The organism is Pseudomonas sp. NFACC43 (assembly GCF_900119645.1).
In the GTDB taxonomy this organism is placed as follows: domain Bacteria; phylum Pseudomonadota; class Gammaproteobacteria; order Pseudomonadales; family Pseudomonadaceae; genus Aquipseudomonas.
In genome coordinates, this window is the sequence record NZ_FPKK01000022.1 from 1 (window position 1) to 57,671 (window position 57,671).

The following is a 57,671-nucleotide window of genomic DNA, read 5'->3' on the forward strand; positions in this document are numbered from 1 at the left end:
GCGGTCGATACGCCAGCGAACGATGTCTATAACAACGGCAGCACTGTCAGCACCACGATTACTGGCGCAACCGGCGGCAACTTCGAGAACCTGGTACCAAGCACCACCCCTGCGGTGACCACGGTTACCGACTCAGTAGATGCCACCGGCCTGACACTCAGCGCCAGTGAAACCATCACCGAAGGTGGCCAGATCACCTACACCGCTACGCTGACCAACCCGGCCCAGACGCCAATGACCGTCACCCTGAGCAACGGCGCGGTGATCACCATCGCTGCCGGCCAGACCACGGGTACCGTCGCGGTCGATACGCCGGCCAACGACGTCTATAACAACGGCAGCACTGTTAGCACCACCATCACTGGCGCAACCGGCGGCAACTTCGAGAACCTGGTGCCAAGCACCACGCCTGCGGTGACCACCATCACCGATTCGCCTGACGCGACCGCACTCACCCTCTCGGCGACCGGCACGGTAGCCGAAGGCGGCTCCATCGTTTACACCGCGACACTGAGCAACGCCGCCGGCTCGCCCGTCACCGTCACCTTGAGCAACGGTGCGGTGATCAACATCGCCGCCGGCGCCAAGACCGGCACCGTGACCGTCGATGCACCGACGGACGACGTCTACAAGGATGCCGGCAAGGTCGAAGTCAGCATCGACAAGGCCACTGGTGGCAACTTCGAAAACCTGGTGCCAAGCACTGCGCCTGCCGTTACGGATGTGACCGATACCCTCAATACCAGCACCGTTTCGCTATCCGCGACCTCGACTGTTGGTGAAGGTGGCACCGTGGTCTACACCGCCTCGGTTAACGCTCCGGTAACCGGCGCGCCACTGGTGGTGACCCTGTCCAACGGCCAGAGCATCACGATCCCGGTCGGCCAGAGCTCCGGCTCGGTGAACTTCACCGCGCCGAACGATGCCCTGGCGGGTGGCGGCAATCTCAGCGTCAAGATCGACGACGCCAAAGGCGGCAACTACGAAAACCTGGAAGTCGATGGCAAGCCTGCCAACACTGCAGTGACCGATACCCAGGACACCACCGGCCTGACGCTCTCGGCAACCGACACCGTGGCCGAAGGCGGCCAGATCACCTACACCGCTACCCTGACCAACGCCGCCGGCTCGCCCGTCACCGTTACCTTGAGCAACGGTGCGGTGATCAACATCGCCGCCGGTGCCAAGACCGGCACCGTGACCGTCGACGCACCGAAGGACGACGTCTATAAAGATGCAGGCAACGTCGAGGCAACGATCAAGACAGCGACAGGTGGCAATTTCGAACACCTGGTGCCAAGCACCACCCCGGCAGTGACGGCCGTGACCGACACGCCTGATAACACCACTGTCAGCATCAGCGGCAGCACGGCGGTTACCGAAGGCCAGTCCGCCACCTATACCGTCAGCCTGACGAACCCGGCGCAAACCGAAGTGACGGTGAAGATCGTCTACAGCGGCACCGCCGCCGATGGCACGGACTTCACGGGTGTCTACACCGTCAAAGTCCCGGCCAACGCCACCAGCGCAACCTTCAATGTCGCGACGCTGGACGACAAGATCACCGAAGGCACCGAGAACTTCGTGGTCAGGATCGACTCGGCCACCGGTGGCAACTTCGAGCACCTCGCGGTCAGTGGCACCAACGGCAGCGTCAGCACCTCGATCGTGGACAACGATGCTCCACCGGTCCTCGACCTGGACGCCAACAATTCCAGCGGCAAGACCGGAGCCGATTACCAGGTGACGTTCACCGAAGGCACCACCGGCCCGGGCGTATCCATCGGCGACACTGACCTGAAGATCACCGACCCGGACAGCACCATGCTGACCGGCGCCACCATCGTGCTGACCAACCGTCAGCCAGGCGATGCGCTGAACCTGGGCAACAGCGTCAACGGCATCAGCATCAATGCCAACAGTACCAACGGCACGGTCACCCTGACGTTGTCAGGCAACGCGACGCTGGCCGACTACATGCAGCAGATCAAGAACATCACGTTCATCAACAACAGCGACGACCCGAGCACAGTGCCACGCGTCATCACCGTGACGGTGACCGACGGCACCAACTACTCCAATACCGCCACCACCACCGTGAACGTGGTCGGGGTCAACGATGCTCCGGTGGCCGCTGGCGGCACCGCGACCGGAACCGAAGACACTTCGCTGGTCCTGGGCTGGTCGAACTTCGGCATCAGCGATGTGGACAGCGCCAGCACAAGCCTGGGCGTGAAGATCACCGGGCTGCCGAGCGATGGCAAGCTGCAGTACCTGGATGGTGCGACCTGGAAGGACGTGACCAGCAACCAGACCTTCAGCAAGGCCGATATCGACGGCGGCAAGCTGCGCTTCACTCCGGACGCCAACGAGTCCGGCGCCAATGGCAACCCGAGCGGCGTGGGCGACCAGAAAGCCGACTACACGCAGATCCAGTTCCAGCCGACCGATGGCCAGACGCTGGGTAACGCCGGTACCGTGAAGATCGACATCACGCCGGTGGCTGATAAGCCGAGCCTGAGCGTGGCCGGCAACAACGTGACCTCCACCGGCCTGATCAAGGAGGTCTGGACCGGCCTGCCAGGCCTGGGTACCGATGGCAGCGGGGCGCCATCGGGCACCCTCAAGTCGGTCATCGATGCCGCCGGCACGCCGAACAGCAGTACCAACGTGACCAACGTGCAGTCCGACAGCAACGTCAACCCGGGCACCGCCTCGAAAACCTCGGGCCTGATTTTCCTGGAAGCCGGAAAGACCTACACCTTCAGCGGCACTGGCGACGACAGCCTGCTGGTGACGATTGGCGGCAAGGATGTGGCCGGCATCACCTGGGGGGCGGGCGGCAAGCTCAATGGGTCGTTCACCCCGACCACCAGTGGCTACTACACCCTGGATATCTACCATCACAACCAGACCGGCCCGGGCAGCTATGATGTCAACCTCTCGGTCAACGGCAGCACGCCCGTGGACCTGAGCAGTGCCGGCGTACCGCTGTATACCGGCGTGACGGACCTGGTGAATGCCGGTGTGACCGTTTCCGATCTGCACGGCACCAATGGCGAAGGCTATTACGACGGCTTCAAGCTCAACGAAGGCGCCGAAGGTGGCAGCGTGAATCTGTCGAAGATCACCACCGCCCTGACCGATACCGACGGTTCCGAGAGCCTGAGCGTGAAGATCGGCGGCATGCCGCAAGGCAGTGTGCTGAGCGACGGCGACGGCCACACCGCGACCGTGGGCGCCAACGGCGAAGCCTCGGTCACGGGCTGGAACCTGGGCAGCCTCAACCTGACGCCTCCATCCTACTTCAACGGCCAGATCAACCTGACCGTGACGTCGACCTCCACCGAAGCCCTTGGCGGATCGGCGGTCACCACCGCGCAGATCCCGGTAACGGTGCATCCGGCGGTCTACAACGCGGCCACCGCCACCTCCGGCAGCGACAATTTCACGGGCACCGACGGCAACGACGTGATTGTCGCCGACATTGGCGGTCTGACCGTGGTACCGGGCGTCAACTACAACATTGCCTTCATGGTTGACAGCTCCGGCAGCATGAGCGAGTCGTCCCTGACTGCCGCCAAGAACTCGCTGACGTCGGTGTTCAACACCCTCAAGCAGAGCATGGGCAACAACTCGGGCACGGTGAACATCTTCCTGGCGGACTTCGACCGCCAGGTGAACAAGACCGTTTCGGTCAATCTCAAGGACCCGAATGCGCTGACCCTGCTCAAGAACGTCCTGGACTCCATGGTGTCCGGCGGCGGTACCAACTACGAAGACGTGTTCAAGACCACGGCCAACTGGTTCAAGAGCACCGAGGCCACGAGCAACACCGGGGCGAAGAACCTCACGTACTTCATCACCGATGGCCAGCCGACGTTCTACCAGGCCGGCGAGCAGACGAACCCCGACCTCTATAACGGCGTGAAGCTCGACAGCCTGATCACCACGACCAATTACAAGTTGGGCCAGACATTCAGCGCCGACCTGGACAGCACCCACCGTGTGCAGGTCGACGAGTCCGGCAATGTCTCGTTGCTGACCTGGAAAAAATCCTGGGGCGGCTACTGGAGCGAGGAGTCCCTGGGCACGCTGCACGCCCAAGGGGACGGTACCTACGAACTGTCGTACCGCGACGGCACCGGCAGCAGCACCGACTCGGCCACCACCAGCAACTCTCTCAGCGCTTTCGCGCTGCTGAGCTCGGTGTCGGGCGTGGAAGCGATCGGCTTGAACAAGGACGTCACCCTGACCGACCTCAAGCCGTACGACTCCGATGGCAAGCCGCAGACCAACATCGACCCCAAAGACCTGGCCAACTCCATCATTGGCCATACCGAAGCGACGCTCCCGGGCTCCGACACGGTCAATGGCGCCGACGGCAACGACATCCTGTTCGGCGACCTGGTGAGCTTCAACGGCATCGCCGGCGAGGGTTACCAGGCCATCCAGTCGTTCGTGGCCCAGCAAAGCGGCGTCGACGTCAGCAAGGTCACCACCGCCAACGTGCACCAGTACATCACCGAGCACTACACCGCGTTCGATGTGTCCGGTGCCCACGATGGCAACGACACGCTGCTGGGCGGCGCTGGCAATGACATTATCTTCGGCCAGGGCGGCAACGACTCGCTCGATGGCGGCAAGGGCAATGACATCCTGCTCGGCGGCAACGGCAACGACATCCTGATCGGCGGCAAAGGCAACGACACCCTGATCGGCGGCCTGGGCGGCGACACCTTTGTGTGGAAATCCGGCGACACCGGCACCGACGTGATCAAGGACTTCAAGGCCAGCGAAGGCGACCGGATCGACCTGAGGGATCTGCTGCAGGGTGAAACCGGCAGCACCATCGATCACTTCCTGAAGATCACCACGGTCGATGGGGTGTCGTCGTTGCAGGTCAGCACCACCGGCCAGTTCAACGCGGCCAACGGCGCAGCCGCCACGCCGGACGTGACGATCAAGCTCGAAGGCAACAACTGGTCGAACGTCAACCTCAACTCCCTGATCGCCGGCAGCGATCCGACCATCAAGGTCGATCACAACAACAGTTGACCTGAGCACACCCCAGGAGAGAGCGCTTGCTCCTTCTCCTGGGGATAAGGGTTCATACTCCCGCACAGTTGGCCTATGCTGCCCAGCATGACGCCGCTTCATACATGAGGGATGCCCGATGTTTTATGTGCAACGCGATGCACAAGGCCTGCTGGTGCGCGTGGAGGCCAGCGCTTATGCCGAGGCCACCGAAACCCTGCCGGCCGACAATCACGAGATCCAGGACTGGTTCGCCAACCAGGCGGTAGAGAACAGCCTCAAGCAACTCAAGCAGAGCGACCTGGAGATGATTCGGGTACTCGACGACCTGATCCAGGTCCTGACAGCCAAGGGCGTCATCCGCGTCACCGACCTGCCGCCGGCGGCCCAGGCCAAGCTGATGGACCGCAACCAGGCCCGGGAAGCGCTGGGCGGGCTGAGCCGCTTGATCGATGACGATGAGAAAGGGTTGATCTAGCCGGGCTGACTGATCCTTCCCTTGCTCTGCATGGGAACGATCAGTGGTTCAGGATCACACCCAACGCCGGGGTTCGCCCACCAGTTGCCCCTGCACGCCGAACAACCCCATCTCGCGAATCACCGCCAGTTCCCCTTCGGTCTCCACCCGCTCGGCAATCAAGGGCAGGTCGATGCTGTGGGCGGCGCGCTGGATGGCTTCGATGAACAGACGCTTGTCGCTTTCCTGGTCGATGGCGCGGATGTAGCTGCCGTCGATTTTCAGGTAGGCCAGTCCCAGCCGCGACAGGTTGCCGATCATGCTGAACCGTCCACCGAAACGCTGCAGGCTCAGGGAGAAGCCCAGCTCGCGCAGGCGTCGGGTCAGTTGTTCCAGCACCGCTTGCTCGGGCAGTTGCTCTTCGCCGATCTCCAGCGTCAGGCGCGGCCCCAGGTTGGAATGGGCGCGCAGGATCTCGAAGATCCTGTTCAGTGCCTGGGGGTCGGCCAGGGTAGCGGAGGACAGGTTCAATGCCAGGGCTTGCTCGTGCCCGGCCATCTGCTTGAGCACCTGTTCGAGCATCAGGCGATCCAGCCGCGCAGTCCAGCCGAAACGCTCCAGCCAAGGCAGGAAGCGCCCGGCCGGGATGGTCTGGCCCTGGTCGTCGAGCAGCCGCGACAGCACTTTGTAATGCAGCACCAGCTGGGTGTCCTGGGCGGCCACCACCGGCTGGAAATACAACTCGAACCGCTGATTGCTCAACGCCTGGTCGAGCAGCGTGTGCCAGGCATGGTGATCGTCACCGACGCTGGCCGACGCGCTGTGTTCGAGACAGGCCCAACCGGGTTCACCCTGGCTTTCAGCCTGTGCCAGGGCCTGGTCGCCCAGTTGGAGCACCGCTTGTGGCGAATCGCCGTGGACGAACGGCGCCAGCCCGATGGAGGCCACCGACGCCACGTCGGTCGCGCCGGTGGCGTGAAGGCTTGCCAACGCCGCTTCGAGATTCTGCGCCAGCTGCAGCGCCTCTTCACGTACCAGGCCCGGCGCCAGCACGGCGAATTCGCCGCCGCGGATGCGGGTCACCAGGTTGTGGGTTTCAGGGTAGCGGGCACACTCACGCAGCAATTGTTCGCCCACGGCCTTGAGCAGTTGGTCGGTACGCTGCCCGCCCAGTCGCTGGTTCAGCCCGGCCAGGTCCTTGACCCGCAGCAGCAGCAGATAACCGGAACTGGCCTGCTCCGGATTGCTCACCCGGGCATTGAGCTGCATCTCGAAATAACGCCGGTTGGCCAGGCCCGTCAGGTTGTCCTGGTAGGACTCGACCCGCAGTTTTTCACTGCGCTCGGCCTGCTCCTCGAACAGCGCCTTGAGCTTCTCGACCATCTGGTTCATCGCCTGCACCACGCGACGCAATTCAGGGGTACGCGGCAGCTCCGGCAGGCTCAGGAACTCGCGACGAGCGATGGCATGGGACTGGTGCACCATGTAGTCCAGGGGCTTGAGCTGACGCCGCAGCAGCAAGGCCCCCAGCACCGCGCTCACGGCGCCGCACAGCAACAGCCAGCCCAGGCTGCCCAGGGCGCTCTGCCAGAGCTTGGCGAGGGCGAACATCGGGTGGCTGACCACTTCGACCCGCGCCGCCTGCTCCCAGCCGCGGCTGACGATGGCATCGCCACCGGCCGGCTCCAGGCCGATGAGCTTGACGAACCACTGCGGCACGCTGCCGGCGTCCGGCACGCCGGTGCGCTCGACGAGGGTCTTGTCGGTGGCCACGTCGACCACGCGGATGCTGGCGTAATAACCGCTGTCGAAGATGGAGCTGACCATCAGCTCCACCATCGCCGGATCGTCGATGTTCGGTGTCAACGACAGCGCCAGCGCCGTGGCCGCGTCCTGGGCATGGGAACGCAGCTGATTGACGTATTGGGTCCGCGAGCTCTCCAGGCTGACCATGAAGCTGCCGCTGAAGGCGACCACCAGGAACAGACAGATAGCGATCAACAGTTGTTTGAACAAGGACATCTGAGCGCGCGCTCCTAGTTAGTCTCGACCGGAAAACCTTCGGCCTGCATTTTCTTCAACACATCCTGCCACCGGGACAGGCGCTTGGTGTCACTCACTTTCTTGTTGCCCTTGGTGCCCGGCAGCCATAGCCCTTCGGCATTGAAAGAGTAGACCGGCAGCAGGTCGGTCCGCTGGCTGGCCGGCTGGATGCCGTCGATCAGGCTGTCGAGCACCAAGGGCATGGCATCGGGGGTGGCGTAGTAGGTCAGTACCATATGTGCCCGGTTCTGCCGCAGCGCCTTGACGTAGGTGATGCGCAGCTTGTCGCTGGACACCCCGAGATGGCGCAGGCTGAAATACTTGGCGATGGCGTAGTCCTCGCAATCGCCGGCGCCCTTCCACAGGGCCTGGATGGGGGTTTCCCAATAGTCGACTTCACGCCACAGGTCGATGTCTTCCACGTAGCGCACCTGCTTGTTGAAGAACAGGTTCACCACCTTGAGCTGTTCCAGTTCCGGGATCTGCTTCTGGGTCGCCAGCAGCTGTTGCCAGGCATCGATCCGTTGCTGTCCTTCGCCCAGCGGCCCGTACAACCCTTGGGCCCGCCGGCTGATCTGGGCGAAGTCCCAGTCGGCCCGCAGGCCACCCAGCATGAGGCCGGCCAGCAACAATGCCGAACACAACCAGCGCAAGGACCTGAGGACTGTGGAAGGTGCAGCCAAGGGAAATACGTCCGGAAAAGGGCCGTGGGGAAATTCGTTGGATGGTGCAGCCTGGCCCGGGAAAAGACAATGGCAGGGTGAAATCATCCCAGGCACGCTAAACTTTAGTTCAGGAACCGGAGCCGTCAGATTTTGACGGCATGAGAAACTGTAACTAGTGTTGGCTTGGATCCAATTTCGTTACTACCAGCCAGGGTGCGTTGTCGTGACACAGAAGCCCAAGCCGTTAAGCACTATCCAGGTGAACAAGCCCGTCCCTGCGGCCCAGGCACGTTCGATCATCGAAGGCTCCCTGCGCGAGGCCATTCTCGATGGACGCCTGCCCCGTGGCACCGCCCTGCGCCAGCAGGAACTGGCCGACCTGTTCGGCGTGAGCCGCATGCCGGTGCGCGAGGCATTGCGCCAGCTCGAGGCCCAATCGCTGCTCAACGTGGTCCAGCACAAGGGCGCCGTGGTGGCCCCGCTGATCACCAACAATGCCATCGAGACCTATGCATTGCGCGCAGTCCTCGAAGCCTTCGCCTTGCGCCTGTCGATCCCGCTGCTCGACGCCGACGACCTGGCCCAGGCCGCTCGATACATCGACCAGTTGGAAGCGCAAACCGATCACGCCGAAATCGGCCGGCTCAACCGGCTGTTCCACATGTCGCTCTACCACAAGGCCCCCAACAGCAAGCTGTTGGACCTGGTGGAGCGCGAGCTCAATGAAGAAGAGCGTTTCCTGCGCTTCCACCTGTCTTCGATGGGGCTGGGCAAGCTGACCCAGGACGATCATCGTGCCCTGCTCGAGGCGGCGGCAGCCAAGGATATCGACCATGCGGTGGCGTTGCTGGAGCACCATCTGGAAAAAGCCTGCGTAACCATCCGACGGTACCTGGAGCAGTCGCAGGACTGACCTCACCCGCCAAGCCATCGACGTATCACTTTCTTACACATCCCTCCTACCCGTCTTGCCGCCTGCCTGACGGGCTTGGCCGTCGCCGCGCCTCATCGTCGCACCAGCCCAATGGCACTGCCGCCGATTTGGGCTCACTCTTGCGTTTGTCGATTCAAAAAACAGACCTGAAGAAGTCAGCGCCCGGCGTCAGCCAGGCGAATCGAAGCCACCACGCAAGGAGCGTCGCCCAACCGGCGGGAGGATCGTATGTCCGAACGACTTCCGGCCCTTAAAAACCCAAACTTCTTATTCCCTGTCCCCTGAAGTGCTCCGGGTGAGGCATTCACTCGAACTATTCGATTCTGATCGCTATAAATCGGAAGGAGCTTCTTCGCCCCAATAAAACTTATATAAAAAGTTTTACAAGCACTACTCGCACCCAATAAAAGTACAACTTCAAATAATTAAAAAAGTTCTTGCCGCTTACTTGTTTCGTGTATTAGTTTTTTCTACGTCGCGCTTCCATCGACGCTGAAAAACCTCACAAAGAAACCAGAAACAAAGGCCGCAAAGCCAGCAGCACGCAATTACTGCGAACACTTTAGTTATTCATGGACTCCGGTTCAGGCACCCGCTCGCCTTGATTAAATCTCGAGCCACCTTCCGGTCAAACATCATTGATGAGGACGTTCCAATGCAGCCAACCAAAGAGCAACTTATCCTGAAGAAACGTGAACTTGGCCTACATCCGGTTTTTTCCGAAATAACTTCAATCGACCTGTTGCGCCGCTTTATGGAAAGTCACGTGTTTGCCGTGTGGGACTTCATGTCGCTGACCAAGCGGCTGCAACGGGAACTGACCTGCGTCCAGCTACCCTGGCTGCCACCCGCCGACCCCCATGCCGCCCGGCTGATCAACGAGATCATCCTGGGCGAAGAATCGGACGATCGTCCGGGGGCGGGCTATTGCAGCCATTTCGAACTGTACCTGGACGCCATGCGTGAGGTCGGTGCGGACACCCGGGCGATCGAGCGATTCATTGCCTTGCAACAGGAAGGCGTCAATCCCGATACCGCGCTGGACAGCGTCGAGGTGGAGCCAGCGGCGGCGCGGTTCGTCCGCCAGACCCTGCATACCGCCTTGCACGCCCCGGCCCACAGCGTGGCGGCCGCGTTCGTACACGGTCGTGAAAGCGTCATCCCGCAAATGTTCCAGCGGATGCTGGACGACTGGGGCATTGGCCTGGACCAGGCGCCGACGTTTCGCTATTACCTGCAACGGCACATCGAGGTGGATTCGGAAGATCACGGCCCGGCCGCGGAAAAACTGCTGGCCCGGCTGATCGACGGCGACCCGCAGCGCGAGACCGAAGTGCTGTCCGCCGCGCTCGCCGCGGTTCACAGCCGTGCGGCCTTGTGGGACGGCTTGCACGAAAGCATGACCCAACCGGTCGCGCAGGTGATGCCATGAGCGCGGTCCAGTACCAGTCCTTCGCCGACGCCTGGGAAACCCGCGCCACGATCCGCACCCGGCCTCGACGCTGGGTGGAAAACGACGACAAGTTGATTTTTCCCATGAGTCGTCAACCGCTGGTGCACAGCCAGACCTTTCTCAGTCATTGCCCGCAATTGCGCGACTTTGCCTTGGTGCAGAGTCTCTACAAATTCATCAACGATGTGGTGATCTTCGAGACTGAACTGGTGGACCACACCGCCCGGCGCATTGCCAAGAATCGTTTCGGCATCGAGTTCCCGTTCGCCTGCCGCTACGACGCGATGACGGTGGTGGTGGACGAGGACTATCACGCGCTGGTGGCCATGGATTTCATGCAGCAGACCATCGACATGACCGGCATAGAACCGATCCCGTTGCCTGCACAGATCGAGTTGAGTCGCGCCATACCGGCGACACTGGCCCAGGCGCCCGGGCATTTGCTCAGCGCCGTGGAGCTGATCTGTATCGCCATTGCCGAAAACACCGTGACCAACGACGTGGCAGCCTTCGCCCGGGACGATTCGGTCAAGGCGTCGATCAAGGGACTGATGGCCGATCACCTGCTGGACGAAGGCCGGCACTCGGGTTTCTGGACGCGACTGGTGCAGATGTACTGGCGCACCGCTTGCGAAGAAGACCGCGAAGCGATCGCGCGCCTGATGCCCGGCTTCATCGTCCAATACCTGGCGAGCGACCTGCAGCAGGCCTTCGATTTCGAGTTGATCGCTCACCTGCCCGTCGACGAATCCGTGCGCCAGTCGCTGCGCGAAGAGGCCGGCGCACTGGCCTATCCCATCAATCGCTTTCACCCGCTGGTGGGCAACATCACGCGGTTTTTCCGCGGCAGCTCGATGCTCGCCTCGCCCTGCGTGCGTGAGGCCCTGGCCGACTACCTGACCCCATGAGGAGAAGCCGATGAGACGTCTCGAAATCGCAGTGTCTGGCACCAGCCTGGCCATGGCCGAACTGGCCCGCGAACTTGAATTGCACGGCCACGGTGTCGTCCACTTCCAATCTCCGGCCGACCCTGGCGCGGTCGACCTGTTGATCGACGATGCGACCGTGCCTGGCGCCATTGCCGCCCGTTCGCACCTTCACGTGCGGATGGCGTTACTGGCCGTGCCCGGCGAAGTCCTGCCGCAACCGGTGGTGGTGTTTCTCGACGCCGGGCAGCGTCCGTTATGCCGGGAGGTCGTCGCCCCGGAAAGCTCGGGCAACGGCCAGTCGTTGCGGTTGCGCACAGTGGCCGTGGTAGTGGAACACGCGGCGCGCCTGGTCAGCCATTTGTCACGGGACGAAGCCTGCTTCGCTCACTGGTCGACGGCCCCGGCCGATACCGTCGAGTCCCCCTTGCACGGCCTCGATATGCTGGAGGCGCTGGCCTTCGAGCACCGGCTCAACGGTCCAGCGGTGCCGTGGCTGCTGGCGGCCGCCGAGGTGCCGGTCATGCACGACATCGAACAGCGCATGCTCGATGACGCAACCCGATCGGCGCTTTGGGTCGAAGGCCGGCTCATCGATTACCGAGACTTGCGTAGCCTGGCGTTGAGGTTGCAGCAAGCGATACTGGAGCGGATCGGTCCATGCACTTCCCCCAGGGTGATCGGCGTCTGCCTGCCCAAGTCCGCGCCGCTGTATGCGGCCATTCTCGCGGTGCTCGGTTGCGGCGCCGTGTACCTGCCCCTGGACCCGCAACACCCGGCGCAGCGGCGGCGCTTCATCCTGGAGAATGCCGCCGCCGACCTGCTGCTGCACGATGGCGACTGCGACCTGGGCGAACTGGCGATGCCTGCGTTGGACGTGCATCGACTGCCATCGTCCCGGCCTGGCTTTCCCGCCTCGCTGATCCGCCGCAGGGTGGAGGTCGACGAGCCGGCCGTGGCGATCTACACCTCCGGCACCACCGGCCGGCCCAAGGGGGTATTGCTCAGCCATCGCAACCTCAGCCACTTCTGTGCCTGGTACGCCGATTATGTCGGGTTGCAGCGAGACAGCAGGGCCCTGCAGTTTTCCACCATCAATTTTGATGCGTCGTTGCTGGATATCCTGCCGACCTTCCGCCAGGGCGCGCTGTTGGTGATACCCGACGAGGACCAGCGTCGCGACCCGCGGCGGTTGGTGACATTGATTCGTGAGCAGCATGTCACCCACGCCTTCCTTCCGCCGGCGCTGCTGAGTGTGATGCCGCTGGATGCACCGCTGGGCCTGGAGCACCTGATCACTGGTGGGGATGTCTGCGAGCCGTTCGTGATCGAGCGCCTGGCGCCGCAGTGCCAGTTCCATAACATCTACGGCCCGACCGAAACCACCGTGCTCGCCACCACGCGACAATTCGCCGTGGGCGACAACAACCGCAACCTCGGCGTGGCCATCGCCAACGCTCGCCTGCTGATTCTGGATGAGCACCGGCAACCGGTGCCCCAGGGCACACCCGGCGAGCTCTACATCGCCGGACCGGGGGTAGGCCTGGGTTATCTGAATGACCCGGCGCTGACTGCGGGCCGCTACCTCGACCTCACACTGCCCGGCGAGAACACCCTGCGCACCTACCGTACCGGGGATATCGGCCAGTGGACCGACAACGGCATCGTGCTCTGCGGCCGGCGCGATAACCAGGTGAAGATCCGCGGCTTCCGGGTCGAGCCGGAAGAGATCGAGCATTGCCTGCGGCAAAGCCATTGGTTTCGGCAAGTGGCGGTGGGGGTGGATGAGCGGCGACGGATCCTGGCGTTTCTCGTCCATCCCCGGGAAGACCGGCCCGGCGCCGCGCTCCAGGCCTTGCGCGAGCATGTGCAACAGACGCTGCCCGCCTACATGCATCCCGCCGCCTACGTCGAATTGCCCAGCCTGCCCTACACCAGCAATGGCAAGGTCGACCGCCGGGCCCTGCTTGCCCTGCCGGTGCAGGTATCGTCCTCAGGAGAGCATCGACAGCCACAGAACCCACTGCAGGCACAGTTGCGACAGCTGTGGGCCGAGCTGCTGGAGTTGCCTGCCGAAGACATTGCCATCGATGAGAGCTTCTTCAACCTGGGGGGACATTCGATCCTGCTGTCGCAGATGTTGCTGAATATCCACCAGGCGTTCGGCCGCAGCCTGTCGATCAATCGTTTCATCGAAGCGCCCACCCTGATCACCCTGGCCAAGTTGCTCGACGATCCCGGAGCAAGTGGCGCATCGGTCCTCAGCCCGCAGGCGTTCATCGATGCCGAGGCCGAACTGGACATCGATCCGTTGCCCATCAGCCAGTGCGGGGATGTGCACAAGGTGGTGGTGACGGGAGCCAACAGCTTTCTCGGGGTGCACATTGTCGAGGCCTTGCTGGCCTGGGGTGCCACGGAGGTGGCCTGCCTGGTGCGTCCATCCGCCAGGAACAGCGCCGCCGAACGTTTTGCCCAGGCCTTGCAGGACAACCGCCTGACCCACCTGGACCTGAGCCGGGTCAGCGTCCATGCCGCCGACATCACCCAGCCGCAACTGGGCCTGCCCGATGACGTCTATGCCCGTATCGACCAGACCTTCGGCGCGCTGGTGCACAACGCTGCCCACGTCAATCACGTGCTCGACTACGAGTCGCTGGCAAGGGACAACGTGGAACCGATCTTCGAATGCCTGCGCCTGTGCGAAGGACGCAGCAAGAAGGTCTTCAACTTCATCTCCACCCTGTCGGCCTCCAGTGCCCTGGACGCCGACGGCCAGGTCCTGGAGCAGCCCGCCGCAGCGACGCCGCCGATCTACATCAAGAACGGCTACAACCTGTCCAAATGGGTGGGCGAACGGATCCTGCAACGGGCCCGGGAGCGTGGCGTGCGGGTCAATCTGTTTCGCCCCGGCAACATCAGTTTCAACAGCCTGACCGGGGTCTGCCAGCCCCACAAGAATCGCCTGATGCTGATGCTCAAGGGCTCGATCCAGTTGGGCCAGGTACCGGCCCTGTCACTCAACTTCGACTTGATGCCGGTGGACTTCCTGGCCCGCTTCATCGCCTTCCACGCCAGTCGCTACCAGCCGACCCAGGCGGTGTTCAACCTGCACAATCCCGAGCCTTTGAGCTGGGACGCCTATGTGGCGTCGTTCCGTGAAAGCGGTCGTGAGTTTTCCCTGGTGAGCGTCGCGGACTGGCAGCGGCAACTGGGCCGCGTCGATGCCGACAACGCGCTGTTCGGGGTACTGGGCTTCTATCTCAACGGGTTCGAGGAAGACATCGGCGACATCTCGATGATCCGTCATGACAACGCCCGGACCGGCGTACGACAGATGGGCGCCCGCTACCCGGAAAAGTCCCCGGCGCTGCTGCGCCGCGGCGCCGACTACCTCAAGGCCATCGATTTCATCTGAAACACCCAACCGCAAAAAAAAGGAGCAAGACCATGAAGACATTCCAATCCGACACCCTGATCAGGAACCCCCGGGCCTGCCACGTCGAAACCTCGGTGGAGGTCGCCGACGATGCGGCCCGCGTCTGGGAACTGGTGGGTGATTTCGGTGGCTTCAACCGATTCATCCCGGCGCTTGCGCGCATCGAAATGACCGGCGAGGGCGTGAGGTCCCTGCGCAAGAAATTCTTCGCCGATGGGCAGAACCTGGTGGTGGAGCAGCTCAACAGCCGCGACGATCAGGCCATGCACATGACCTGGACACTGGTCTACAACACCCTGGGCATCGATAACCTGTGGGCATCGATGCAGGTCGAGCCCTTGGCGCCGAAGCGCTGTCGCGCCACCTGGACCATCATCGCCGACCACACCGACGCCCATACGCCGTCGGGCTTCAGGGACTTCCTGCAGGGCTTCGCCGATGAGGCGATGGGCAATGTGCAGGGAATGTTCACGTAAGCACCAGCCCCTTGCTCGCGAAGGTGATGATGCAGTCGGCGGTGATGCCCGCTGTACCGACGTCATCGCGAGCAAGCTTTCGCATTGAGTCGCAGCGAACTCAACATCCAGGCTCACCGCCAATCCCCTTGGGGTGCGAGCTTGCTCGCGATGGCGGTGGCCCGGCGACTGGGTCAGATCTTGAAGCTGTCCACCAGTTGCTTCAGGCGGTTGGCCTGCTGGGACAAGGCATCGCAATCCTTGAGGGTCTCATTGAGATTGGCCACGCTTTGCTGGTTCAGCAGGTTGATCTGGCTGACGTCCATGTTGAGAGTTTCCACCACGGCGCTCTGCTCTTCGGTCGCGGCGGCGACCGACTGGTTCATGCCGTCGATTTCGCCGATGCGCTGCGTCACGCTGACCAGCCGCAGGCCGGCCTGGTTGGCGACCTCCACGCTTTCAGCGCTGGATGCCTGGCTGGCGTTCATCGTGGTCACCGCTTCACGGGAACCCACCTGCAGGGAGGTGATCATCTTGTGGATCTCTTCCGCCGACTCCTGGGTGCGGTGCGCCAGGTTGCGCACCTCATCGGCCACCACCGCGAAACCGCGCCCGGCTTCGCCGGCACGGGCTGCTTCGATGGCGGCGTTCAGGGCCAGCAGGTTGGTCTGCTGGGAGATGCCCTTGATCACATCCAGGATGTGCCCGATGTTGTCGGTGCTGGCGTTCAGCGTTTCGATCTGGGTGCAGGAGAGGCTGATTTTCTCCGAAAGTTCGGACATCGCCTGGATGGTTTTTTCCACCACCTGGCGGCCGTCTTCAGCCTGTTCGCTGGCACCGCTGGCATGCTGCGAGGCATCGGCGGCGTTGCGAGCGATTTCCTGGGTCGCGGCCCCCAACTGATTGATGGCCGCCGCCACGCTGTTGGTGCGGGCACTCTGCTCATCCGAACCTATGATCGACGCGTTGGACGAAGTCATCACCCGCTGCGACAAGTCGTGCACCTGCCGGGTAGCGGAGGAGACTTCAGCGATCGAGGCGTGGATACGTTCCACGAACTGGTTGAACGAGCTGCCCAGCTCACCGAACTCGTCCTTGCTCTGCACCACCAGGCGCCGGGTCAGGTCGCCTTCGCCCTGGGCGATGTCCTGCATGGCGCGTCCCATGGTGGTGAGCGGGCGCATCAGCACCTGGATCAACAGGCTCAGCAGCAGCGCAATGGCCGCCACCGCGACGAACATCGCAATCAGCGCCGAGGTACGGAACTGGCTCAGCGGTGCATAGGCCTTGTCCTCATCGATCGACAGGCCGATGTACCACTGCGCATTCGGCAGGCCCGCCACCTGTGTGAACGAGAGGATCCGGTCCTGTCCGTTCAGTTCCACTTCCTGGATGCCTTTCTCGATGCGCACCGGCGTGCCGGGGTAGATGTCCTTGAGGTTCTTCATCACCTGGTCCTTGTCCGGACTGACGATGACCTGACCGTCGCCGCTGACCAGGAAGGCATGCCCGATGCCGCCGAAATCCACCGAGTTGATGATTCTCACCAGGGTTTCCAGGCTCAGGTCACCGCCCACCACGCCCAGCAGCTCGCCGTTGCGTTTCACCGGCAGGGCAATGGTGACCACCAGGCCGCCGACCGCGGCCATATAGGGCGGGGTCAGCATGGTGCGGTCGGCGGCGACCGCCTGTTTGTACCAGGGACGCTGGCGCGGGTCGTAGCCGTCGGGCATCTTCGCGTCGGGGCGCTGGGTGAACACACCGTTGGCCTGGCCCACGTAGGTGAACTGGAAATTGGAGGTCAGCGCCGGCTGGTCCACAAGCCCCGGCAGGTCGGCACTGACGCCTTGATGGGCGATGTTCTGCGCCAGGTTTTCCAGCACCAGCACCCGGCCGCTCATCCAGTTCTGGACGCTGCTGGCCGTCAACTCGCCGGATTGCTCGATGGACGATTCGAGACTGCGGCCGATGGTGTTGCGCTGCAGATAATCGTTGTAGAGGGTGAACAGGGCGAAAGCCAACACTACTACACCAGAGGCGGCCAGCAGGATCTTATGGCTGAACTTTAGATTCATCGATGAGGACTTCTTCTGCAGAGAGTGGGGGTGCATTCCGGGTTGCAACATTCCATGTGACAGCGCGGGCGGGAGGGAACCCCGCTCCATTTTGGTGCACGCATATTCCTCTGTCGGCAAGTTCGGGAAAAAAATTAGGACTTTAAAAAACTGGGCGACGGAAGGCCGCGACAGTCGAACGGTGGTTGCAAATTCTCCGGACGCTGATGACAATGCGACCTATTATCATTTGTGACACCCAGGGCGTCGCGTTCATGTCATCTCCCGAGTTTGCAGTGCAGGCGCTCTACATCAACCATCACGGCTGGCTTCATACCTGGTTGCGCAATCGGCTCGGCAACGCCGCGGATGCGGCGGACCTGGCCCAGGATACGTTCGTGCGCCTGCTGCAGCGCACCGAGCGCCTGGAACTCAAGGCCCCGCGTGCCTTTTTGCGTACCATTGCCCAAGGCCTGGTCATCGACCACTGGCGGCGGGAAGAGATCGAGCGGGCATACCTCGAAACAATAGCCCATCTGCCGGAAGCCGAAGTCCCTGGCGCCGAAGCCCAGGCCCTGATCCTGGAACTGCTGGAGGCCATCGCCAGGATGCTCGAAGGCCTGAAGCCAAAGGTGCGCCGGGCCTTCCTGCTGGCCCAATGCGAAGGCCTGACCTACAAGCAGATCGCCGAACACATGGGCATTTCCCTGCGCTCGGTGGAACGTTATGTCGCCGATGCGCTGTATCACTGCTACGTGTTGCGCTATGACCACTGACCCCATGGGCCGCCGCAACGGACCCTCGCAGCAAGTGGTCAGGCAAGCGATCAATTGGGTGCTGCGCCTGCGCAACCACGCCGCTCATCCGAGCCTGCGTCAACAGTGCGAGGTCTGGCGCGCTGCCCATCCCGAACACGAACTGGCCTGGCAGCGGGTGCAATCGCTGCACAGCGAACTGACCTCGAACCTGCGAGCCGTGCCCGGCGCCCACATCGCCCTCGAAACCCTGGAGAACAGCGCCCGGCGACTCGACCGCAGGCAGGCCTTGAAACTGCTTTCTGGCGTGGCACTGGTGGGCTGCGCCGCGTGGTTGGGCAAAGACCTGGGCGGGCAGCCATGGACCGCCGATTTCGCAACCGCCACCGGCGAACGCCGAGGCTTCCAGTTGCCGGACGGAACACGGCTCGAACTCAACACCCACAGCGCCGCCGATCTGGATTACACCTCGCAGCAACGCCTGATCACCCTGGCCCGCGGTGAAATCATGGTCACCTGCGGGCGCGATCCGGCGCGACCGTTGCTGGTACGAAGCCGACAGGGATTGTTCGAAGGCCAGGAGGGACGCTTCATCGTGCGCCAGGACAGCGATTGCACGCGCCTGAGTGTCAGCAGTGGCCGGGTGGTGATCCGTTCCCACACTGGCAGCGATGGCGCGCTGATCCAGGTGAATGCCGGGCAGCACTATCTCGTTTCCGCCTCCACGGCGACCGTGGCACCGCCGCTGGACATGGACGCTGGTGCATGGGCGGACGGATTGATCGTCACCCGCAACATGCGCCTGGAGGACTTTCTCAACGAAGTAGGACGCTACCGCCGGGGCTACCTCACATGCGCCGCATCGATCGCCGACTTGCGGCTGTCGGGCGTCTTCCGCCTGGAGGACACCGACAGGCTGCTGGCCGTCCTGCCTCGCACGCTCGGGGTGCAGATACGTTATCGGACCCGCTGGTGGGTCACGGTGGAACGCCCTGCCTGATTTTTTGGCGGGTTTTGGGCGGCTGTCCGGCTAGGAAGGTAAGCAACGCTTTTCTGCCTTCAGCGACTCCAACGGAAACCTGTAAATGACTGAGCGCGTACACTTCAAGACCCCCTTTGGCGGCTCCTCGGACACCGGCCTGCTGCGCCAGGCCATCCGCGCCGCGCTACTGACCACGGCGCTGAGTGCCGGCGTCGCGCCGATGCTGGCGGTCGCCGCCGACAGCGTCAGCACCAGCCGCCAGAGCTACAACATTCCCGCCGGCCCCCTCAGCGATGTGTTGAACCAGTTCGCGCGCCAGGCGGGCATCACCCTGGCCAGTACCCCGGAGCAGACCCGTGGCGTGCAGTCCCCTGGCCTGCAAGGCGAATATTCGGCAGACCAGGCCCTGAGCCATCTGCTCAGCGGTTCAGGACTGGTTGCCGTCAGCCAGGACGGCAGCAGTTATGTCCTGCAGACCGAGGCCGAGGTCAGCACCCTGGCGCTGCCCACCACCGATATCAAGGGCTTTGCCCTGGGTAATGCCCTGGGCAGCATGGAGGGCTACAACGCCACCCACAGCCAGGTCGCCACCAAGACCAGTACCGCCCTGCGGGAAACCTCCCAAAGCGTATCGGTGGTCACCCGCGAGCAGATGGACGACCAGGGTGCACAGACCGTGTCACAGGCCATGCGTTATACCCCAGGCGTATTGACTAACCCCTACGGCGCCACCCACCGCTACGACTACGTGGCGATGCGCGGCTTCAACGATGGCTCGGTGGACAACATCTACCTCGACGGCCTCAAGTCCATGGGCGACAGCGGCACCTACAGTTCGATCCAGATCGATCCGTATTTCCTGGAGCGGGTCGATATCCTCAAGGGACCGTCCTCGGTGCTCTACGGTCGCAGTTCTCCTGGCGGACTGGTGGCGCTCACCAGCAAGAAGCCCTTGTACGAGGCCTATCACCAGATCCAGGCGACGGTCGGCACCCAGGGCCAGCGCGGCATGGGCTTCGACTTCACCGGCCCGGTGGACGACGACAAGCGCATCGCCTATCGCCTGATCGGCCTGGCGGACACGTCCGACACCCAGTTCGACCATAACAAGGAAAAGCGCTTCGCCCTCGCGCCCACCGTGAGCATCGACTTCACCGAAGACACCTCGCTGACCCTCCAGGCCTACCTGCAACATGACCCCGACGGCGGCTACCATGGCGGCATGCCGGCCGACGGTACCCTGCACCAGCGCAACGGCCGACGGATTTCCGAGAATTTCTTCGAGGGCGAACCGGGGGTCGATCGCTATGAGCGTGACCAGCAATCGTTCGGCTACCAGTTCGAGCACCGTTTCAATGATGTCTTCACCGCCCGGCAGAACTTCCGCTACCTGGATTCGGAGGTCAAGAACGACCAGGTCTATGCCTACGGCTGGACGACGCCCACCAGCAACGAGCTCAATCGCTATTACACCGGCGCCGAAGAAAAGCTCCACGCCTTCATCGTCGATAACATGCTGCAAGCCGAATTCTTCACCGGCGCGACCAAACACACCGTGCTGATGGGCGCCGACTACCAGCGGCGCAAGACTGTGGTGGACTGGACCAGCGGCAGCCTGGCGCCGATCAACGCCTTCGATCCGGTCTACGGCAACTCGACCATCACCTACTCCAGCCCCACCAGCTATCTGCGGCGCCTGGAGCAGACTGGCGTCTACCTGCAAGATCTGGTGGAAATGGACAAATGGCGCTTCTCTCTAGGCCTGCGCCAGGACTGGGTCGAGACCTCGGATGAAAACCGCATCGCCGAATCCGGTCGCCCGCAAGGCACCGAAATCAACGACAAGCGCACCAAGCTCACCGGTCGCGCCGGCGCCTTGTACTTGTTCGACAACGGCCTGGCGCCGTACATCAGCTATTCCGAGTCGTTCAACCCCAACTCCTACGCCGACAGCGCCGGCAATCCACTGCCACCCACCGATGGCAAGCAATGGGAACTGGGCTTGAAGTACCAGCCACCGGGCACGGATGACTTGTACACGGCGTCGCTGTTCCGCATCGACCAGGAAAACCTGGCGACCAAGCTGCCCCAGGAGAACTTCTACCGCGCCGTGGGTGCCGTGCGCTCCCAGGGCCTGGAACTGGAAGCGCACCTGCAGTTGACCGAGCAGCTCAAGCTGCTGGGCAGCTACACCTTCACCGATATCGAATACTCGAAATCAATGGTCAGCACCCTGAGTACCCCCACCGACATCATCGAAAACAAAGGCAACTCACCGACCCAGGCCCCGCGCCACATGGCATCGGTGTGGACCGACTACAGATTCGACAGCGGCGCCCTCGATGGCCTGCGACTGGGCGGTGGCGTGCGATATGTCGGCTACAGCTGGGCCGATGCGGAGAACACCATGAAAGTGCCCTCCTACACGCTGTTCGATGCTTCGGTGGGGTATGACCTGGGCAAGGTCGGCTTGAAGGGCATGGACGTTCGCCTGAACGCCAACAACCTGACCAACGAAACCTACGTGGCCTCCTGCGCCAGCTTGAGTTACTGCTACATGGGCGAAGAACGCAACGTGGCGGCTACGGTGAGTTACCAGTTCTGACTCATTCTTCAGGTCACCCACGCCCCCCCCTGTGGCGGGGGGATTTATCCCCGCTGGGCTGCGCAGCAGCCCTTTGACTGCCGCCTCGTGGTGTCAGGCCTGATTGCACTCAACCTTTTTGGGGCCGCTGCGCGGCCCAGCGGGGGTAAAGTCCCTCGCCACGGGTTGTTTTCCATCCCTGAAATTGTGCACCTCAAACCCGAACGGCCTTGCCTTCCTCCCGCACCACACCCTCCTGGCGCACGAACCGATTCGCCCGCCCGAACGTGCCAACGTCATTGAACCGCACGCCCATCTCCCGCATCACCTGGTGAGCCACCGGCACCGTCAGTTGGCGAATGTAGAACGGCTCCTTCACCACGAAATGATGGATCCCGTGACTACTGCCGAAGTTGAAGCAGAAAGCTTGCAACGGCCACAACCACCAGGGATTGAGCACCTGGGTCTGCTGGATGACATTGCCTGGCTCGATGTCGCCGTAGTAGTGCATGTTCGAGCTGATGAAGTGCAGGCAAAAGGTACGCAATACATTCGGGCCGATGATCACCACCGCGGCGATGTCGATCACGTGCATGACCGACAACGTGGTCGCCGACCAATCGATCGACGTACCCATCAGGCTCGCGACGCCGTTGGCCCCATGAAAACCGAGGAACACATACCAGGCGCCCCAGTGCAGCAACGCCAGCGGGAAGTACACCTTCAGCGTGCGCTTGAGAATGCTGCGCCTGTGGGCCCAGGTCCTGGCCCGAAGCAGGCGGATGAACGCCGACATGACGTTGTCCCCCACCATCAGCAGCCTCGCCAGCCCCCAGGGCTCGCCGTTGGTGATGGCCCGCTCTTCCAGGTCGGCTTCGCTGCCGGATACCTTGTGGTGACTGAGGTGCAGGTGGCGGCGGATCCACGGGTTGATGGTGCTCGGCCGCGCCAGCCAGACCAGCCCCATCATCAGGTTATGGGGCAGGCGTTGCTTGCGAAAATACATGCTGTGGATCAGGTCATGCTCCAGCTCATGGGTCAGGGAGGCGAAAAAGGCGTTGAGCAGCAAGCACGCCCAGCCGGCCAGATGCCCGTTGATATAGAGCAGCGCCGATCCGATCATCCCCGCCAGGGCGAACGCCAGGATGCCAGCTCCCATCGCATCCTGATGCCGCAGGATCGGATAACGCTGGCGTAACTCATCGCCCCGGGCCAGCACGACCTGGCGGATATGGGCGGCGCGTTGTTGTGCATTCAATCGGTCGGGACTTGCGCAAGTGCCGTGCATGGCTTACATCCTCTGATAACGATGTGCTCATCCTGACGGGCGTTGTTCCACAGGGTAGTAGCCGTAGACGCCAACCTGTTGACCGCAAGCGCCAATTGTCATGACTGAACCGACCACCCTTGCCAGCTGGACCCGGGCCCTGCGCAAACAGCTCGATGCGCTGGGGCTGGACAGCCACGCCCTGTGCCTGGAGGCCGGCCTCGACCCACAATTGATGGACGACCCGAACGCCCGCTACCCGCTCTCGGGCACCAGTCGCCTGTGGACCCTGGCCGTACAGGCCAGCGGCGATCCGGCCATCGGCCTGCGGGTATCGCGCTTCGTGAGCCCCACCACGTTCCACGCACTGGGTTACGCCCTGGTGGCCAGCGGCAGCCTGCGGGAAGTGTTCGAGCGGATCGTGCGCTACCACCCGGTGGTCAGCGACGCGCTGACGCTGCAATTGCGTCGCTGTGAAGACCGCTACCGCTTCAGCCTCGACACGCCCCAGGACCACCCGGCCCCGGCCTTCGAAGCCCTCGATGCATTCGCCGCGATCTATGTGCGCACCTGTCGCAACCGGCTGGGCCGCGACTATGCGCCGTTGGCAGTCTACCTGCGGCGGCCGGAGCCGGCGGACCCCGAGCCCTGGCATAAAGTGTTCCGCTCGCCGGTGCATTTCGCCGCCGCGCAGGATTGCCTGGAGTTCAGCCTCGCCGACTTCGACAGGCACCTGGACGACGCCAACCCGGAATTGGCCGAACACAACGAAACGGTACTCAAGCGCACCCTCGCCCAGCTCCAGCCACTGACCTGGGAACGCAAGGTGCGGGCCGCTATCGAGGCCCAGTTACCCGAAGGCGAACCCAGCGCCGAACGCATCGCCCAGACCATGCACCTGAGCCTGCGCAGCCTGCAACGACACCTGGCCGACGAAGGCTGTCGCTTCGATGCCTTGCTCAACGAATGCCGGGAGAACCTGGCGCTGCTGCACTTGCGCGATCCCCAGTGCTCGCTGAGCGAAGTCGGCTACCTGCTGGGCTTTGCCGATGCCAGCAGCTTCAGCCGCGCCTTCAAGCGCTGGACCGGCATGACCCCGGGGCAGTTTCGCGAGGGGCTGCGCTGAACCGGATGCGTGCGCCTCGAACTGCCGTCGTTCAGGTCCTGGTCAGGGCCCGCAAACCCTCGATGTCGAGAATCTCGATCTCGCCATAGCCCAGGTGAAGAATGCCCTGGCTCTGCAGGTCCTTGAGGATCTGGTTGGTGGTCTGGCGCGACAGCGATACCATCAGTGCCAGCTGCTCCTGGGGCAGTTGCAGGACCTGGCGCACCGCGTCGGTCTCGCCGTAGCCTTCGGCGATCAGCAGCAGGCGATGAGCCAGGCGAGCCGGGGCGGGCATCAGGCTCAGGTGCTCCAGGTTGATGAACGTGAGGCGCAGCTTGTGGCTCATCAACAGCGCAAGATGCCGCCAGTAGACCGGTTGCGCCTGCAGCAACGCCAACAGTGCCGCCTGGGGCAGGTGCAGCAGGGTGCACGGGCCGACACACACGGCGTCATGGGTCCGCGGCTGGCCGTCGAAAAGGCAGATTTCCCCGAACCAGTGGGGCGCCTCGATCACACTCAGCAGTGCCTCCTTGCCCTGCTCGTTCACCGCGCCTACCCGTACCGCGCCTTCCAGCACGGCATACAGGCCGCACGGCGGATCGCCGCGCTTGAACAGCCGATGGCCTGGCAGCAGGCGGCGCTCGCGGGCCATGTCCAGCAGGCTACGCTGTAACTCAACGGGCAAGTGGCTGTACCAGTGGCCGGCCATCAGCGGTAAATGCCAGGGATGCGAATTCATGGAAACTCCGGGACAAGTGTCGGCTAACTGACAGAGCGTCGTGCAAGACCTGATGCATCATGCGGGCATCACCACAGGAGGAACAACAATGAAAAGCCTCGTCGATCATCTCAGTCAATACGCCACCTATCACCGCGATCCTCGCAATATCGCCACTCACTTCGTTGGCATTCCGCTGATCTTCGTCGCCGTCGCCGTGCTGCTGTCGCGGCCGGGCTGGTCGTTGGGTGCGCTCATGCTGTCGCCGGCCCTCCTGGTAGCGGCAGCCAGCGCCTGGTTCTATCTGCGGCTGGAGTTGCGCCTGGGTGCGCTGATGACCGTACTGCTGGGCCTGGCCGTATGGCTGGGCCAGATCCTGGCCATGCAAAGCACTCCTGTGTGGCTGGTCAGCGGCCTGGGCATGTTTGTGCTGGGCTGGGTGATCCAGTTCGTCGGCCACTATTACGAAGGCCGCAAGCCGGCATTCGTCGATGATCTCTCCGGCCTGATCGTGGGGCCGTTGTTCGTGGTGGTGGAAGCAGGTTTCCTGCTGGGGCTTCGCGGTGACCTGAAGCGGGCCATCGAAGAGCGCGCCGGGCCCGTGGCGATGCGCAACCAGCGCTCGGCGGCCTGAAAAGAACACGCCATATCCAACTGCCCCTCTGTGGAAGCGCGCTTGCTCGCGATTGCGCTCGGCCAGGCACATCCGTGCCGACTGACCCACCGCTATCGCGAGCAAGCTCGCTCCCACAGGAGTTAGGCCTTACCACTCAAGCGTTACAGCGCACCGAACTCGACCCGGATGGTCAGGGCGCCGGTGTTATCGCTCAAGCCAGCTCCGTGCTGCCCGGTCAAATCATCATTGATGCACAGTTGCAGTTCCCCTTGCTGGTTTCCTGGAACCTGCGCCAGATCCCCTACCAGGAACGGCGCTCCGCCATCGCCCACACGACCGATCAGGGCGCCTTCGGCAGCACCGGGCAAGGCATAGCTGCTGTAGTCGATGTGCCTCGAACCACCCTTCCCATCGACATTGCCGCCTTGCGGGCTGGCACACCATAAACCGCTGACGTAGCGAACCAGGCGCGGCACCAACCCGTTGACCTGCACACCGGTGCCCTGCCAGGCAACGTTGGATTGGACCTGCATCGTCACCGCCTTCAGGTCGTTGGCCACGGTGTCTGCGGCCAGGAACGACAACGCTGCGATGGTCAGGCTCGGATTCGAAGTCCCGCTACTGGGGAAAACACCATCGCCCACCAGGAACAGGTTCTTGTGATCCCAACTGCGCTGGTCCTTGTCGACCACCGATGTGGCCGGGTCACTGCCCATGCGATAGGTACCCATCAGGTGCCCGGCACCTTGGAAGCTCATAGGTTCGTTTCCGTAAGTGAACGTCCCTGGCGTAAGCGGTTTGGTCAGCTCCACGGCGCCGAGCAGGTCTTTGATAATGTGAGTGGCCAGCCGTTTTGCTTCCAGGAACCCCTTCTGGGTGTACTTGGACAATTCATAGTGGATTTCCGGCCGGGGGATACCGAGCAGGTCCTTGTAGTCGGCCGACGGCACGATGTAGCACTTGGCGTTATCCGGATCGTCTTCCACCTGCTCCACCAGGAACGCGATGCGGAACTGCCGGACGAAGATGTCGTTGAGTTTTTGCACCAGCGCTGTTCCATAAAGCGCCTCGGTAGCGGCTTTGGAGTCTTGGTCCGACTTCACCGGGTTGACGCCGTTGTTGTTCGTACCGTCGATAAAATCGGCCACCGTGTCGTAGGGATCGTTTGCCGGCCAGTTCCAGCCCTCGTTGCCGATCTCGATACGCCACGCCGCGCGTTCGCTGCGAAAGGCACCGTCACGCAAGCTCTCGATACCCGCGGTGGACAGGGGACCACGGTAGGGAAAAATCGCCTTGCCTTCAGGCATCAGCCCCCAAGCCAGGTAGATCGGGTGGTCGGCCAGGTTACGCCCCACCTGACCGCTGCTGTTGGCCACGCCCTTGGGCCAGGCGGGCGTGGCGGAGTTGAGCAATAGCTTGGGGGTTTCGATGGCATGGGCGGCGATGACATAACGTTGAGCAATGGCCTCGCCAAAGCCGGTCATCGGTCCATCACCCAATTGATACTGCTTGAATTCCACACCGAAGATGGTGCCGTCCAACCCTATGTTCAACTTGCTGGCAACCGTCCTGTACAGCACCTTGACCTTGCCGGTGGCCAGGGCCTTGTTCATCGTCACGGTGGCGTCGTACTTGGCCTGGATCGGGCAGATCGGTGTGCAGTTGGTATTGCCGGCACACACCCGGCGCCCCGCGTAGGGTTGGGAGTTGCGTCCGGCCGGCGTCGGGCTGACCACCAGCGGCAAGCCATCGAAGGTCTGCCCCGTCACCGCCGCGACAAAACTGCCGTCGACCAAGGACAACGGAATGCTGTGCATGGGAAATTCATAGCCCTTGGGAAACGTCATGCCCAGGTAGGCCTGGTCGGCGACGTTGGCCGAGACGCCGATTTCCGCTTCGGCCCGGCAATAGGCGCTCTGCAGGTCATCGTAGCCGATAGGCCAGTCCACCCCGACGTTGTATAGGGACCGCAGGCGAAAATCGTTCGGCACCATGCGCAGGCAGGTCCCGACCCAGTGCCAGGTGGTCCCGCCGCCGACTCGCTCATAAGTGCTGGTGAAAGGCATCGGGCCCTTTTGCACCAGGTAACTGACCTCTGGTTTGTCCCATCCCAGAATCAGGTCGGCGATGGTCGCACGCGGGGCGTTCTGGCCGGCCGGGTTGCGGGGCGGGTCCAGGGTGGTGACCGGTGGATAGGGCGATTCCGGGGTTTTCAGCGTGGTGGTGTAGAACCGCTCCAGGTATTGCGTCCGATTGGCAGGAATCTCCGGTCCCGACTCGAGCACCAGCACTTCCACGCCGGCCATGGCCAGTTGATAGGCAACGATACTGCCCGCCAACCCGGCGCCTACGATCACTACTTCGGCTTGTTCAATAGTCATGACCGGTCTCCTTGTTGTGCTTTGGAAGACGTGCTGGCGGGTACGCCGGTCAGGTCCTCCAGGCTCGACGGCTGTTCATTCCAGTAGCCGAAGAACGATTCGCTGTAACCCATGGGGTGGGCCTGGGCCACTTTCCACGCCCAGCTGTAGATGTAGGCCTGGTCGGATACCACCGCCGAGTCACCCTTTTTGTAGTTACCGGCGTCATAGGGTTGGTACCACACACCCAGAAACCACAGTTTCATGATGGCTCGCGCGGCTTGCGCGGTCTGGGTCGCCGCCGGCGCAGTCCCGGCCATCAGCACGCGCCGGGCGATCTCGTCCGGCGGCACCTTGTCGGCCGCCAGCGTGGCGTATTGCGCCAGCAGCGGGTCGAGTACCGCGTGGGTGATCCGTGGGGTGACGTAATCGAGAAAAAGCGGCGGCAAACCCACCGGATCGAGCTGTGGCGCCAGGCGTTCGACGGGAATACCGGTCAGGGCCGACGACAGGCCGACGAAATTGTCCAGGTCAACGCTCATTGCTTGGCTCCTTGTCCGGTGGTGGACTGTGCGCGTTCGAGCAAATAGGTGAAGTCCGCGAAGCTGGTACGCGGGGATTCGGTGACATGAGTAGCGGCGTTGCCATGGCAAGCCATGCAGCTGGAGGAAGCCTGGGGCGTAGTGCCCTGGATGTAGGTTTCCAACGTGGCATTGGCCAGGAACGACGGAGCAGGATTGCCCAGGGGGTTGGCGGCCGAGATCTGGCAGTCGGGCTGTGGTGTAGCGGTCGGCCACTGGGTGCTGATCAATTGATAATTGGCCCACACACTCTGCGGATTGACCGTGCGCAGCAGCGCCTGGTAGGTGGTGTTCAAGGCCTTGGTGGCGTCGGTCAACGGCACCTCGCGCACGATCTGCGAAGGTGTCGCCTTGACAGCCGGGTTCCAGGGTCGTGGCGGGGGCTGGTTGATCGTACTGTCGCTGGCGGCGTTGTAGAACAGGTACGGCCCTGTCCGCTGCGCCACTGGGGTGGATTGCTCCGGCACGTTGTTCACATGCTCGAATGTCGACCAGACCCACTGCGGTGCGCTGGCGGTCTTGTGGACGATGTGCAGGCCCACCAATCCGACCGACTGGGAGGCACACGACTCTTCGACAATCGGCCCGTGGCTCGGATCGCTGTTGCCCGGCGTGTAGACCAACGCATCGACCGTATGGAAATCCTGCGGGCGGTCATTGGCACCCAGCACCTTCCACGAGGCCTTCACCATCACGGAACCGACCTGGCTCGTGTCGTTGGAGCCACAACTGAACGCCACCGCGTTTTTCGGGTTGCTGGCGAAGAACTTCTGCTGGCCTTCGATGCTGTACAGACCGTTGTCGACGATACCGTTGAACATCGATTGATTGACCACGATTTCGTTGCGCGTATAGACACCGTTCTGATCCACCAGCGGGCCGCTTTCGAAGGGCTGGATGAACTCATCCAGCACGTCGGGCACCTTGCCCATCTGTTGCAACAGGCGGCCCGGCTTGAGCTGCTTGCAGACTTCAGGAAGTGTCGCCGGAGCGTCCCAGGGCAAGGGCGCCTGCCCCTTGGCACGAAAGATCTGGTAGCTCTCCTTCCAGCTCTCCCAGACCGTGGCTCCATCCTGTTTCCCGATGGAAGTGCCGGTGTCGGGAGCGCCGTTATCCAGCGCAGGCCAGTTCAGGGCGATGAAGGTCTGCCACGACAGCGTGTCGAAATTGTCCTGCAGGCTGGCCAGCGAGATCGGTTGGGTGGCCGTGACATCGAAGGGTATCTGCGGTGATAGCGCGGGGGCGGCGCTGGCGGACGGGCACAGCAATACACTCAACAAGGCACAGCCCAGCGGGCCATGCCGACTGACTTCCATTCTCATGCTTTCTCTCCTTGGCATCAGGGTGCCAGGAGAAATCACCGGTCCGTCGTGGACTCTTACTTGCCTCCTGGCAGGTCAGAGTCTAGGTAGGGTTTGATGAGAGAATTGCGGCAGAAATAGAATCAATCGAAGCAAAGCCAGGCGGCATTATTCGGATCGGAGCGAACAGCGAGGACGCCATCAGGCGAGCCTCGCTCCCACACAAGGATTGAAGTGAATCCGGAATCTGCCCACGAGGCCGATCCATTGCGGGCTTGCTCCCCCTGGGATCAGCGCCGCCTTCACAGGTTGGCGACTTTCTGCCAGACCTTCGGCTTGAAGAACAGCGTCTCGCCCTTGGCCAGGCCCACCAGGCTGTCGTGATCCTTCACCACTTCGGCTTCGATCAGCTCGCTCTGGCCTTCCACTTTCAGAGTCACCCGGGTGGTCGCCCCCAGCGGACGGATATCCCGCACCTCGGCGGCATGGTGGTCTTCCAGTTCCGAGCGCGACAGCGAGACTTCATGGGGACGGAACAGCACATGCCGATCCTCACCCAGGTGCAGGCGGTTCGAGTCGCCGAGGAAGTGGTACACGAAATCGCTGGCCGGGTTCTCGTAGACGTCCCCCGGCGAGCCGATCTGCTCGATCACCCCCTTGTTCATCACCACGATCCGGTCAGCCACTTCCATGGCTTCTTCCTGGTCGTGGGTCACGAACACCGAGGTCAGGTTGATATCCTCGTGCAGCCGCGCCAGCCAGCGACGCAGCTCCTTGCGGACCTTGGCATCGAGGGCACCGAATGGTTCGTCCAGCAACAGCACCTTCGGTTCCACTGCCAGGGCACGGGCCAGGGCGATACGCTGGCGCTGGCCGCCGGACAGCTGCTCGGGGTAGCGATCGGCGAGCCAGTCCAGTTGCACCATGTTCAACAGTTCGTGAACCTTGGTCGCGATCTGGCTTTCGTTCGGACGCTGGTTCTTGGGCTTCATCCGCAGGCCGAAGGCGACGTTGTCGAATACCGTCATGTGGCGGAACAAGGCGTAGTGCTGGAACACGAAACCGACATTGCGATCACGCACGTCATGGCCGGACACGTCCTCGCCGTGGAACACGATGTTGCCCTGGTCAGGGGTTTCGAGGCCGGCGATGATCCGCAGCAGCGTGGTCTTGCCACAACCCGACGGGCCCAGCAGCGCTACCAGCTCGCCGCTCTGGATGTCCAGGCTGATATTGTCCAGGGCCTTGAAGGCATTGAAATTCTTGCTGACGTTACGGACTTCGATGGACATGACTTATTCCTCCGCGGCGCTGGCGCGCAGGCGGTTGATTCGGTTTTCGCTCCACTGCTTGAGCAGCAGGATCAAGAGCGCCAGGATCAGCAACAGGCTCGCCACGGCGAACGCGGCCACATGGTTGTATTCGTTGTAGAGAATCTCGACGTGCAGCGGCAGGGTGTTGGTCACCCCGCGAATGTGCCCGGACACCACCGACACCGCGCCGAACTCGCCCATGGCCCGGGCGGTACACAGCACCACGCCGTAGATCAGGCCCCACTTGATGTTCGGCACGGTGACATGCCAGAACATCTGCCAGCCATTGGCCCCCAGCAGGCGCGCGGCTTCTTCTTCCTGGGTCCCTTGTTCCTGCATCAGCGGGATCAGCTCCCGGGCCACGAACGGAACGGTGACGAAAATTGTCGCCAGCACGATGCCCGGCAAGGCGAACACGATCTGGATGTCATGGTCCGACAGCCACGGCCCGAACAGGCCCTGGGCGCCGAACATCAGCACGTAGACCAGGCCCGCGATCACCGGCGATACCGAGAATGGCAGGTCGATCAGGGTCACCAGCATGCTCTTGCCGCGGAACGAGTATTTGCTCACGCACCAGGCGGCGCTGACGCCGAATACCAGGTTCAACGGTACCGAGATCAGCACCGCGATCACCGTAAGCTTGAGCGCCGACAGGGCGTCGGGTTCGAGGATCGCCGCGAAGAACGTCCCCAGGCCCGACTTCAGGCCCTGGGACACCACGATGAACAACGGCAACAGCAAAAACAGTGCAAAGATCAGCCAGCCGAGGCCGATCAGGATGCGCCGCGAAACCGCGCTGCCGCGACGGGCTGCGTTGGTGGAAGCGGCGGCAATGGACGATTGGGACATTTTTCGCGCCTCCTCAAGGGGTTTCGATGCGCCGCTGCAGCAAGTTGATCAGCAGCAACAGGACGAAGGAAACCACCAGCATCAGCACGCCGATGGAGGTGGCGCCGGTGTAGTCGTATTGATCGAGCTTGACCATGATCAGCAACGGCAGGATCTCGGTTTTCATCGGCATGTTGCCGGCGATGAAAATCACCGAGCCGTATTCGCCCACGCCACGGGCAAAGGCCAGGGCGAAGCCGGTCAGCCAGGCTGGCAGCAACGCCGGCATCAGGATGTGGCGGAACACCTGCCAGGGCTTGGCACCGAGACAGGCCGCCGCCTCTTCCACCTCACGGGGAATATCGGCCAGCACCGGCTGTACCGTACGCACCACGAACGGCAGCGTCACGAAAGTCAGCGCCAGGGTGATGCCCAGCGGGGTATAGGCGATCTTGAAGCCCAGGTCGGTGGCGAACTGGCCGACCAGGCCGGTCGGCGCATACAAGGCGGTCAGGGCGATACCGGCCACGGCGGTGGGGAGGGCGAATGGCAGGTCGATCATCGCGTCGATGACCTTGCGGCCTGCAAAGGTGTAGCGCACCAACACCCAGGCCAGCAGCGTGCCGATCACGCCATTGATGATCGCGGCACACAGTGCCGTGCCGAAACTGAGTTTCAGCGCCGCCAGCACTCGTGGCGCCGAAATGATCGTCCAGAACTGATCCCAGGTGAGTTGGGCGGCATGCACGAACATGGCCGCCAGCGGTATGAGCACAATCAGACTGAGATACACCAGGGTGTAGCCCAGCGTCAGCCCGAAGCCGGGTATGACGGGGGATATGCGACGCGACATAGAGGTCCTTGGTTTACTGTGGGAGCGAGCTTGCTCGCGATAGCGGTGCATCAGCCAACATCGATGCGTGAACCGACGCCATCGCGAGCAAGCTCGCTCCCACAGGTTTGTGGCTTAACTGGCAGACACTAAGACAGACCGCAGCTTACTGCGCCTGATAGATCTGGTCGAACACGCCGCCATCGTTGAAGAACTTCGGCTGGGCGGTTTTCCAGCCACCGAAGTCCTTGTCGATGGTCACCAGCTCCAGTTTCGGGAACTGCCGGGCGTACTTGGCCGCCACTTCCTTGTCCCGGGGACGATAGAAGTTCTTCGCGGCAATTTCCTGTCCGGCCGGGCTATAGAGGTGCTTGAGGTACGCTTCGGCGATCTCCAGGTTGCCCTTTTTCTCGGCGTTCTTGTCCACCACCGCCACCGGTGGTTCGGCAAGGATCGACAGCGATGGGACGACGATGTCGAACTTGTCGGCGCCACCGTCCTCTTTCAATGCCAGGAAGGCTTCGTTTTCCCAGGCCAGCAGCACATCGCCCTGGCCGTTGTTCACAAACGTAATGGTCGAGCCGCGGGCACCGGTGTCGAGGATAGGTACGTGCTTGAACAATGCCTGCACGTATTGCTTGGCCTTGGCTTCGTCTCCGCCATTGGCCTTCAGGCCATAGGCCCAGGCTGCGAGGAAATTCCAGCGAGCGCCGCCGGAGGTCTTGGGATTCGGGGTAATGACCGACACGTCGTTCTTGATCAGGTCGCCCCAGTCCTTGATGCCCTTGGGGTTGCCCTTGCGCACCAGGAATACGATGGTGGAGGTGTAGGGCGTGCTGGCCTCAGGCAGGCGCGTCTGCCAGTCCGCCGGCAGGGACTTGCCCAGCTTGGCGATTTCGTCGATATCCCCGGCCAGGGCCAGGGTCACCACGTCGGCCCGCAGCCCATCGATCACCGCCCGGCCCTGCTTGCCCGAACCACCATGGGATTGCTGGATCTTCACGGTGTCGTCCGGGTGCGCTTTCTTCCAGAAACTGGCGAATTCGGCGTTGTAATCCTGATACAGCTCGCGAGTCGGGTCGTAGGACACATTGAGCAGCTCGTAATCCTTGGCAACCGCGGAACCCGCGAAAACAGCGCTGGCCAGTGCGGCCAAGGCATAACGACGAATCGACGACATGGTGAAAGCTCCTGGGATTCTGGTTTTTATGGCTTTTTGAAATCGACTTGCCCGAAGAAAAGACCGCTGCCTGCGGCAGCTCTCTACGCCAAGCCCCCGGTAGAGGCAGCCGCAGGCGGCGATCCTTCAGCTCGGTTTATGACTGGGCTGCTGCAGACGGAATTTTTCCTTGCGCTCGATCTGGACCACCTGCGCGTTATGCACGGTGATTTCCACCGCGCCGAAACGCAGATCGCGCAATGCGCTCTGGATCTCCCGCAAAATGGTTGCTTCGTCCTGGCCGTCAACGCTACGTAGGGATGCGCTCATCATGCTGCTCCTTGAATGGATGCCGGGCAGTGGGCGGCACTGCGCGTGGCGTGGGAGCCATACTAGATAAGGCGGGATATTCTTAAAAATACTATTTAAGAATTTTTATATAACCAATTTTCAGGTAGCGTCAGAAGCGAGCCTGCTCATCAGGAGCCAGGCGCTTTTCCCCTGCCGATCCGCCATCGCGAGCAGCCTGCTGTAGCCTCAAGCGATGGCTGGAGCGTGCGCCCAATCCAGTTGCTGCATGGGCACGGGCCGGCCGAACCAGTAGCCCTGGCCCAATCCGCAGCCCTGCTCCAGCAGGAAAGCCGCCTGCTCGCGCTGCTCGATGCCTTCGGCATGCACCTGCATGCCCATGCTGCGGGCCAGGGCGATGATCACCCGGACGATAGCCGCGTCATCCTCATCCCACGGCAACCCGGCGACGAAGCCCTGGTCGATCTTGAGTTTCTGCACCGGCAAGCGCTTGAGCCGCAACAACGACGAATAGCCGGTGCCGAAATCGTCGATCGCCAGCCGCACGCCCAACTCCCGCAAGCGATGCATCTGCTCCAGCGCCACCTCAGGGTCATCCATCACCGCGCTTTCAGTCACTTCCAGCTCCAGAAACGCCGGATCCAGACCCGTGTCATGCAGCACACTGGCGACCTGTTCATACAGTTCGCGATGGGCAAACAATCGACTGGATACGTTTACCGCGACGAACGACAGCACCACGCCCTCCCGCTGCCACTGGCACATCTGCTGGCAGGCCTTGGCCATGACCCAGGCATCGATCTGGGCGATCAGGCCGGTGCGCTCGGCGATGGGAATGAACCCCGCCGGCGATATCAGCCCACGCACAGGATGCTCCCAGCGCACCAGCGCCTCGACACCGATCAGGCGACCGGAGGTCAAGTCATGCACCGGCTGGTAATGCACCCGCAATTCCTGCTGCTGGAGGGCGCGACGCAGTTCGGAAGCGATTTCCACACGTTGCTGGGCATGGGCGGTGAGTTCTTCGGTGTACAAGGCGTAGCCGTCGCGTCCGGCACTCTTGGCCTTGAACAGCGCCGAGTCGGCATTGCGCAGCAGTTGCCCGGCGTTCAGGGCATCGCCGGGAAACAGGCTGATGCCAATGCTGGCATTGATGAACAGGGCATGGCCGTCGAGCCGCAACGGCTCTCTCAAGCCATCGAGGATGCGCTGGGCAAGGACTGCCGCCTGGCCGGGCTGGGAACAGTTCTCCAGCAGCACAGCGAATTCGTCGCCGCCCAGGCGCGCCAGGGTGACGCCCGGCGCGAAAAGCCCGCGGAAGCGCTCGGCCACGCCTTTGAGCAACTCATCGCCGATGGTGTGCCCCAGGCTGTCGTTGATGTTCTTGAAATGATCCAGGTCCACCAGCAGCAGCGCGCAACCACGCTTGTGCTGTTGCGCCGAGGCCAGGGCCTGTTCCGCACGGTCGGTGAACAGCACGCGGTTGGGCAGGCCGGTCAGCGGGTCGTAATGGGCCAGGTGGGCCAGCTCATGTTGAGAATCCTTGATCGCACTGATGTCGGAAAACACCGCGACGTATTGGCTGACTTGGCCGCTGTCGTCGGTGATGGCGCGGATCGTCTGCCATTGCGGGTAGATCTCACCGCTTTTGCGCCGGTTCCAGATCTCGCCGCTCCACTCACCGTTGTTTGCCAGGGACGCAAACATGTCCTGGTAGAAGTCCAGGCCGTGACGGCCTGACTTGAACAGGCTCGGACGCTGGCCCAGCACCTCGCCCCGGTCATAACCGGTGATCGCCATGAAGGCTCGGTTCACGTGCACGATCAGGCCGTCGCGGTCTGTCACCAGCACCCCTTCGCGGGTGCAATCGAAGACAGCGGCAGCCTGGCGCAGGCGCTCGCGATCGGCGCGCGGCACACCCTCCCCCACCGCCCGGGATCTGCGTACCCATACAAGGAACATCAGCCCGGCACTGATCAGGATCCAGGTATAGCCGTTGATCAGTTGCCAGCGAAGCCTGTCGGCGGATTGATCGAAGAAACTGCTCAATAAATAACCAACCAACTGCAGCCAGACGACTGACAGCACGAGATAGAGCAGTGTGCCCCGCAAGGCAATACGGTGATAAACAGTCATCGGTCGTCCATGTCCCTACCAAGAGGCCGGGATTATAGAGGAAGAAACATTCTGCCACTCTTATCTGAAAGGCCGACTGGTTTTATCTGCAGGGCTGGAGATAATGCAGCGGCTGTTTCTATCTTTATCGAGGGCCCTATAGCCTATGTGGTACGAAGGTTTTCTTGGCTTGTCGCCCTGGTCACTGGTGGCGGTCACCCTGCTGATGACCCATGTCACGATCATCAGCGTCACGGTCTACCTGCACCGTTATTCGGCTCATCGCTCCCTGGAGCTCAATGCCGGTCTCAAACATTTCTTCCGTTTCTGGCTGTGGCTGACCACAGGGCAGAACACCCGCGAGTGGACCGCCATCCACCGCAAGCACCACGCCAAGTGCGAAACCGTCGACGATCCCCACAGCCCGGTCGTCAAGGGGCTCTCCACCGTGCTGCGCAAAGGCGCCGAGTTGTACCGCGCCGAGGCGGAAAACCCGGAGACCCTGCGCATCTACGGCAAGAACTGCCCCGAGGACTGGATCGAGCGCAATCTCTACAGTCGCTTCCCGCTGCTGGGCGTGGCACTCATGGGCCTGATCGACCTGTTGCTGTTCGGCACCATCGGCATCACCATCTGGGCCATCCAGATGATGTGGATTCCGGTCTGGGCCGCCGGCGTGGTCAATGGCCTGGGCCATGCCGTGGGCTACCGCAATTTCGAGTGCCGCGACGCGGCCACCAACCTGGTACCCTGGGGCATCCTGATCGGCGGCGAAGAGTTGCACAACAACCACCACACCTACCCCAATTCCGCCAAGCTGTCGGTTCGCAAGTGGGAATTCGACCTGGGCTGGGCCTGGATTCGGGTATTCAGCTTCCTGGGCCTGGCCAAGGTCCAGCGGGTCGCGCCCATCGCCCACCGGATCAAGGGCAAGGGGCACCTGGACATGGACACCGCCATGGCGATCCTCAACAACCGCTTCCAGATCATGGCCCAGTACCGCCGGCTGGTCATCGCGCCGCTGGTCAAGCAGGAGCTGGAAAAGGTCGATCACTCGGTACGCCACCAGTTCCACCGGGCCAAACGCCTGCTGTCGCGGGAAACCAGCCTGCTGGATGACCGCCACCATGTGCGCATCCAGAACATGCTGGAGCACAGCCAGGCGCTGAAGACAATCTACGAGAAACGGCTGGCCTTGCAGCAGATCTGGGTCAAGACAAGCAGCAATGGCCACGACATGCTCGCGGCCATCAAGGAGTGGGTCCACGAAGCCGAAGCCAGCGGCATCCAGTCCCTGCGGGACTTTGCCGACCAGCTCAAGACCTACTCGCTGCGTCCCGCCACGGCCTGACACTCATCTGTGGTGAGGGGATGAACCCCTCGCCACAGGTTCAGCAGTCATGACTTGGTTGACTGCCCCCGCCCTTCGTCGCCTGAAAAGGAACTTCGCCCGCAATCCCCTATCTCAAGAGCACTTCGCCATCCAGGCGGGCTTTGGAGCAAGCGCGTGCGAACCTACAACACTGCACGCTCTTTGAGATTTGTGCCGATGGTCGACAAGAACCTGCAGGATTCATCCCAACCTCATTGGCCGGAAGCGGCCCAGATGCTCATGGCGCTCATGCATGCCAAGGGCGAGGTGGCGCGCCTGAGCGAACGCGAACAACTGTTCAGCTCGTTGCTGGTCAGCGTCAATGCGGTGCTTTGGGCGTTCAACTGGGAAACCCGGCAGCTACTGTACGTCAGCCCCGCCTACGAGCGGATCTTCGGTCGCCCCGCCGGCCTGGTACTGGCTGATTTCAATGAGTGGCGCGATGCAATCTATCCCGACGACCTGGACTACGCCGAACGCAGCCTGGCCGAAGTCCTGGTGAAGGGGGCCGTGGAAGACCGTGAATACCGCATCATCGCCGCCGACGGCCAGATCCGCTGGCTGAGCGACAAATGCTTCATCAACCGCCAGGCCGACTCGGGACAACCGGTGATCGTGGTCGGCATCGCCGAAGACATCACCGAAAAGAAGCTGCTGGAAAGCGAGCTGCAACGGTTGGCCACCACCGATGTGCTGACCCAGAGCAGCAACCGTCGACACTTCTTCGAATGCGCCCACCGCGAATTCGAGCAGGCACGACTGCAGGGAACCCCCATGGCCTTCCTGTTGCTGGATATCGATGATTTCAAGGTGATCAACGACACGTACGGCCATCAGGAAGGGGATATCGTGTTGCAGAAAATCGCCGAATGCGGGCGGACCGTGCTCCGACGTGGCGACCTGTTCGGGCGCATTGGCGGCGAAGAATTCGCGGCGGTGTTTCCCGGCTGCCCTCCAGACATGGCGATGCAGGTGGCCGAGCGTCTGCAGAGGGAAATCCAGCGCCTGACCTTCCGCAATGGGGAGCAGGGCTTCGGGATTACCGTCAGCCAGGGCCTGACAGGCATCACCGACGAAGACCAGTCCCTCGACAACCTGTTCTCCCGCGCCGACGCCGCCATGTACGAGGCCAAGCGCCAGGGCAAGAATCGCATCATCGCCGCCTGAGTAACCTGCGTCCTGGAGAGTTGGCGGGTCAGCCTATTTTCGGCGCAAGCGCATCAACTCAGGCAACCCGATCTTCAGCAAACGCGCCGTACGGCCTCGAGCCAGTTCTTCGAGCCCCTCGTGCTCGGTCAGGCGGGCCATCTGCGCCGCCATGTTCATCACCAGCGCTTCACGCGAATACACCCCGCCCCCGAGACCATAGACCGCCGCGATCAGCTCCCGCAGTTCCAACGGCAGGCGCCAGCGGGTACGCAATGCCGAGCCGAAGCCGGCGCCATGCCGTTCCAGCGCGTTTCCCACTTCTTCCGGCTCATCCAGTTCGCCACCGGCCTGCTTCCACTCCTCCAGGCAACGCAGCACCGCCAGCTCGCCCAGGCGATGCAGCAGCCCGGCGCAATAACAGCGCTCCGGCTCCAGGTCCAGCAACCGGGCGATTGTCCGGGCATACTCGGCGGTGTGCAGCGACAACGCCCAATAACGTTCGGCGTACTCTGCCAGGCATGGGACGCTGAGTCGGGCACAGCGCTTGAGCGTCAGGCCGAGGATCAGGTTCATGCTCTGGCCGGTGCCGAGCTGGTGCAATGCCTGGGCGACAGTCTGCACCGGTCCGCCGCCCTGATGCTGGGCGGCGCTGTTGGCCGCCGCGATCAGCACGGCGGTGATCTGCGGATCGGTGCGCAGCTCCTCCTCCAGCAGCTTGAGGTCCAGTCCGCCGGGGTTGAGGCTGCGCTTGATCGCCACTTGCACATCGGCCAGCAGCGGCGCGCCTTCGGACAGATCGCGCCGACGTTCGAGAAACGCACCCAGGGTCTGCGCCGTGCCGGGAGCCGGCGCATCGCCAGGGGCTTCTTGCGCACCGCTTACCAACAAGCCTTGCAGACGCTGGGTCAGGTTTTCCCGGTTCAGAGGTTTGGTCAGATACGCCGTCGGCGCCAGCGGCAACACCTCACGCACGCTGGCGGTGTCGTTGCGCCGGCTCACCAGGATGAACGGCAATACCGGCGTGCGTTGCTGGTTGCGCAGCCCGCGCAGGATACTCAGGCCATCCACGCCCGGCAGTTCCCAGTCGGCGATCACCAGGTCGTATGGACTGTGCGCCAGTAGCTCAAGGGCCTTGCGCCCTTCGTCACAGGTGTCCACCTGCGCATCGCAGCGCACGTGCGAGAGCACCTCCTCCAGCAGCTCCCGGGACGCCGGGTCGGCCTCGGCGATCAGAACACGGGGTACAGCAGGTAAATCCACAGCAGTCATGCAGCATCGCTCCCTTGCCATACATGCACCTTAGACAATGGCAGCCATTCCAGACAGCTCAAAATCCCGGCATCGGCACCCAGGCATGAAAAAACCCGCTTCGCAGCGGGTTTTTTGTGGATCAACGCACAGCCCGGGGCATCAGAGTTCGGAGAAGCACTCTTCGATGATGGCCAGGCCCTTGTCCAGTTGCTCATCCGGCGACGTCAGTGGCACCAGCACGCGCAGGACGTTGCCGTAGGTACCGCAGGACAGCAGGATCAGCCCCTTGTCGCGAGCCTTGGCCACCACCTGCGCCACAGCCGCAGCGTTCGGCTTGTGGGAGTCGCCATCCTCGAACAGCTCCACGGCGATCATCGCACCCAGGGCACGGACTTCGCCGATCACCGGGTACTTCTTCTGGATGGCCTTCAGACCACTGACCAGACGTTCGCCCACGGCCTTGCAACGATCGAGCAAGTGTTCTTCTTCGAAGACTTCCATTACCGCCAGCGCGGCGGCGCAGGCAATCGGGCTACCGGCGTAGGTACCGCCCAGGCCACCCGGTGCGATGGCATCCATGTATTCGGCCTTGCCGCACACACCGGCCAGCGGGAAGCCGCCGGCGATGGATTTGGCGAACGTGGTCAGGTCGGCGGCAACGCCCATCTGTTCCATGGCGAAGAAGGTACCGGTACGGCCGGCGCCAGTCTGGACTTCGTCCGCGATCAACAGGATGCCATGCTGGTCGCACAAGGCGCGCAGACGCTTCATGAATTCCTTGGGCGCCACATAGAAGCCACCCTCGCCCTGTACCGGCTCGATGATGATCGCGGCGATGTCACGTGGCTCGGCGTCGTTCTTGAAGATGCGCTCGATGCTGGCGATGGAATCGTCGATGCTCACGCCGTGCAGCTCGTTCGGGTACAGCGCGCGGAAGATGCCGCCTGGCATCAGGCCCATGCCGGCCGAGTACGGTACGACCTTGCCGGTCAGGCCCAGGGTCATCATGGTGCGACCGTGGTAAGCACCGGTGAAGGCGATCACACCGGCACGGCCGGTGGCGGCACGGGCGATCTTCACGGCGTTTTCCACGGCTTCCGAACCGGTGGTCACCAGCAGGGTTTTCTTGGCGAAATCACCGGGCACCTTGGCGTTGATTTTTTCGCACAGTTCCACGTACGGCTCGTAGGCCAGGACCTGGAAGCAGGTGTGGGTCAGCTTGTTCAGCTGTTCGGTCACCGCGGCGATGATCTTCGGATGCACGTGGCCGGTGTTCAGCACGGCGATGCCACCGGCGAAGTCGATGAATTCACGGCCTTCGACGTCGGTTACCGTAGCGTTCTTCGCGGATTCGGCGAAGATCGGGTGGATCTGGCCGACACCACGGGGAACAGCAGCGGTGCGGCGGGCCATCAAGTCAGCGTTAGTCTTGCTCATTACAGTCCTCATTCGCAGCTCAGGGCGGCGCGGGTAAAGGAATACGCGGCGGGGAGGCCACGGCGACAGCATGCGATGATCGACTGTCGCGGGGTTCCGGCCGCAAGAAACAGAACGGGTGAAGCACGCAAAGGGACAGCGCTCTCGTGCCCTTTGCGCTTGAAGCGGATCAGATACCCAGGCAGAGGTACTTGATTTCCAGGTAGTCCTCGATGCCGTACTTGGAACCCTCACGGCCCAGACCCGAAGCCTTGATGCCGCCGAACGGCGCGACTTCGTTGGAAATCAACCCGGTGTTGACGCCGACCATACCGTATTCCAGGGCCTCGGCCACGCGGAACACACGGCCCAGGTCGCGGGCATAGAAGTAGGAAGCCAGGCCGAACTCGGTGTCGTTGGACATCGCGATCACTTCGGCTTCGTCCTTGAAGCGGAACAGCGGCGCCAGCGGGCCGAAGGTTTCTTCCTTGGCCACGGCAGCGTCTTTCGGCACATTGGTCAGGATGGTCGGCTCGAAGAAGTTGCCTTGCATCGGCTTGCCACCGGCCAATACGGTCGCGCCTTTGCCGACGGCATCGGCAATGTGTTCCTGCACCTTGGCAACGGCTTTTTCATCGATCAGCGGACCGGTGGTGGTGCCATCGTCCAGGCCGTTGCCGATCTTGAGCTTGGCCACTGCCGCCTTGAGTTTTTCCGCGAAGGCGTCGTACACCGAATCCTGGATGTAGAGACGGTTGGCGCAGACGCAGGTCTGGCCGTTGTTGCGGTACTTGGAGATGATCGCGCCTTCGACGGCCTTATCCAGGTCTGCGTCGTCGAACACGATGAACGGCGCGTTGCCGCCCAGCTCCAGGGAAACTTTCTTGATGTCCTTGGCGCATTCGGCCATCAGTTGGCGACCGATCTCGGTGGAGCCGGTGAACGATAGCTTGCGCACGATGGGGTTGCTGGTCAGCTCGCCACCGATGTCGCCGGCGCTGCCGGTGACCACGCTCAGTACACCCTGTGGAATGCCGGCACGGTGCGCCAGCTCCACCAGGGCCAGGGCCGAGAACGGCGTCTGGGACGCCGGCTTGATGACCATGGTGCAACCCGCGGCCAGGGCAGGGCCGGCCTTGCGAGTGATCATCGCAGCCGGGAAGTTCCAAGGGGTGATGGCGGCGGTCACGCCGATCGGCTGCTTGATCACGATCAGGCGCTTGTCGGGCTGGTGCCCGGGAATCACGTCGCCGTAGATGCGCTTGGCTTCTTCGGCGAACCATTCGATGAAGGAAGCGGCATAGACGATTTCGCCCTTGGCTTCGGCCAACGGCTTGCCCTGCTCCAGGGTCATCAGACGACCGAGGTCGTCCTGATTTTCGATCAGCAGTTCATACCAGCGGCGCAGCTTGTTGGCGCGTTCCTTGGCGGTCAGGGCACGCCAGGCCGGCAGCGCCTTGTCGGCGGCTTCGATCGCGCGACGGGTTTCGGCAGCGCCCATCTTCGGCACCGTGCCCAGCACTTCGCCCGTAGCCGGGTTGGTGACTTTGATTGTCTGACCATTGTCCGCATCGACCCAAGCGCCATCGATAAAGGCTTGCTGGCGGAACAACTGGGTGTCTTTAAGCTGCATGTCGGCTTTCCTTAACAGCACCGCGCGCACGCGGAGCGAATTAGAGTTGTAGAAAGGCGCCTTATGGGCTGCCGTCAGGGAAATCATTCACCGGGCTGAAGCACAGAAATAACGCACAACAAGCATAGACGTGCGGTTCAGCACCCAGACAAGAGCGTTTGAAATCTCAAACGAATCCTAGGGCCGATAGGGGTGAAGGACAATAGGCTGTTCGAAAAAAAGAACGAAAAAGCCGAATTTGCCTGTTTTTTCTGATCAGCGTAGCCGATGCCCGCCCCAGGGCAGGAAAACACCGGCGAATCAGCAGCATGGACGCCCGGCATGCTTATGAGTATCATGGCGCCCGCGTTGCACCAGTAGCTCAGCTGGATAGAGTACTGCCCTCCGAAGGCAGGGGTCGTGGGTTCGAATCCCGCCTGGTGCGCCATATACAGCAAAGCCCCATGTCGCCAGACCTGGGGCTTTTTTGTGGGCGTCGAAAAAGCCTTAACGCCCCTGCAACGCCTCCAACCGCGCCGGCAGGTCTTCCTGGGGAAAGCGCGCGTGCAGCGCCAGCAGTTTCTCATCGGCAGCCCTGTTCTGCCCCGCCTGGCGCAAGCGCAGGATTTCCAACAGCTCGTTCTCCAGCGACAGCGGTGCGGCGGGTTTGCTCATCTTCGCCGCGGGCCGATCCGCGGGGACCTGGGCCATTTCCGCCTGGGGCGCCATGCGCGCCATTGGCGCGGGAGCGGGCGCAGGGGGTGGTGCCTCCGCGATAACCGCAGGGGCCTGTCGGTCGGCGGAAAAGTCCAGCGTTGCTGGCGCTTGCCGGGGCTCAGGCGCGCGCAGTACCAGGCCGATCATCAGCGCCACACCGGCCAGGCTGGCGAACGCGACCTGCCAGCGGGGCCGTTGGCAGGCCAGCAGCCAGCGCTGCCACAGGCTCGGCTTGGGTGCCGGCGCCTCGCGGCGGGCGGCGGCCAGGATGAATGCGTCCAGCGAGGCGGGCGGCTCGCCGCCGGCATGTTCGCGAAAATGCTCGATCATCAGGTCGTCCTGGGGATCCTGGGTGTGTCTGGAGTCGTTCATGCGGGTACCTCATCGGCCAGCAGCCGATGCAATTTCTGCTGGGCGTAACGCAGGCGGCTTTTCACCGTTTCCAGCGGGGCGCCGGTCAGGGTAGCGATCTGTGGCAGTTCCAGTTCGCCGTGCAGGCGCAACAGGAAGACTTCCCGCTGATCCTCGGGCAGGGCCTGCAAGGCAGCGTCCAGGCGAGCCTGGTCGCGACTCAGGCTCAACTGCCGCTCGGGACCGTCGGCGTCGTCGGGTTGCCTGTGAAGCTGTTCGTCGTAGCTGTCGTGCAGCGGGTTATGAACGCCGTGTTTGCGCCAGTGGTCGATCAAGCGATTGCGCGCAATCTGGAACAACCAGGTACGAAAACTCGCCTGTCCTTGTGGCTGGGTGGAACTGCGGATCAGGCTGAGCCAGGTGTCCTGGAAGACCTCTTCGGCCAGCTCGGCCTTGTTGCTCAATGACAGTAGGAAACGATAAAGCCCCTGCCGATGGCGGGCGTACAAAGCTTCAAAACATGCCCCGTCGCCGTTGCGGTAACGGGCCAGCAGCGATTCGTCGCTGGGAGAATCCATCGTAGCGGGCATGTGGGTGGCGAACTCCTTTCGGTGTGGACGCAGTCTTGCAGACAACAAGGGCCAACTGTGGGAGCGAGCAGGTTCGCTCCCACAGTTGGTCCTCGTTGTGCTTGGGATCAGTGCTTGGCCGCAGGCTTGAGGCTCTGGGCCAACTCGACCATCTGCACGAACTCGGCACGCAGCCCGAACGGGTCATCGCCCCGGGCGGAGCGGGCCAGTCGAGCGGTGTCCTTCAAGCTCATGGCGCCAGTGTAGCGTCCATCGCCCTTGAGCTGCTGGGCGAAGGCGGCCACGGCGGCCGAGAAGCGCAAGTCTTCGCTGGCCTCGCCCTTTTCCTGCGCCGCAACCACAGGATGCTCGATCAACCGGCTGACACCGCCCTCGGCGGGCTTGTAGCGTACCCGCAACATGGCCAGCTCCCCCGATTGAACGTCCTGCCTGGCAACGCTGCCGTAGCGCAACGGCTCCAGCCAACCCTGCTCGCCCTTGGGCACGATTTCATACAACGCCGTCACGGTGTGCCCGGCACCGATTTCGCCGGCATCGACCTTGTCGTTGTTGAAATCCTCGCGCTTCAGTGCACGGTTCTCATAACCGAGCAAACGGTATTCGCTGACCTGGGCCGGGTTGAACTCCACTTGCAGCTTCACATCCCGCGCCACCACCGCCAGGGTCGAGCTGAGCTGGTCCACCAGCACCTTGCGCGCTTCGAGCAGGTTGTCGATGTAGGCGTAATTGCCATCCCCGGCGTCGGCCAGTTGCTCCATCAGGTGTTCGTTGTAGTTATCCACGCCAAAACCCAGCGTGGTCAGGGACACGCCGCTTTTGCGCTGGTCCACCGCCATCTGCTTGAGGCTGTCGAAGTCATTGATGCCGACGTTGAAGTCGCCATCGGTAGCCAACAGGATGCGGTTGATGCCGTTGTCGATATAGCTCTCCCGGGCCAGCTGGTACGCCAGCTCGATGCCCGAGGCGCCAGCGGTGGAACCGCCCGCGTTCAGTTGATCGATGGCAGTGCGGATCCTGGCCTTGTCCCGACCCGAGGTGGGTTTGAGCACCACCCGCGATTCGCCGGCATACACCACCAGGGACACACGATCCTGGTCGCGCAGTTGGTCCACCAGTAGCTTCAAGGTGCTTTTGACCAGCGGCAGGCCCTCGCGACGATCCATGGAACCGGAAACATCCACCAGGAAGACCAGGTTGGCCGGCGCCAGCTCCGCCACCGCACGATCGGAAGCCTTGATGCCGATGCGCAGCAGACGGGTATGAGGATTCCAGGGCGAGGGTGCTACCTCGGTGGTCACGCCGAACGGCGAGCCGTCGGTGGGCAGCGCGTAATCGTAGGGAAAGTAGTTGACCATTTCCTCCAGTCGCACAGCGCCTTCAGGCGGCAGGCTGCCCTGATTGAGGAAACGTCGCACATTGGCATAGCTGCCGGTGTCGACATCCGCACCGAAGGTCGACACGGGGGTTTCGGCGACACTATGGACAGGGTTATCCGGCAGCTTCTCGTATTGCTCCCGCGGTTCGGTGCGGTAATCCCCGACGATGGCATCGTTCGCCACACTCGGGGCGACCACCGATACCGGGGCGGCCATGCGCTTGGTCAGCGGTTGGCGAGTGTGGGCAGCCTCGCTTTGTAGCACCGGGCTGGGAGCCACCGGTTCGACCGGCTTGGGGGCCTCTCGGGAAGACAACCCACAACCGGCCAGCATCACCAATAAGGTCATGGCAAAGCCCTGGGCAGCGGGACGCAGGAATGGACAGGGACGGGACATGGGCTGAACCTCGTGAATGAATGATCCGTTCACAAGCTCAGACGAGGGGTATCGGGGATTCGGGTTAAGTGCCGGGCATTATTTTACGGCGCTCTGCAATCGCAGGCCCGGCCCCCCGAAGGCGACCAGGCATGCAAACCGACTAGCGGGACGGAATGGCCTGCAGGTCATCGGCGATAAAGCGGCTCAGCACACCGGTGTAGTAACCCTCGACGTCGGCATTACCTTTGTTGGTCAGCGCCCCCATCATGCTTTTCATATTCTGCATCTGGCCCATCGCGCCTGCAGGCATCAGCCCTTCGCGGGCCTGGGCAAAGTGCAGTACTTCGGCACCGGCCTTCTTGACCTTGACCTGATAGCTGAAATCGACGCTGGCGAGGTACGTGCCGTCGGCAACGATCTTGCTCATGAAGCCGCCCTGGGTGTCCTGGATACGGCGTGTGTAGACGGCGTTCACATCCAGCAGGTAATCGGCGGTTTCCTTGCTGTCGGCATAGCGATTACCGTCGAGCAGGCGGACGATCAGGTCGGAGTGCAGCTGGTCACGGACTTTGTCGTCAGGCAGAAAACGCTCGTTCTTGCCTACGACTTCAACATTGAACGTGTCGATCCAATAGGTGGCGGTCTTGGGGATGGTCACGGGGGCGGGAGAAATATAGTAGTCCGGCTTGGAGGCACAGCCCGCCATGAGGCAAGCGGCAAGCAACAGTGCAAAAACGCGCATGTCTGAATTCGTCCCTGGAAAGTGAAGAGTAAAAACCGGCGGCATTCTAAGGGAGCCGAGCGTTTCTCACGTCACCTTTTTCACTTGCATGCGCATTTTTTCAGCGAAACGTCATCAAGCCAGCAAAGCCCAGGTCCTGGAGACTGGGCTTTGCTGGCTTCCATGGCTCACATGTCAACCACCGTCTTCCCTGCGCCAAGCCCCTGGGCCACTTGCTTGAACGCGTCGTTCACGTCGTCCAGGCCAAACCGATGTACGTCCACCTTGATCCGCAGTTGTCCGGCTTCGACCAGTGCCGCCGCCTGCCGCAGGATCTGCCCGTGGTGCTCGCGCCCCTTGCCGGTCAGCAGGGGCATCAAGGTGAACACCCCAGAATAACTCGCGCCTCGAAACGACAGCGGTGCCAGGCTGTGCTGCCCCCACCCCAGGCAACTGAGCACGTGACCGGTGTACGCCTTCACGGCGCTGAACGACGCATCCAGGGTCGAGCCGCCAACGGTGTCGTAGACAATATCGAAGCCTTCGTCATCGGTGTGCAGGCGCACGTAGCTGTCGGTGTCCTGGATCCGGTAATCGATGGCGGTGGCCCCCAGCTCGCGAATGAAGTCCAGGCTGCCGGCCGAGCCGGTGGCATAGACCTTGGCGCCTCGGGCCTTGGCGATTTGCACGGCCATCTGGCCGACACCGCCGGCGCCGCCATGGATCAGCACCTGTTGACCGGCCCGGACGTTGGCGCGATCGACCAGGCCTTCCCAGGCCGTGATGAAGACCAACGGCAAGGCTGCTGCTTCACGCATGCTCATCGACCGGGGCTTGGGTGCGATCAGCGACGCATCGACGGCAACGTATTGGGCCAGGGCGCCCTGGATTCCGCCGATTCCGGCAGCCATGCCAAATACCTCATCTCCACGGGTGAAGTCAGTGACGCCATCGCCCAGCTCGACGACCGTGCCGGCCAGGTCGATTCCCAGCACTGCGGGCAGCGGTTGACGGGCATGGGCGCCGCCTCCCGTCGCTATCTTGGTATCCAGCGGATTGATGCCGGCGGCATGGACCTTGATCAAGACCTGTCCCTTGCCGGGCACGGGCCGGGCAACAGGGCGGACGACCAAAGGGGCCTGGGCGGTTTCAGCGATGGCGGCGAGCATGGTGTCGTTCATGTCAGTGACCTCCAATGAGTGGGTGGAGTACATGTTGCAACCCACGATGCATTCCGATAAGTAAGCAAGCACGGATAGGTTTTATTCCATGAAGAGGCCAAATTCCGATGGATCTGTTCGACGCGATGCAGGTATTCGTACGGGTGGTGGAGCGCGGCTCGTTCTCGGCTGTCGCCAGGGAACTGAACCTGGGCCAACCGGCGGTGAGCAAGCAGGTCCGTGCGCTGGAGCGGCATCTGGGTGGCGCGTTGCTTGCCCGCAGCACCCGCCAGCTTGCGCTGACCGACCAGGGCCAGCGTTTCTACGCGCAAAGCAAGGAGATACTCGCCAGCCTGGACGCGGCCCGGCTCAGTTTCGCCAGCGGACAGGAAGAGATCGCCGGCCCCTTGCGTGTGGCGGCGCCAGTCAGCTTCGGGCGGCTATGCATCGCGCCGCTGCTGGGCGAGTTCCTGGCGCGCCATCCCAAGGTGCGGATCGACCTGCGGCTCAATGACCAGAACGAAGATGTGCTGAAGGAAAACATCGATCTGGCCATTCGCATCGGCGCGGTTAAGAACGAAGGGCTGGTGGCCGTCTCCCTCGGCGACAGTCCGCGCCGGGTCTACGCGTCTGCGGCCTATCTGCAGCGATACGGCACGCCGCTCGAGCCGGCGGATCTGATCCACCATAACTGCCTGGGCTTTACACTGCTGGAGCACTACGACACCTGGCGTTTCGACCAGGAAGGCAGGCAACACTGCGTGACGATCAAGGGCAACGTCACCAGCAACAGTAGCGAGGCCATTCGGGAAATGGTGCTGTCGGGCCTGGGCATTTGCCTTTCACCCCAGTGGTTGTTTGCCGCCGACCTGCGTCAGGGAGCCGTGTCGCAGCTGCTTGAGGATTACCAACCAACCGCCCTGCCCATCAACGCAGTCTTCAGCAGCGACCGCCGACGCTCGGCACGTACCCGGGCCTTTGTGGACTTTCTGCGCGAACGCCTCTGATGAGGCTGACCGGGCCCGCGGCAGGGCGTCGTCGCGCAAACCTAGGACTCACACACCAACGGCGATAGCGCCGACTTCGTGGCCCGCCCCGAAAAATACGCCGCCGCACCCACCCCCACCGCGCCCATGACCCCGCAATAGGCCACACACACCCATGGGCTCCAGGGCACCAGCGCAATCAGCAGCAACGGCGTCATGCTGGCCCATAGCGCATAGGCGATGTTGTAGGTGAACGAGATGCCGGACACACGGATCCTGGCCGGGAACAGGTTGACCATCACCGAAGGCACCGCCCCCACCACGCCACAGCCCAGGCCTGCCACAGCGTAGGCCAGGCCCAGCCAGGCACCGCCGCCGATCAGGCTGGCGTAGAGCAGCGCAATGCCCAGCGGCAGCAGCAGACTGTAGAGCATGACCGCGCGCCAGGCGCCGATGCGGTCGACGATAAGGCCGGCGAGGACGCAGCCGATGTTCAGGAAAACGATGCCCAGGCTACTCAGGGCGAACGTCTGGCCAGGAGTCATGCCGAAGCTCTTCTGCATGACGGTCGGGGTGATGACCACGAACACCACCACGGCGGAGGTCAGCACGCATGTAAGGATGGCGGCAGGCAACAAGGCGTGGCGATAGTCGCGCAGCACGGTGCGCAGGGGCAGTTCCGCCGCGCCTTCACGGTTGGCTTGCAGGGCCATGAAAATCGGTGTTTCGCTCAGCCAGCGACGCAGCCAGACTCCGATCACACCAAAGACGCCACCCAGCAGGAAAGGCAGCCGCCAGGCATAGTCGAGAATTTCCTCAGGAGTGAACAGCCGTGCCAGCGCCGTGGCGGTCAAGGCGCCCAACAAGTAGCCGAACGTCAGGCCGGCCTGGAGGAAGCCCAGGGCGTAGCCTCGGTGTCGCGGCGGTGCGTGTTCGGCCACGAACACCCAGGCACTCGGCACCTCGCCCCCTACCGCCGCCCCTTGCAGGATGCGCAACGCCAGTAACAGCAACGGCGCGAAATAACCGATTTGCGCGTAGGTCGGCATCACACCGATGAGCAGGCACGGCAAGGCCATCATCAGGATGCTCAGGCTGAACACCCGCTTGCGTCCCAGGCGATCGGCAAAATGCGCCATGAGAATGCCGCCCAAGGGGCGAGCCAGATAGCCGGTGGCAAAGATTCCGAAGCTTTGCAGCAAGCGCAACCATTCGGGCATTTCCGGGGGGAAGAACAGCTGGCTGAGCGTCAGGGCGAAGAAGACGAAAATGATGAAATCATAGATCTCCAGCGCGCCGCCGAGGGCGGCCAGGCCCAGGGTCTTGTAGTCGGACCGGCTGAATCGGTCGCCTGGTAGATGAGTTGTGGCAGTCATAGGCAGATAGCAGAAAGTTGAGTGAGGACGACCGTTCAGTCGTCGCCCCGGTTGTCCATGGGTCGAACCGGTGGTTGACCTGGCTCGGCGTCTTCGGCCTCGTCTTCAGGCAGGTAATCCTTGCGACTGCGCGCGATGGCCTGGCGTATTTCGTCGCCCTTGGTGGGGCAGTTCTTCAGGCGGGCGATGCCGTCGGGTTTCTGCGTCATCGCCATCTCCGGCAGTGATCAGGGGCTCGATAGTGCTCGCTTTTGCCGCCTGATGCCAATTTTGTGATGAGGGCCGCCTGGCGGCCCGGGGAATATCGGCCTTCCCGCCACGAATGACGGGGGCGTTCCGGATCAGCGGTGGTAACGACGCACCACGCTGCTGTTGCGCAACACATGGCCTTTGATCTTTTCCATCAATTGGGCACGGGTCAGGCCGGCAGGCAGCGCTTCGGGTGGCAAGTCCAGGGCGTAGATCTGGATCAGGTAATGGTGGGCGCTGTCACCGACAGGTGGACAAGGGCCGATATAGCCATGGGTATTCTTGCTGTTGGTGCCGCTCACGCCTTCCAGCGCCGACTTGGCACCCACGCCTGCCGGAATCTGCCGCGTGGAGGCCTTGATGCCGTAATGCACCCAATGGTCGACGCCCTGGCCTTTCTGACCATCCGGATCATGCATGACGATGGCGTAGCTGAGGGTGCCGGGCGGGCCGGCGTTCCAGCTCAGGGCCGGGGAAACGTTCTTGCCGCCGCAATTGTTCGCATCGCTGGCGGCCGCTGCGGTGAAGAGGCGGTCGTCCGACACACCGGGAATGCTGAGGGTGAAGCGCTCCTGCGCCTGGACGGTTGCCTGTGCGCACAACACGAGGGCAACGGCGGCCAGCCAGGGAGCAAGTGAGGTCAATCGAGTCATACCGGGCACCTTATGCGGTTCAGGCCATGGACGGCTTGCGAACTATAGCCGCAGCGCCCGCCGGGTTGCAGTGACAATTACGCTGAACCTCGTTCCGGTCCTTCGGTTCTAATGGGAAACGCCTGCCGGAGACCGACCATGCCTGTGCATCAAGTCGCCCGCTTCGCGGATGTGCGCGAGGACCGCGGCCTCGAAGTGAAGATCAACGACACGACCATCCTGCTGCTGCGCGCAGGCGACCAGGTACGTGCTTTCCAGGGCAGATGCCCACACGCCGGGGCGCCCTTGGCCAAGGGCGCGGTGTGCCATGGAAGGCTGATCTGTCCCTGGCACAAGGCGGCGTTCCGGGCCGAAGACGGCGCCCTGTGCGAACCGCCGGCCCTCGATAGCCTGGCGCGCTATCACGTCGAAGTGAAAGGCGACGAGGTCTGGGTCGATGATCAACCGTTGCCGGCCGAGAAAATCCCGCCGGCCGACGACTCACGCACCTTTGTCATCATCGGCGCCGGTGCCGCCGGCACGGCTTGCGCGGCGGCGTTGCGGGAGAAAGGTTTCGGCGGCCGCATCCAGATGATCGACCGTGAAGCGGGGGCCGGATATGACCGCACCGTGCTGAGCAAATATGTCCTGGCCGGCGACATGAGCGTCGACGAAACGCCACCGCTGCGCGATGACACTTATTTCATCCAGCAACGTATCGAACGGATCCAGGGCGAAGTCACTGGCCTGGATTGCGACTCCCGCCGGATCAGGCTCGCCGATGACCGGTGGCTGGAATACGACGCCGTGCTGATCGCCACCGGCGGCTCCCCCAGGATTCCGGATCTGCCGGGCATCGATCTGCCGCAGGTGTTCGTATTGCGCAACCTGGAACATACCCGGCAAATCCTTGAGAACGCCCGAGCGGGTCAACGAGCGGTGATCATCGGCGACAGTTTCATTGCCATGGAGGTTGCCTCATCGCTGCGCAAGCGCGAGCTGAGCGTCACCGTGCTGGCTCGCAATCCCGTACCGTTCGCCAAGCAGTTGGGCGAGAGCGTCGGTCAGGCGATCCTGGCCCGCCATCGGGCCAATGGCGTGGTGTATCACACCGATGGCGAAGCGGCGCGGATCGAAGGCCGCGGCCAGGTGGAAGCCGTGGTGCTGGATAACGGCCAGCGCTTTGCAGCGGACCTGGTGATTGTCGGTATCGGCGTGCGTCCGGCCACCGAGCCGTTCATTGAACTGCCCAGGGAAAAGGACCAGTCTGTGAGGGTCGACGCGGGCATGCGCGTGACCGATGGGGTATGGGCCGTCGGCGACATCGCGACCTTTCCCCTCGACGGCCAGCCCCGACGCATCGAACACTGGCGCCTGGCCCAGCAACAGGCGCGCATCGCCGCCGCGAACATGCTCGGCGGGGATGAACACTACCTGGATGTACCGTTTTTCTGGACCTATCACTTCGGAAAACGCTACGACTACCTCGGCCATGCCGAGCAGTGGGACGAGGTGCAATTCAAAGGCACGCCTGAACATCCGCCCTTCATCGGCCTGTTGGGCAAGAACGGCGTCGTCGCCGCCGCAGTGGCCTGTGATGAAGGCCGGGCCATGGCGGCGTTGGCCCAGCGCATGAAGCAACCATTGCCGGTAGACGAGGCGTGGCGACTTATTCGTGACTTCTCGACGCTTTGAGCCGACCGGCGCAGCAAACCGTGACGTTCGTGCCTTGTGCTGCATTGCCCCATCCTTGGAGCGGGCTTGCCTGCGAAGGCGATACCAACCCCTACGCGGGATGATCAGCCAGATGGATCACTCCCGAATGCTCCAGCGGCGCCAAAGGCGGCGGTTGCAGTTCCTTGGGGAGCACATGGAAATGCGGCACGACATGGCTGATGTCGCCGTCCTGGTTGTTATGAATGATCTTCGAACCAGGCTGGCGCAGGGTGTCCAGGCGCTCATCGGTCAATTTGAAACTCTCGCTCAGGCGTCGATCGTCCACCACCGGCGCCGGTAGCCGGCGCTGGGCGAAACGGCCGCTCTTGCGCTGCTGGTAACGTGCCCAGCCAATCAGGATCAGCGCATTGACCAGCGCCACCCAACCGTAGATCTGCAGCGTCCCGAGGGTTTCCAGCCACGCGCCTCCCAGGCGTGGGCCTGCGTGGCCGTCGAATAGCGGCCATAACCCGTTGATCAGCAGGTACAGCAGTCCGATCCACGCAAGCACGGTAAAACACACATCGATGATGACCAGAAAAGGTCGCTGGCGGGTCCTGATAATTTTCATCGGATCACTTCCTCTTCTTGCTCACCGAACGGTTTGATGCCGCGGTCCGGACTGATCCAGCGCGCACGCTTCTGATGCTGTCCGAACAATACTTTGGGAAAGCTCACCAGGGTCGTGAACAGGCTGATCAGCCAGAACACCAGTGGGTACCAGACCACCCAGAACATGATGTGCCACAGGCCTTTTTCGTAGCGGCGATCGATCAGGATGCTCACGGCGAACTGCATCAGGCACACCACCGCCAGCAACAGTCCGGTGAAGGCCGGCGGCATCAGGTGGTCCACGGCGATGGCCGCCGGCATCTCGACGAATTTGCCGGCGCCCCAGAAAACCACCGACAGCAGGAAGGTGAACGCCCACCCGGTGGACAGGCAATATTCGAACAGCAGCGGCCACAGGTAACGATGCCGGTATTGCCAGATGCCGCGAATGTTCTTGAACAGCACCTCGGCACCGCCCTGGGCCCAGCGCAGCCGTTGCCGCCACAGACCGCGCAGGGTTTCGGGCATCAGGATCCAGCACAGCGCCCGGGGCTCGTAGAAGATGCTCCAGTGATCCAGTTGCAGCTTCCAGCTGATGTCGATGTCCTCGGTGATCATATCCGGGCTCCAATAGCCGACCCGGTGCAGGGCCGTGCGCCGGAAGGCGACGATCACGCCGGAGACGGTGAAGATCCGTCCGAAGACCCGCTGCGTTCGCTTGATCAAGCCAATGATCGAAGAAAACTCCCCCACCTGGACCCGGCCCACCAAGGTGGAGCGGGTGCGGATGCGCGGGTTGCCGGTCACGGCGCCAAGGCGGGCATTGTCCAGCATCGGCGCCACCAGGTAGGCGCAGGTATTGGGCGCCAGCAGCGCGTCACCGTCGATGCACACCAGGTATTCGCTGCGCGCGGCGATGGCGCCCATGCGCAGGGCCACGGCCTTGCCCTGATTCTCTGCCAGGTGCAGCACGCGCAGGCGTGGGTCTTGCGTCGCCAACTGATCCAGTACCGCGCCGGTGCTGTCCTTGGAGCCATCGTTGATGGCGATCACTTCGATGTTCGGGTAGTGCTGGCCCAACGCTGCGTGGATGGTATCGGCAACGTTGTCGCCTTCGTTGAAGCATGGAACCAGGATGCTGATCAGCGGCTCGCCGGCCAGGGGCGGCGGCAGGGTGTCATCCTTCCATGGCCAGTGGCGCTCCCAGTGCAGCCAGAAATACAGGCCACCGGCAATCCATAAACCGGACATGAACAGCGGGTAGAAGAATACGAAGTCCATCAGAAATTGCCCGGTGACCAGGAAGATCAGGCCCAGGGGTACCCCAAGGACAATCGCCAGCACCAGCAGGGCGAGCAGTCTGTCGAGCATGTCAAGGATTCCACTTGTTGGAGAGCGCAGGGCGCACGGTTTTCACGGCGGGCTGGTCTTCGATGAAGTTGTCCGGGTAGTAGCCGAAACTGGTCACGCCCTGGCGTTTCAACACGCCCATCCATTCGGCCAGTTGTTCACCGTCGATGTCCTTGGCCGGTTGGCTGTGCCAGTCCCGTGCCTGCAGTTCGAACACGGTGCGCTGGAGCGCGCCGGGACGAGCCTTGACCGTGTTGACCAGGCGTTCGAGCCAGGGGCCGGACTGCCGGCGAGTCTGCTTTTCCATCAACGGCATGGCCATCGGTGCCGTCCAGTCGTAGGCACCGAGGAAGTCGTCGAGATTCTGGGCAAACCAGGCCTCGCTTTCAGGGTTGAGCATGGGCTCGGCGAACAGATTGCGGGCCGTCTGCACCTGCGGGCCACGGATCGCCCGGACCTTGGCAGTGAGCTCCTGGGTGAAATCGATCAGGTAGCGGCTCTTGAAGCGAGTCCAGCGCTGCATGGCCACCGGGTCGTCCCGCAGGGCTGCGATGGAGGTCGAGAGGCCGTTGGCGGCATAGACCTTCAAGGCAGCGGGGCCGGCATCCTCGAAGTCGGAGAACACCGCGTCGTCATGGTACAGAACGCCGTCCACCGAGCTCATTCGCGCCATGTCCTCGTAGATCTCGCCGATCACATGCCGAACCTTCGGGTCGAAGGGTGACAAGCGGACGTACTGATCCTTGGCGATGCCGGTCCTGCCAGTCTCCGGGTCCCAACGCTGCACGCGCGGCAGCTTCGAGTCCAGGGCAAAACCGAGCACGGGCATCCAGGCGAAAACCTTGGCGTTCGCTCGGGTTTTCAGTTGCCATGCCACCCGGTCGAACAAGTCCGCCCGTACGGGCAGGTGACGGTTGGGGAAGTACAGCGAGTGCACCAGGCCGTCACCTTTAGGGTCGGCGAAAGCCTGCAGGAACACGGTATTGGCGCCCAGGTCATAGATGCGCTGGATCAACTTGCCGACGTTGGCTTCCTGTTGCACGGGATCCGGGTCATAGACGTAATCCAGGTCGACATGGACCACTCGCATCGGGTCCATCGTCTGCACCGAAACCATGCTTTCGGCGAAGTGCGCGCCATCCGGATCGGAAGCCACCAGGAAGCGCGGCCCGCTCATCAGGTTGGAGAGGCTGTCGAGGCCATCCTCCAGCGTCAGGGCCATCTGATAGCCGTGGTCGCCAATCACCTGCAATGCGGTACCGTCCGCTTCCCCGTACGGCCAGACCCAGACGCGCGGATTGTAGCCGGCAACCTTGCGGATCTTTTCGGAAATCGCCGCCACGTCCTGGCGCAGGCGAGCCTGGAAGTCGGCTTCGGTTTCATAGCGTCCGGTGGCGGGATCGTAGCGTCGGGTTGTCGCCGCGGGCTGCTGGTTGCCTTGCGGATTGGCAAGCACGCCTTTGTGATTGGCATCGGTATGCGCGGCGATTTCCACCAGGCCAGACTTGGAGACCTCGCGGATCTGCTCCCAGGTGAGGAACTCCGAACGCTTGCGCGGCACACCGGCGAAGTCCACCGTCTGGTTCGACGGCGTATCGATCCAGCTGCCCACCGGAGCCAGGATCGCCGGCCAGTTATAGGCACGCAGGATCGGCATCACGCGGGTGTAGAAACTGGAGTAACCGTCGTCGAAACTCAGTAACACCGCCCGTGGCGGCAACTGCGGACCGCCGTTGCGGGCTGTGATGATCTGGTCCACCGTGACCGGCTGATAGTTGTTTTCCCGCAGCCAGGCCAACTGTTCGATCAGGCGCTCGGTGCGCACGGCCACCAGCGCCTGGTCCGGATCACGGTCGTTCACATCGTGGTAGGCGATGCCAAGTACGTGGTTCTTTGGCCAGGGCGCCTCGTTGGCCGCCAGCGGGCGCTGCGAAGGGGGCGTGAAGGCCGGGGCCTGCTGGGCACAGGCGCTGACCAGCAAGACGCCCAGCAGAAGGATGAATCGCGAAATGACAGGCATCTTCAAACTCTTCTAGAAGCGATAGGTGAGGTCGACAAGCAGGCGCAGATCGCTCTCGCGATCGCCGTCGTAGGGGCGGTTGAGCCAGCTCAGCGCGGCACCGGCCTCGAGCACATCGTTCCAGATGAAACGCTGGCCGTAGCCCAGCAGGCCCATGGCACCCGTACCATGGTCGCGCTGGCTGTAGGTGCCGGCGCCGACCTGGAACTGCTGGCTCCAGGTGGTCTCATAGCGGCGGTGCAAAACATGGTTGGCGGTCAGGGTGGGCATCACGCCCAGGTCCGACTTGGGGTTGAAGTACGGGACTTCGTCGGTTCCACTGTTGCGGCTGGCGCTCACTTCCAGGCCCAGCTCCACCTGCAGCCGAGGGGCGCTGTAAAGTCCTTCGCGGCCACTCAGCAAAGCCTCG

44 protein-coding genes, 1 tRNA gene and 1 pseudogene (1 of these 46 running past the window's edge) are annotated in these 57,671 nt (G+C 62.7%); 17 read left to right on the forward strand and 29 right to left on the reverse strand.

What is annotated here, in order from left to right; all coding sequences use genetic code 11:
• Both BT179_RS25040 and BT179_RS25045 read left to right on the forward strand, forming a co-directional pair.
• A pseudogene (locus BT179_RS25040) lies at positions 1 to 5,058 on the forward strand (LapA family giant adhesin); the annotation flags it as partial.
• Positions 5,059 to 5,176: 118 nt separating this feature from the next.
• Positions 5,177 to 5,515: a tryptophan synthase subunit beta gene (locus BT179_RS25045; RefSeq protein WP_072398992.1), complete on the forward strand. Its 339-nt coding sequence runs from the start codon at positions 5,177 to 5,179 to the stop codon at positions 5,513 to 5,515.
• Between the two features lie 54 nt (positions 5,516 to 5,569).
• On the opposite strand, the gene lapD is transcribed toward BT179_RS25045, so the two are convergent.
• Complete coding sequence (gene lapD, locus BT179_RS25050; RefSeq protein WP_072398991.1) at positions 5,570 to 7,516, reverse strand: cyclic di-GMP receptor LapD; 1,947 nt, start codon at positions 7,514 to 7,516, stop codon at positions 5,570 to 5,572.
• A 14-nt stretch (positions 7,517 to 7,530) separates the two neighbouring features.
• Positions 7,531 to 8,220: a cysteine protease LapG gene (gene lapG / locus BT179_RS25055; RefSeq protein WP_072432210.1), complete on the reverse strand. Its 690-nt coding sequence runs from the start codon at positions 8,218 to 8,220 to the stop codon at positions 7,531 to 7,533.
• Between the two features lie 205 nt (positions 8,221 to 8,425).
• On the opposite strand from lapG, the gene BT179_RS25060 reads away from it, so the two are divergent.
• The 5 genes from BT179_RS25060 to BT179_RS25080 all read left to right on the forward strand — a co-directional run bounded on the left by BT179_RS25060 (position 8,426) and on the right by BT179_RS25080 (position 15,427).
• Positions 8,426 to 9,115 (forward strand): GntR family transcriptional regulator, encoded by a 690-nt coding sequence (locus BT179_RS25060; protein WP_072398993.1) that lies wholly within the window; start codon positions 8,426 to 8,428, stop codon positions 9,113 to 9,115.
• Between the two features lie 676 nt (positions 9,116 to 9,791).
• Positions 9,792 to 10,568 carry a DUF3050 domain-containing protein gene (locus BT179_RS25065; RefSeq protein ID WP_072432209.1) on the forward strand — a complete coding sequence of 259 codons (777 nt, stop codon included), beginning with the start codon at positions 9,792 to 9,794 and terminating at the stop codon, positions 10,566 to 10,568.
• Positions 10,565 to 11,497, forward strand: coding sequence for a diiron oxygenase (locus BT179_RS25070; RefSeq protein WP_072398988.1), 933 nt, complete (start codon positions 10,565 to 10,567; stop codon positions 11,495 to 11,497). The genes BT179_RS25065 and BT179_RS25070 overlap by 4 nt, the downstream gene beginning before the upstream one ends.
• Before the next feature lie 10 nt (positions 11,498 to 11,507).
• A complete protein-coding gene (locus tag BT179_RS25075; RefSeq protein WP_072432208.1) occupies positions 11,508 to 14,930 on the forward strand; it encodes an amino acid adenylation domain-containing protein in 3,423 nt (1,140 codons plus the stop codon).
• 32 nt (positions 14,931 to 14,962) lie between these two features.
• Positions 14,963 to 15,427, forward strand: a complete 465-nt coding sequence (locus tag BT179_RS25080) for an SRPBCC family protein (protein WP_072432207.1) — start codon at positions 14,963 to 14,965, stop codon at positions 15,425 to 15,427.
• 173 nt (positions 15,428 to 15,600) lie between these two features.
• On the opposite strand, the gene BT179_RS25085 is transcribed toward BT179_RS25080, so the two are convergent.
• The gene (locus BT179_RS25085) at positions 15,601 to 17,481 is read right to left on the reverse strand and encodes a methyl-accepting chemotaxis protein (RefSeq protein ID WP_072398985.1); all 1,881 of its coding nucleotides are present in this window, start codon (positions 17,479 to 17,481) and stop codon (positions 15,601 to 15,603) included.
• 254 nt (positions 17,482 to 17,735) lie between these two features.
• Here BT179_RS25085 and BT179_RS25090 point away from each other — a divergent pair, with 254 nt between their 5' ends.
• The 3 genes from BT179_RS25090 (at position 17,736) to BT179_RS25100 (ending at position 21,802) form a co-directional block, all read left to right on the forward strand.
• Entirely contained in the window at positions 17,736 to 18,236 is a 501-nt protein-coding gene (locus BT179_RS25090; protein ID WP_072398984.1) for a sigma-70 family RNA polymerase sigma factor, read from the forward strand.
• Positions 18,226 to 19,215 (forward strand): FecR domain-containing protein, encoded by a 990-nt coding sequence (locus tag BT179_RS25095; RefSeq protein WP_072432206.1) that lies wholly within the window; start codon positions 18,226 to 18,228, stop codon positions 19,213 to 19,215. The genes BT179_RS25090 and BT179_RS25095 overlap by 11 nt, the downstream gene beginning before the upstream one ends.
• An 85-nt stretch (positions 19,216 to 19,300) precedes the next feature.
• Entirely contained in the window at positions 19,301 to 21,802 is a 2,502-nt protein-coding gene (locus tag BT179_RS25100; protein ID WP_072432205.1) for a TonB-dependent siderophore receptor, read from the forward strand.
• A gap of 193 nt (positions 21,803 to 21,995) precedes the next feature.
• On the opposite strand, the gene BT179_RS25105 is transcribed toward BT179_RS25100, so the two are convergent.
• A complete protein-coding gene (locus tag BT179_RS25105; RefSeq protein WP_072432204.1) occupies positions 21,996 to 23,069 on the reverse strand; it encodes a fatty acid desaturase in 1,074 nt (357 codons plus the stop codon).
• A 100-nt stretch (positions 23,070 to 23,169) separates the two neighbouring features.
• Here BT179_RS25105 and BT179_RS25110 point away from each other — a divergent pair, with 100 nt between their 5' ends.
• Complete coding sequence (locus BT179_RS25110) at positions 23,170 to 24,174, forward strand: AraC family transcriptional regulator (protein ID WP_072432203.1); 1,005 nt, start codon at positions 23,170 to 23,172, stop codon at positions 24,172 to 24,174.
• Between the two features lie 31 nt (positions 24,175 to 24,205).
• Here the strand turns inward: BT179_RS25110 and BT179_RS25115 are convergent, their stop codons facing one another.
• Positions 24,206 to 24,892, reverse strand: a complete 687-nt coding sequence (locus tag BT179_RS25115) for a Crp/Fnr family transcriptional regulator (protein ID WP_072432202.1) — start codon at positions 24,890 to 24,892, stop codon at positions 24,206 to 24,208.
• A gap of 88 nt (positions 24,893 to 24,980) precedes the next feature.
• Here BT179_RS25115 and BT179_RS25120 point away from each other — a divergent pair, with 88 nt between their 5' ends.
• The gene (locus BT179_RS25120) at positions 24,981 to 25,505 is read left to right on the forward strand and encodes an Mpo1 family 2-hydroxy fatty acid dioxygenase (protein WP_072432201.1); all 525 of its coding nucleotides are present in this window, start codon (positions 24,981 to 24,983) and stop codon (positions 25,503 to 25,505) included.
• 143 nt (positions 25,506 to 25,648) lie between these two features.
• Here the strand turns inward: BT179_RS25120 and BT179_RS25125 are convergent, their stop codons facing one another.
• The 9 genes from BT179_RS25125 to dibA form a co-directional block, all read right to left on the reverse strand.
• Entirely contained in the window at positions 25,649 to 27,868 is a 2,220-nt protein-coding gene (locus tag BT179_RS25125) for a GMC family oxidoreductase (RefSeq protein ID WP_072432200.1), read from the reverse strand.
• Positions 27,865 to 28,389: a sorbitol dehydrogenase gene (locus tag BT179_RS25130; RefSeq protein ID WP_072432199.1), complete on the reverse strand. Its 525-nt coding sequence runs from the start codon at positions 28,387 to 28,389 to the stop codon at positions 27,865 to 27,867. Before BT179_RS25130 ends, BT179_RS25125 begins: the two co-directional genes overlap by 4 nt.
• Positions 28,386 to 29,750, reverse strand: a complete 1,365-nt coding sequence (locus BT179_RS25135) for a cytochrome C (protein ID WP_072432198.1) — start codon at positions 29,748 to 29,750, stop codon at positions 28,386 to 28,388. The genes BT179_RS25130 and BT179_RS25135 overlap by 4 nt, the downstream gene beginning before the upstream one ends.
• 281 nt (positions 29,751 to 30,031) lie before the next feature.
• Complete coding sequence (locus BT179_RS25140) at positions 30,032 to 31,021, reverse strand: sulfate/molybdate ABC transporter ATP-binding protein (RefSeq protein WP_072398974.1); 990 nt, start codon at positions 31,019 to 31,021, stop codon at positions 30,032 to 30,034.
• 3 nt (positions 31,022 to 31,024) lie between these two features.
• Positions 31,025 to 31,894, reverse strand: a complete 870-nt coding sequence (gene cysW, locus BT179_RS25145) for a sulfate ABC transporter permease subunit CysW (protein WP_072432197.1) — start codon at positions 31,892 to 31,894, stop codon at positions 31,025 to 31,027.
• Between the two features lie 13 nt (positions 31,895 to 31,907).
• Positions 31,908 to 32,726, reverse strand: a complete 819-nt coding sequence (gene cysT, locus BT179_RS25150) for a sulfate ABC transporter permease subunit CysT (RefSeq protein ID WP_072398972.1) — start codon at positions 32,724 to 32,726, stop codon at positions 31,908 to 31,910.
• Between the two features lie 145 nt (positions 32,727 to 32,871).
• Positions 32,872 to 33,885, reverse strand: coding sequence for a sulfate ABC transporter substrate-binding protein (locus BT179_RS25155; RefSeq protein WP_072398971.1), 1,014 nt, complete (start codon positions 33,883 to 33,885; stop codon positions 32,872 to 32,874).
• Positions 33,886 to 34,011: 126 nt separating this feature from the next.
• Positions 34,012 to 34,194: a sulfur starvation response protein OscA gene (gene oscA / locus BT179_RS25160; RefSeq protein WP_003186967.1), complete on the reverse strand. Its 183-nt coding sequence runs from the start codon at positions 34,192 to 34,194 to the stop codon at positions 34,012 to 34,014.
• A gap of 207 nt (positions 34,195 to 34,401) precedes the next feature.
• On the reverse strand, positions 34,402 to 36,309 hold the full coding sequence (gene dibA / locus BT179_RS25165) for a phosphodiesterase DibA (RefSeq protein WP_072398970.1): 1,908 nt from the start codon (positions 36,307 to 36,309) through the stop codon (positions 34,402 to 34,404).
• 145 nt (positions 36,310 to 36,454) lie between these two features.
• Here dibA and desA point away from each other — a divergent pair, with 145 nt between their 5' ends.
• Together desA and BT179_RS25175 are read left to right on the forward strand one after the other, a co-directional pair.
• Positions 36,455 to 37,639, forward strand: a complete 1,185-nt coding sequence (desA, locus tag BT179_RS25170; RefSeq protein ID WP_072432196.1) for a delta-9 fatty acid desaturase DesA — start codon at positions 36,455 to 36,457, stop codon at positions 37,637 to 37,639.
• A 198-nt stretch (positions 37,640 to 37,837) separates the two neighbouring features.
• A complete protein-coding gene (locus BT179_RS25175; RefSeq protein WP_072398968.1) occupies positions 37,838 to 38,827 on the forward strand; it encodes a GGDEF domain-containing protein in 990 nt (329 codons plus the stop codon).
• A 33-nt stretch (positions 38,828 to 38,860) separates the two neighbouring features.
• On the opposite strand, the gene BT179_RS25180 is transcribed toward BT179_RS25175, so the two are convergent.
• The 3 genes from BT179_RS25180 to gabD form a co-directional block, all read right to left on the reverse strand.
• Positions 38,861 to 40,078 (reverse strand): HDOD domain-containing protein, encoded by a 1,218-nt coding sequence (locus tag BT179_RS25180; protein WP_072432195.1) that lies wholly within the window; start codon positions 40,076 to 40,078, stop codon positions 38,861 to 38,863.
• 141 nt (positions 40,079 to 40,219) lie between these two features.
• The gene (gene gabT / locus BT179_RS25185) at positions 40,220 to 41,497 is read right to left on the reverse strand and encodes a 4-aminobutyrate--2-oxoglutarate transaminase (RefSeq protein WP_072398966.1); all 1,278 of its coding nucleotides are present in this window, start codon (positions 41,495 to 41,497) and stop codon (positions 40,220 to 40,222) included.
• Between the two features lie 169 nt (positions 41,498 to 41,666).
• Positions 41,667 to 43,109 (reverse strand): NADP-dependent succinate-semialdehyde dehydrogenase, encoded by a 1,443-nt coding sequence (gene gabD, locus BT179_RS25190; protein WP_072398965.1) that lies wholly within the window; start codon positions 43,107 to 43,109, stop codon positions 41,667 to 41,669.
• 350 nt (positions 43,110 to 43,459) lie between these two features.
• On the opposite strand from gabD, the gene BT179_RS25195 reads away from it, so the two are divergent.
• Positions 43,460 to 43,536, forward strand: a tRNA-Arg gene (locus tag BT179_RS25195).
• 59 nt (positions 43,537 to 43,595) lie between these two features.
• Here BT179_RS25195 and BT179_RS25200 read toward each other — a convergent pair.
• The 5 genes from BT179_RS25200 to BT179_RS25220 all read right to left on the reverse strand — a co-directional run bounded on the left by BT179_RS25200 (position 43,596) and on the right by BT179_RS25220 (position 48,402).
• Complete coding sequence (locus BT179_RS25200) at positions 43,596 to 44,177, reverse strand: hypothetical protein (RefSeq protein ID WP_072432194.1); 582 nt, start codon at positions 44,175 to 44,177, stop codon at positions 43,596 to 43,598.
• The gene (locus tag BT179_RS25205; protein WP_072398963.1) at positions 44,174 to 44,746 is read right to left on the reverse strand and encodes an RNA polymerase sigma factor; all 573 of its coding nucleotides are present in this window, start codon (positions 44,744 to 44,746) and stop codon (positions 44,174 to 44,176) included. Before BT179_RS25205 ends, BT179_RS25200 begins: the two co-directional genes overlap by 4 nt.
• 107 nt (positions 44,747 to 44,853) lie before the next feature.
• On the reverse strand, positions 44,854 to 46,518 hold the full coding sequence (locus BT179_RS25210; RefSeq protein WP_072432193.1) for a vWA domain-containing protein: 1,665 nt from the start codon (positions 46,516 to 46,518) through the stop codon (positions 44,854 to 44,856).
• Between the two features lie 142 nt (positions 46,519 to 46,660).
• Positions 46,661 to 47,242 carry a hypothetical protein gene (locus tag BT179_RS25215; RefSeq protein WP_072398961.1) on the reverse strand — a complete coding sequence of 194 codons (582 nt, stop codon included), beginning with the start codon at positions 47,240 to 47,242 and terminating at the stop codon, positions 46,661 to 46,663.
• A gap of 167 nt (positions 47,243 to 47,409) precedes the next feature.
• Positions 47,410 to 48,402 (reverse strand): zinc-dependent alcohol dehydrogenase family protein, encoded by a 993-nt coding sequence (locus BT179_RS25220; RefSeq protein ID WP_072432192.1) that lies wholly within the window; start codon positions 48,400 to 48,402, stop codon positions 47,410 to 47,412.
• Between the two features lie 107 nt (positions 48,403 to 48,509).
• Here BT179_RS25220 and BT179_RS25225 point away from each other — a divergent pair, with 107 nt between their 5' ends.
• Complete coding sequence (locus BT179_RS25225; protein ID WP_072398959.1) at positions 48,510 to 49,388, forward strand: LysR family transcriptional regulator; 879 nt, start codon at positions 48,510 to 48,512, stop codon at positions 49,386 to 49,388.
• Positions 49,389 to 49,429: 41 nt separating this feature from the next.
• Here BT179_RS25225 and BT179_RS25230 read toward each other — a convergent pair whose 3' ends face one another.
• From BT179_RS25230 to BT179_RS25235, 3 genes are all read right to left on the reverse strand, one after another.
• Positions 49,430 to 50,743 carry an MFS transporter gene (locus BT179_RS25230; RefSeq protein WP_072432191.1) on the reverse strand — a complete coding sequence of 438 codons (1,314 nt, stop codon included), beginning with the start codon at positions 50,741 to 50,743 and terminating at the stop codon, positions 49,430 to 49,432.
• 35 nt (positions 50,744 to 50,778) lie between these two features.
• On the reverse strand, positions 50,779 to 50,952 hold the full coding sequence (locus tag BT179_RS26850) for a hypothetical protein (protein WP_168199064.1): 174 nt from the start codon (positions 50,950 to 50,952) through the stop codon (positions 50,779 to 50,781).
• 132 nt (positions 50,953 to 51,084) lie between these two features.
• The gene (locus BT179_RS25235; RefSeq protein WP_072398957.1) at positions 51,085 to 51,645 is read right to left on the reverse strand and encodes a YbhB/YbcL family Raf kinase inhibitor-like protein; all 561 of its coding nucleotides are present in this window, start codon (positions 51,643 to 51,645) and stop codon (positions 51,085 to 51,087) included.
• A 138-nt stretch (positions 51,646 to 51,783) separates the two neighbouring features.
• Between BT179_RS25235 and BT179_RS25240 the strand changes: the two genes are divergently transcribed.
• Positions 51,784 to 53,319, forward strand: a complete 1,536-nt coding sequence (locus BT179_RS25240; protein WP_072432190.1) for an FAD-dependent oxidoreductase — start codon at positions 51,784 to 51,786, stop codon at positions 53,317 to 53,319.
• A gap of 91 nt (positions 53,320 to 53,410) precedes the next feature.
• Here BT179_RS25240 and pgaD read toward each other — a convergent pair whose 3' ends face one another.
• The 4 genes in view from pgaD to pgaA are tightly spaced (at most 12 nt apart) and all read right to left on the reverse strand, a layout consistent with a single transcriptional unit that may run on beyond the window.
• On the reverse strand, positions 53,411 to 53,911 hold the full coding sequence (gene pgaD / locus BT179_RS25245) for a poly-beta-1,6-N-acetyl-D-glucosamine biosynthesis protein PgaD (RefSeq protein WP_072398955.1): 501 nt from the start codon (positions 53,909 to 53,911) through the stop codon (positions 53,411 to 53,413).
• Positions 53,908 to 55,263: a poly-beta-1,6-N-acetyl-D-glucosamine synthase gene (pgaC, locus tag BT179_RS25250; RefSeq protein ID WP_072398954.1), complete on the reverse strand. Its 1,356-nt coding sequence runs from the start codon at positions 55,261 to 55,263 to the stop codon at positions 53,908 to 53,910. The genes pgaD and pgaC overlap by 4 nt, the downstream gene beginning before the upstream one ends.
• Position 55,264: 1 nt before the next feature.
• Positions 55,265 to 57,262: a poly-beta-1,6-N-acetyl-D-glucosamine N-deacetylase PgaB gene (gene pgaB / locus BT179_RS25255; protein ID WP_072432189.1), complete on the reverse strand. Its 1,998-nt coding sequence runs from the start codon at positions 57,260 to 57,262 to the stop codon at positions 55,265 to 55,267.
• 12 nt (positions 57,263 to 57,274) lie between these two features.
• Positions 57,275 to 57,671, reverse strand: partial view of a poly-beta-1,6 N-acetyl-D-glucosamine export porin PgaA gene (gene pgaA, locus BT179_RS25260; RefSeq protein WP_072432188.1) — the final stretch only. The gene runs 2,084 nt beyond the window's last position; 397 of the gene's 2,481 nt are visible here — the last part of the coding sequence; the start codon falls outside the window, past its right edge; it ends in the stop codon at positions 57,275 to 57,277.

Bases quoted from the DNA above. Each gene is read 5' to 3' on its own strand.
- BT179_RS25045 (WP_072398992.1), top strand. From the start codon at position 5,177: ATGTTTTATGTGCAACGCGATGCACAAGGCCTGCTGGTGCGCGTGGAG.
- lapD (WP_072398991.1), bottom strand. From the start codon at position 7,516: ATGTCCTTGTTCAAACAACTGTTGATCGCTATCTGTCTGTTCCTGGTG.
- BT179_RS25065 (WP_072432209.1), top strand. From the start codon at position 9,792: ATGCAGCCAACCAAAGAGCAACTTATCCTGAAGAAACGTGAACTTGGC.
- BT179_RS25070 (WP_072398988.1), top strand. From the start codon at position 10,565: ATGAGCGCGGTCCAGTACCAGTCCTTCGCCGACGCCTGGGAAACCCGC.
- BT179_RS25075 (WP_072432208.1), top strand. From the start codon at position 11,508: ATGAGACGTCTCGAAATCGCAGTGTCTGGCACCAGCCTGGCCATGGCC.
- BT179_RS25080 (WP_072432207.1), top strand. From the start codon at position 14,963: ATGAAGACATTCCAATCCGACACCCTGATCAGGAACCCCCGGGCCTGC.
- BT179_RS25085 (WP_072398985.1), bottom strand. From the start codon at position 17,481: ATGAATCTAAAGTTCAGCCATAAGATCCTGCTGGCCGCCTCTGGTGTA.
- BT179_RS25090 (WP_072398984.1), top strand. From the start codon at position 17,736: ATGTCATCTCCCGAGTTTGCAGTGCAGGCGCTCTACATCAACCATCAC.
- BT179_RS25095 (WP_072432206.1), top strand. From the start codon at position 18,226: ATGACCACTGACCCCATGGGCCGCCGCAACGGACCCTCGCAGCAAGTG.
- BT179_RS25100 (WP_072432205.1), top strand. From the start codon at position 19,301: ATGACTGAGCGCGTACACTTCAAGACCCCCTTTGGCGGCTCCTCGGAC.
- BT179_RS25105 (WP_072432204.1), bottom strand. From the start codon at position 23,069: ATGCACGGCACTTGCGCAAGTCCCGACCGATTGAATGCACAACAACGC.
- BT179_RS25110 (WP_072432203.1), top strand. From the start codon at position 23,170: ATGACTGAACCGACCACCCTTGCCAGCTGGACCCGGGCCCTGCGCAAA.
- BT179_RS25115 (WP_072432202.1), bottom strand. From the start codon at position 24,892: ATGAATTCGCATCCCTGGCATTTACCGCTGATGGCCGGCCACTGGTAC.
- BT179_RS25120 (WP_072432201.1), top strand. From the start codon at position 24,981: ATGAAAAGCCTCGTCGATCATCTCAGTCAATACGCCACCTATCACCGC.
- BT179_RS25125 (WP_072432200.1), bottom strand. From the start codon at position 27,868: ATGACTATTGAACAAGCCGAAGTAGTGATCGTAGGCGCCGGGTTGGCG.
- BT179_RS25130 (WP_072432199.1), bottom strand. From the start codon at position 28,389: ATGAGCGTTGACCTGGACAATTTCGTCGGCCTGTCGTCGGCCCTGACC.
- BT179_RS25135 (WP_072432198.1), bottom strand. From the start codon at position 29,750: ATGAGAATGGAAGTCAGTCGGCATGGCCCGCTGGGCTGTGCCTTGTTG.
- BT179_RS25140 (WP_072398974.1), bottom strand. From the start codon at position 31,021: ATGTCCATCGAAGTCCGTAACGTCAGCAAGAATTTCAATGCCTTCAAG.
- cysW (WP_072432197.1), bottom strand. From the start codon at position 31,894: ATGTCCCAATCGTCCATTGCCGCCGCTTCCACCAACGCAGCCCGTCGC.
- cysT (WP_072398972.1), bottom strand. From the start codon at position 32,726: ATGTCGCGTCGCATATCCCCCGTCATACCCGGCTTCGGGCTGACGCTG.
- BT179_RS25155 (WP_072398971.1), bottom strand. From the start codon at position 33,885: ATGTCGTCGATTCGTCGTTATGCCTTGGCCGCACTGGCCAGCGCTGTT.
- oscA (WP_003186967.1), bottom strand. From the start codon at position 34,194: ATGAGCGCATCCCTACGTAGCGTTGACGGCCAGGACGAAGCAACCATT.
- dibA (WP_072398970.1), bottom strand. From the start codon at position 36,309: ATGACTGTTTATCACCGTATTGCCTTGCGGGGCACACTGCTCTATCTC.
- desA (WP_072432196.1), top strand. From the start codon at position 36,455: ATGTGGTACGAAGGTTTTCTTGGCTTGTCGCCCTGGTCACTGGTGGCG.
- BT179_RS25175 (WP_072398968.1), top strand. From the start codon at position 37,838: ATGGTCGACAAGAACCTGCAGGATTCATCCCAACCTCATTGGCCGGAA.
- BT179_RS25180 (WP_072432195.1), bottom strand. From the start codon at position 40,078: ATGACTGCTGTGGATTTACCTGCTGTACCCCGTGTTCTGATCGCCGAG.
- gabT (WP_072398966.1), bottom strand. From the start codon at position 41,497: ATGAGCAAGACTAACGCTGACTTGATGGCCCGCCGCACCGCTGCTGTT.
- gabD (WP_072398965.1), bottom strand. From the start codon at position 43,109: ATGCAGCTTAAAGACACCCAGTTGTTCCGCCAGCAAGCCTTTATCGAT.
- BT179_RS25200 (WP_072432194.1), bottom strand. From the start codon at position 44,177: ATGAACGACTCCAGACACACCCAGGATCCCCAGGACGACCTGATGATC.
- BT179_RS25205 (WP_072398963.1), bottom strand. From the start codon at position 44,746: ATGCCCGCTACGATGGATTCTCCCAGCGACGAATCGCTGCTGGCCCGT.
- BT179_RS25210 (WP_072432193.1), bottom strand. From the start codon at position 46,518: ATGTCCCGTCCCTGTCCATTCCTGCGTCCCGCTGCCCAGGGCTTTGCC.
- BT179_RS25215 (WP_072398961.1), bottom strand. From the start codon at position 47,242: ATGCGCGTTTTTGCACTGTTGCTTGCCGCTTGCCTCATGGCGGGCTGT.
- BT179_RS25220 (WP_072432192.1), bottom strand. From the start codon at position 48,402: ATGAACGACACCATGCTCGCCGCCATCGCTGAAACCGCCCAGGCCCCT.
- BT179_RS25225 (WP_072398959.1), top strand. From the start codon at position 48,510: ATGGATCTGTTCGACGCGATGCAGGTATTCGTACGGGTGGTGGAGCGC.
- BT179_RS25230 (WP_072432191.1), bottom strand. From the start codon at position 50,743: ATGACTGCCACAACTCATCTACCAGGCGACCGATTCAGCCGGTCCGAC.
- BT179_RS26850 (WP_168199064.1), bottom strand. From the start codon at position 50,952: ATGACGCAGAAACCCGACGGCATCGCCCGCCTGAAGAACTGCCCCACC.
- BT179_RS25235 (WP_072398957.1), bottom strand. From the start codon at position 51,645: ATGACTCGATTGACCTCACTTGCTCCCTGGCTGGCCGCCGTTGCCCTC.
- BT179_RS25240 (WP_072432190.1), top strand. From the start codon at position 51,784: ATGCCTGTGCATCAAGTCGCCCGCTTCGCGGATGTGCGCGAGGACCGC.
- pgaD (WP_072398955.1), bottom strand. From the start codon at position 53,911: ATGAAAATTATCAGGACCCGCCAGCGACCTTTTCTGGTCATCATCGAT.
- pgaC (WP_072398954.1), bottom strand. From the start codon at position 55,263: ATGCTCGACAGACTGCTCGCCCTGCTGGTGCTGGCGATTGTCCTTGGG.
- pgaB (WP_072432189.1), bottom strand. From the start codon at position 57,262: ATGCCTGTCATTTCGCGATTCATCCTTCTGCTGGGCGTCTTGCTGGTC.